Below are 41,799 nucleotides of genomic sequence, written 5' to 3'. Positions count from 1 at the left end.
AAAGGCGCACAGGTGCTTCACGACCGCAGCGTGGCGCTCGCGCAGGCGGGCGGCGTTCCCATCACCGTGCGGTCGTGCAGGGAAGGGGGCAATGGCAGCGTCGTTTGTGAAACGGACGAAGATATAAGCATCGTCGGCGTGACGCAGAAAAAGAGTGACCGGAGCCGCCTTGCGGCCATCACGGCGGTCGGCGTCGCGCTGCCGAGCATCGAGAAAGAGAAGATAGCCGTCACGGCGCTCGAACGGGCGGAGATCACCGTCTTCGCCGTTGCGGCGGGGGAGCGGTTCATGAGCTTTTACGTCCTGCGCGACGACGCAGAGCGCGCCTTGCAGCTCATGCACGACGCGCTGATCGCCGCGAAAGAATGAAAAAAGACCCGTTGGAGCATCCAACGGGTCTTGCCTTTTGCAAGCTGCTTATTCTTCGGCGTAGCGCTTTTTCGCCTTTTCGATCTTGGTCGAATAGCGGTCCTCTTCAGAGAAGATGCAGCCGCAGTATTTCTGCATGTAGAGGCCCATCTCGCGCGCCTTGGCCTGCCCCTCGCGAAAACCGGGGCGGAAGTCACGGTAGTAGAATTCGACGCCGTACTTCTTGCCCATCGTCTCGCCCACGGCCTTTAAGAGCTCGTGGTTCTGATACGGAGAGATGAGCAGGGACGATGTGAACGCGTCGTAGCCATGGTCGGCGGCGTATTTGGCCGCCGTGCCGAGGCGGATGGTGTAGCAGTGCGCGCAGCGGTGGTCGATATCCGCACTCACGGCGCGGACAAAGTCGCGCAGGCCGTAATCCTCTAAAATATGCACTTCTACATGCTCTTTTTCCCCGTATTCGAGCAGCGTGCGGCGGCGCGCGTCATACTCCGTCCAGGGGTGAATGTTCGGGTTGAACCAGAGTGACGTGGGCTCGATCCCGTCGGCGCGCAGCGTGTCCACGCAGTAGACCGAGCAGGGGGCGCAGCAGGAGTGCAGCAGCAGTTTATCCATCAAAAAAGACCAGCTTTCCTTGTGTCGTTTCTGCCAGCATACCACAAGCGCGCGGCAAAGTCCACGGGAAAAGAAAATTAAGCGAATGGCGCAGGATCGTTCACGATTTATACATTGACTATTCAATCGAATGCGTAGTATAATACATTGATTATTATGAGCAAGTATGCCCATGCGGCAAAGGAGAAAATGTATGTGGATCGCGGACGGTTGGGAAGATTATGAGCTGCTGGACTGCGGCGGCGGAGAAAAGCTCGAACGCTGGGGAAAGCAAATTCTGGTGCGGCCTGACCCTCAGGCGATCTGGGAGACGCCGCGCACGAACCGCGGTTGGCGCAACGCGCAGGGCCGCTATTACCGCTCGTCCTCAGGCGGCGGACATTGGGACAAGGAGAAGCTGCCCGAGAGCTGGACGGTAAATTACAAGGATCTCAAATTCCAGGTCAAGCCCATGAATTTTAAGCACACGGGCCTGTTCCCCGAGCAGGCCGTCAACTGGGATTTTGCGCGCGAGAAGATCAAAAACGCGGGCCGGCCCATCCGCGTGCTGAACCTCTTTGCCTACACCGGCGGCGCGACTGTCGCGTGTGCGGCGGCAGGCGCTCAGGTCTGCCACGTGGATGCGGCAAAGGGCATGGTCAACTGGGCGCGCGAGAACGCGCGTGTCAGCGGCCTTTCCGATGCGCCGGTGCGCTGGATCATCGACGACTGCGCGAAATTTGTCGAGCGTGAGATCCGCCGCGGCAAGGTGTATGACGCCATCATCATGGACCCGCCGAGCTACGGCCGCGGCCCCGGAGGAGAGGTCTGGAAGTTGGAGGACAATCTTTTCCCGTTCGTGAAGCTCTGCGCGCAGGTCTTATCGGACAAGCCGCTTTTTGTCATCATCAACTCGTATACGACGGGGCTCGCTCCCTCGGTGCTCGGCTACATGCTGCACCTGCTCGTTGCGGAAAAGTACGGCGGCAAGGTCACGTGGGACGAGCTGGGCCTGCCCGTGACGGAGACGGGGCTCGCGCTGCCCTGCGGCGCGACGGGCCGCTGGTTCTCGGAATAAAGGAATCCGCCGCTTTGCGGCGATAAATCCCCGAAGGCTCTTTCGGGATAACGATTAAGGAACGCAACTTTTATGGAAATGATCAAGACCCAAGACCTGGCCTTTACCTATCCGGGCACGGAAGACCAGGTGAACACCCGCGCGCTGCGCGGGGTGGATGTGACCATCGAGCGCGGCAGCTTTGTCGTGATCCTCGGCCACAACGGCAGCGGAAAATCGACGCTTGCCAAGACCTTCAACGCAGTCCTGCTGCCAAGCGGCGGCAAGGTCTATGTCGAGGGCATGGACACGATGGACGAATCGCTCCTGCTTGAAATTCGCAGGCGCGTGGGCATGGTGTTTCAGAATCCGGACAACCAGATCGTGGCAAATGTCGTCGAAGAGGATGTCGCGTTCGCTCCCGAGAATTTGGGCGTGCCGAGCGCCGAGATCAGAAAGCGCGTGGACGACGCGCTCGAGGCCGTCGGCATGACGCAGTTCGTCAAGCACGCGCCGCATCTGCTCTCCGGCGGACAGAAGCAGCGCATCGCCATCGCGGGTGTGCTGGCGATGAAACCCGAGTGCATCGTGCTCGACGAGGCGACCGCCATGCTCGACCCCATCGGCCGGCGCGAGGTGCTCGCGGCCGTCGAAAAGCTCAACCGCGAGCAGGGCATCACGGTCGTCCTCATCACCCACCACATGAACGAAGCCGAGCACGCTGACCGCGTCATCGTGATGAACGACGGCCTTGTCGTCATGGACGGAAAGCCGCGCGAGGTTTTCACCCGCAAAAAGGAGCTGGAGGACATCGGCCTTGCCGTGCCGGACACGGTCTCGCTGCTCTTTTCCCTGCGCGAGGCGGGCATGGACGTCCCCGTGGATGCCATCACCGTAGAGGAATGCGCAGACGCCATTGCGAAAAATTTTACCTAAGAGGACTGTAACCTTGGAAGAGATCATTCGTGTAGAAAACCTGACGCACACCTACGGGGAGGGCACGCCGTTCTGCCGCAGTGCGGTGCAGGATATGTCGCTCGCAATCTATCGCGGCGAATTTTTGGGCATCATCGGCCACACGGGCAGCGGCAAGTCGACGCTGATCCAGCACCTGAACGGCCTGCTCAAGCCGACCTCCGGCCGCATTTTGCTTGGCGGGGAGGACATCTGGTCGGACCCGAAGAAAATTCGGGACGTAAGATTCCGCGTGGGCCTCGTGTTCCAGTATCCGGAATACCAGCTCTTTGAAGAGACCGTTTACCGCGATATCGCGTTCGGCCCGACGAACATGGGCCTATCCAAAGACGAGATCGACCGCCGCGTGCGCGAATCCGCGCACTTTGCGGGGCTTACCGACGATCTGCTGGAAAAATCGCCGTTTGCCCTCTCCGGCGGACAGAAGCGCCGCGTCGCCATCGCGGGCGTTATTGCGATGGAGCCCGAGGTGCTCGTGCTCGACGAGCCGAGCGCGGGACTTGACCCGCAGGGCAGGGAAGAGCTGCTTGCGAATATTCGCGAATTCCACCGCGCGCGCGGCACGACCGTCGTGCTCGTGAGCCACAGCATGGAGGAGATCGCGAAAAACGTCGACCGCATCGTTGTCCTGTCGGACAGCCATGTGCTCATGAGCGGCACGCCGCGCGAGGTCTTCGCCCGCGGCGACGAGCTGATGACCGCGGGCCTTGACGTGCCGCAGGTCACGCGCGTCGCGATGGCGCTGCGCGATAAAGGCATTGCCATCAACCCCGCCGTTTACACCGTCGATGAGCTCAGCAAAGAGCTTGTCGCGCTCAAGAGAGGGGGCGGCAAAAAATGCTGAAGGATATCACGCTCGGCCAGTTTTTCCCGGGCGACACGCTCGCCCATAAGCTCGACCCGCGCACAAAGCTCCTCGTCACGGTGTTTTACGTCGTGGCGCTCTTTACGGCGAAGAGCTACATTGCCTACGGCGTTCTCATTCTGACGCTGATTGTCGCCGTGCGCATCTCGCGCGTGGGCGCGAAGGCGCTTTTCAAGGGATTAAAGCCGGTGCTGTTCATTATCGCGTTCACGGCGCTTTTGAACCTCTTTTACACCCCCGGCACGGAGCTGTGCCATTTTTGGATCTTCCGCATTACGATCGAGGGTGTGCGCGCCGCCATCACGATGATGCTGCGCATCACGCTTTTGATCATGGGAACGTTCCTGCTCACGTATACGACCTCTCCCATCCGCCTGACGGACGGTCTGGAGAGTTTGCTGGGTCCGCTCAAGAAGATCAAGGTCCCCGTGCATGAGCTCGCGATGATGATGTCGATCGCGCTTCGCTTCATCCCGACGCTCATCGAGGAGACGGATAAGATCATGTCCGCGCAGAAGGCGCGCGGCGCCGACTTTGAGACTGGCAGCCTCATGCAGCGCGCCAAGGCGCTCGTGCCGCTGCTCGTGCCGCTGTTTGTCAGCGCGTTCCGCCGCGCCGACGAGCTGGCGACGGCCATGGAATGCCGCTGCTACCACGGCGACGAAGGCCGCACGAAGCTCAATGTGCTGCACTACCAGACGCGCGACTATCTGGTGCTCGGCTATTATGCCGTGCTCGTGGCCGCGGTCATCGCGCTGCGATAAGAAGAAAGGACGCTTTTATGCGAAACATCGCCCTCAAGCTCATGTATAACGGCACGGCCTATCACGGCTGGCAGGTGCAGAAGACGGTCTCAAGCGTCTGCGAGACGATGGAAAAGGGCCTCTCAAATGTCTGCGGCGGGAACGTCAAGCTCGTCGGCTGCGGCCGCACGGACGCGGGCGTGCACGCCGAGCGCTACATCGCCAATTTCCATACCGAGTCGCGCATTCCGGTCGAGCGCCTGCCGTTTGCCATCAATACGCACACGCCGGAGGATATCGTCGTGCGCGAGGCGCTTGAGGTGGCGGAGGATTTCAACGCGATCCTCTCGTGTCAAAAAAAGGAATACACCTATCGCATCTATAATTCCCGCATCAAAAACCCGTTCTATGTCAATCGGGCGTACTTTTACCCCAAGCACCTCGACGAAGAGGTGATGGACCGCGCGGCGCGCGCCTTTGAGGGCACGCACGATTTCCGCGCCGTCCGCTCTGTCGGCACGGAGACGAAGACCACCGTGCGCACCGTGCACTACTGCCGCGTGTCGCGCTCGGGTGATCTTTTGGAACTCAAGGTCTGCGCGGACGGGTTCCTGTATAACATGGTACGGGCGATCACCGGCACGGTGCTCTACGCCGCCGAGGGGAAGCTCACGCCAGAGGACATCCCCGAGATCCTGGCCTCCGGCGACCGCTCGCTCGCCGGCCCCACGGTGCCGCCGGGCGGACTGTACATGACGAGACTTTGGTATGAGGATGAACGGCTCAATGAATGATCTCAAAGAGGAAAAGGGAACACGCGAGGAGCTGAGGCGCTCGCAGGCGGCCCCGCGCCGCTCCGGCGGCGGGCTCAAGCGGGCGCTGATGGTGATTCTGGCGCTTGTGGTCGTGCTGGCCGTGGTCGTCGCCGCGGCGTGGAAGGACCTGAGCAGCCTTGACAGTGTGCGCCGCCTTTTCTCCTACAATAAGGTCACGCAGGATGAGCAGGGCAAGGTGGAGATGTACTCGTTCAGCAACGACCGCAGCAACACCTTTGCGCTGCTCGGCGACCATCTGATCGTCGCTTCGACGACGGGCGTGTCGATCTACAGCAGCAGCGGCAGCGTGGTGGACAGCATGAGTGTGAAGCTCACGAATCCCGCCATCGCTGTCGGCGGCCAGACCGCCGCGGTCTATGATATCGGCGGGCAGACGCTTTTTATTTACTCTGCAAGCGGCCTTGTGCGCGATATGAGCGGCGAGTGCAGCGGCAATATCCTGTCGGTCAGCGTCAATTCCTCGGACTATCTGGCGCTCAACGCCGAAAAGAGCGGCTACAAGTCCGCTGTTACGGTGTACGACGCTTCGGGCGAGAAGACGTTTGCCTTCAACTCCTCGGAGCACTATGTCATCGACGCGGTCGTCATGCGCGACTGCAAGCGCATGGCGGCGGTGACGCTCGGCGAGTCGGACGGCACATTCGCCGACACGGTGAGCATTTACTCCCTCGGCAGTGATAAGGCCGATTCAGTCAACACACTCACGGGCTCGCTCCTGCTATCGCTCGACAGCGTGGCCGGTACGCTCTCGTGCCTGACGGACGAGAGCTTGACGCTCTTTTCATCGGACGGTACGCTTTCCGGCAGCTATCGCTACGAATACCCGTATCTGCGCGGTTCGAGCATGGGCGGCGACAACTACGCGGCGCTGCTGCTGAGCCGCTACCGCTCGGGTAGCACCATGAAGCTCGTGACTGTCTCGTCCGACGGTACAGAGATGGCAAGTCTCGACAGCAGTCAGGAGGTTCTGTCCATGTCCGCGGCGGGGAAGTATATCGCCGTGCTGTACAGCGACAGTCTGGTGCTCTACACGCCGCAGCTGCAGGAATACGCGCGGCTGGACGGCACGGAGTACGCGCGCTCTGTCATCATGCGCGAGGATGGTACGGCGGTGCTGATCGGCTCGTCGTCCGCCTGGCTTTATATTCCGTAATTTCTGTAAAACGCTAAAAATGTTACAATTTATGACTTGAAAGGAGCGCGGGAAACGTGAATAATGGTCTTATGATCGATGCAGTCTTCGCGCTCGTGCTCATTTTAAGCGTCGTGTTCGGCGCCAAGCGGGGGCTGTTCCGCAGCTTTATGGCGCTGGCGGCAATCGTGCTCGCGCTGATCGGCGCGTCGCTCCTGACCGATGCTTTGACCGAGCCCGTGACCGACATGCTGATGCCGCGCCTTGAAAAGAGCGTGGAGGAGTGGTTTGATACCGAATCGCAGACACCGGAGGGGGATGTCCCGCAGATCGAGGGGGAGACCCCGGCGGAGAGCAACGCCTCGGGTGAAACGCCAAACGGCGACGCCGCGCAGGACGCGGAAAACGTTTGGCAGGACGATTCGCCGCTCGCGGTGACAGGCCTTCTCAAAAAGCTGCTGCGCTTCGATTTCGACGGCGCGGTGCGTCAGTCGCTTCGAAATGCCGCGCGCGACGCAGCGCTTGCCGCCGTAAGGACGCTGCTCGGCAGCGTGGTGAGGACACTCGTGTTCGTGCTGTGCTTTTTGGTGCTCACGCTGCTGCTCCGCTTAGTGACGGGGGGCATTGACAAGGTGTTAGACTTGCCAGTGCTGAACGCGCTCAACACCATCGGCGGCGGCGCGCTGGGCCTGATCGAGGGCGCACTTTTGCTGTTTCTCGTCTGCGATGTCGCACCGAAGCTCGGCATCAAGGCCTTTGCCGACTACGAGGGCACGTATCTGTTATCGTTTTTTATGAGTCATACTCCGCGCGGGCTTGTCGCCGCGCTGTTACCCTGATCTTTACCCCAAGGAGGAAATACTATGCAGCCGCAACTTTGTTCCAGATGTAAAAAGAATATCGCCGTTGTGTTCATCACCCGTCAGGAAAACGGGCAGAACGTCAACGAAGGACTTTGCCTCAAGTGCGCGAAAAATCTCGGACTGCCGCAGGTGGACGAGATGATGCGCCGCATGGGCATCACGGATGAGGACCTTGACAATATCTCCAATGAAATGATGGGCGCCTTCGGCGGCGCGGAAAACCTCGAAGGTCTGACCGACGCCGACGATCCGGACGCCGATAACGAGGACGAGGACGGCAAGACCGCCACATTCCCGTTCCTGAGCCGCTTTTTCGGCGGAAATCCCGCTGCGAACGACGCACAAAATGGCAACGAGGCCGAGCAGACGCAGAGCCCGCGCAGCAACAAGAAGGTCGAAAAGGGGAGCAAGCACAAATTCCTCGACTCCTACTGCATCAATCTCTCCCAGCGCGCACGCGACGGCAAGCTCGACGCGGTCGTCGGCCGCGAGGAGGAGATCGAGCGCGTCATCCAAATCTTGAACCGCCGCCAGAAGAACAACCCCTGCCTGATCGGTGAGCCGGGCGTCGGCAAGACGGCCATTGCCGAGGGCCTCGCCCAGCGCATCGTCGCGGGTGACGTGCCCTTCAAGCTCAGAAGCAAGGAGGTTTATCTTCTTGACCTCACCGCGCTCGTCGCGGGCACGCAGTTCCGCGGCCAGTTTGAGAGCCGCATGAAGGGCCTCATCGAGGAAATCCGCAAGATGGGCAACGTCATCCTTGTCATCGACGAGGTGCACAACATCGTCGGCGCGGGCGACGCCGAGGGCAGCATGAACGCCGCCAACATCTTGAAGCCTGCGCTCTCCCGAGGCGAAATTCAGGTCATCGGCGCGACGACCTTTACCGAGTACCGCAAGCACATCGAAAAGGATACCGCACTTGAGCGTCGTTTCCAGCCGGTCACGGTCAATGAGCCGAACATGGAGGATACGCTCAAAATCTTGAAGGGCATCGCCCACTACTACGAGCAGTTCCACGGTGTCAAAATTCCCGAGGGCATTCTGCGTCAGGCAGTGCTGCTATCCGAGCGCTACATCACCGACCGTTTCTTGCCCGACAAGGCCATCGACCTCATCGACGAGGCATGCTCGGATCTGAACCTGCACGACAAGAACATCAACCGCCGCATGGAGTTGCGCCGCGAGATCGAGGATTACGACAAGGAGCGCGAGCTGTTGCAGGGCGCAGAAGAACCCGACTTCGAGCGGCTGGCCGAGCTCAAGAGCCTTACCATCAAGGCGCAGACCGAGCTCGACGAGCTTTGCGCGCAGGGTGACCCGCAGCTCACGATGGACAACCTCGCCCGCGTGATCGAGCTCTGGACGAAGATTCCCGCCTCGCGTATCCGTGAAGACGAGTTCCGCCGTCTGAGCGAGCTTGACAAGCGCTTAAAAGAGCACATCGTTGGTCAGGACGAGGCTGTCGAGGCTGTCGCTGCGGCTATCCGCCGCAACCGCGTGGGCATTTCGCCCAAGCACAAGCCGGTGAGCTTCATCTTTGTCGGCCCCACGGGCGTCGGCAAGACCGAGCTTGTCAAGCAGCTGGCGCAGGACCTCTTCAACTCGCCCGATGCGCTGATCCGCCTCGACATGTCCGAGTTTATGGAAAAGCACTCGGTCTCCCGCATCGTCGGCTCGCCCCCGGGCTATGTCGGCTATGATGAAGCCGGCCAGTTGACCGAAAAGATTCGCCGCAAGCCCTACGCCGTCATCCTTTTCGACGAGATTGAAAAGGCGCACCCTGACGTGATGAATGTCCTGCTGCAAATTCTCGACGACGGCGAGATCACTGACTCCCACGGCCGCAAGGTCAATTTTGAAAACACCGTCATCGTGATGACATCCAACGCGGGCAGCGAGCGCAAGGAGGGCACCGTCGGCTTCGGCCACACGGTGAACGAGCAGAACCGCGACCGCGCTATGAAGGCGCTCGGCGAGTTCCTGCGCCCCGAATTCCTGAACCGTGTGGACGAGGTCATCTGCTTCAACCGCCTTGACGAGAAGAACTTCGCCGGCATCGCCCACATCATGCTCGATGAGCTGCAAAAGAGCCTTGAGGACAAGGGCCTGCACTTTACGTGGGACGAGGATGTTGAGGACTACCTCGTCAAGAAGTCCTACTCCGCGACCTACGGCGCGCGCAATCTGCGCCGCACCATTCAGAAAGAGCTCGAAGACGTCATGGCCGCGCAGATCATCGATTCCTACGAGCATCCCGTTACGCAGATCCGTGCGTCGATGGAGGACGGCAAGCTCGTTGTGCGCAGCATGTGACCAGGAAAGGGGAGGGAAGACCATGTTCCATCTGTTCCGCAAGGACATTGAAAAGCACTGCGCCTACTGCAAGAGCGGATCTGTCATCAGCGAAGGGCAGGTCATCTGTTCCCGCCGCGGCGTGGTCGATTCCGCTGACCACTGCCGTCACTTTTGCTATGATCCGCTCAAGCGTGTGCCGCCGAGACCCGCCACACTGCGCGATCAGTATACCTCCGAGGATTTTTCCCTGTAAGGCCGGGCAGCGCCCCGAACAATAAAGAAAGAAGGCCGATTCCCATGAACATTTCTCAGGTTTACGCAGTCTATTTCAGCGCCACCGGCAACACCAGAAAGGTGACCACCACGCTTGCAAATGCCCTTGCCGTCAGCTTCGACGTGCCGCTCGAGGTGCGCGATTTCACGCTGCCCGCCGCGCGCGAGGAAGCGTATGAGTTTGCCGTGGGCGACCTTGTCGTATTCGGTATGCCAACCTACGCGGGCAAGCTTCCAAATAAGCTGCTCGACTTTGTGAAGTCCGGCTTTCACGGAAACGGCGCGCTGGCTGTACCGGTCGTGACGTTCGGCAACCGCAGCTTCGACAATTCGCTTGCCGAGCTCTGCGCCTGCCTGGAAGCGGACGGCTTCCATACCATCGGCGCGGGCGCGTTTGCCTGCCGTCACGCTTTTACCGACGCGCTTGCCAACGGCAGACCCGATTCTGACGATATGGCGGAGCTTGCAAAGCTCGGTTCCGCGGTCGTGGGCCGCATCGTGCGGATGACCGAGTATCCCGCGCCCGTCACGGTCGACGGTGACGCCGACGCGCCGTATTACCGCCCGCTGGGCCTCGATGGCGAACCGAAGGTGTTTCTGAAGGCGAAGCCCAAGACCGACCTCGACAAGTGTATCCACTGCGGTGTGTGCGCCTCACTCTGCCCGATGGGCTCGATCAATCCCGATGATGTCACCGAGGTCGTGGGCGTGTGCATCAAATGCCACTCCTGCGTGCGCAACTGCCCGATGGGTGCGAAGTATTTCGATGATCCCGCGTTCCTCTCGCACCGCGCGATGCTCGAACGCGACTACACGCGCAGAGCGGAGGACAAGATCTTCACGGCGTAAGAAAGTACATAAAAAGGCTCTGTTTGGGAATCCCAAACGGAGCTTTTTTCATTCCTGAATGACGGAATGTTGCTGCCTAACAAACAAGATTTGGGAAGGGCGGGAAGCGGGGACAGCCACGCACGCATACGCTATGGAGAAAGCACCAATTTTGGGAGGGATCTTATGAAACCGGTGTACTTTTTCCTCGGCGCAAACAGCGAAGAGGGCTTTTTCTCGCTCTATGACCAGCTTTTGGGCGGTCGGCTCGACGATCTGATGATTCTGAAAGGCGGCCCGGGCTGCGGCAAGTCGACCTTCATGCGCCGCGTGGGCGCGGCGATGGAGCGCGCGGGCGAGCGCGTCGTGTACATCAACTGCTCGGGCGACCCCGATTCACTCGACGCTGCGATCTTTCTGGACCGTAACGCCGCCATTGTCGATGGCACCAGCCCGCACGTGCTCGAGCCGACCTATGCGGTCGCGAGCGAACGCTATGTCGATCTGACACGCTTCTACGATGTGGACGCGGCTAAGGTACGCCGCGCGGAGATCGTCGCGCTGAGCGACGAATATCGCGCACACTACCGCAGCGCCTATCGCATCCTGCGCGCGATGGGCGAGGTGGAGAGCGAGCGCCGCGTGGCAATGCACGCGCAGATGGATTTTTCGAAGCTCCGCCGCCGCACCGACGGCATTCTCGCACGCGAGCTGCGCGGCGAGGGAGGCGGCAGCGGGCGCGTCGACCGCGCGTTTTTGGGCGGTGTGACGCATCGGGGCGAGATTTGCCGGTTCGACACCGTCGAAGCCCTCTGCCCGCGCATCTATGCCATCATCGACAGTGCGGGGCTGGGAAACGAAATGCTTGAGACCGTCGTGCAGGCGGCACAGGCGAAGCATTTCGACATCATCGCCTGCCCGAATCCAGACCGGCCGCGGGAGCTCCATCACGTATTGATCCCGGAAAAAGGGCTGGCGTTTATCACAACGAACGCGCGCAACCCGTACGGCGGGAAGCCCTACCGCCGCCTGCGTCTCGACGCGATGGCGGAGGAGAAGCTCACGCGCGCGCAGAAGGCGAAGCTGCGCTTCACGCGCCGCGTGGAGGCGTCACTTTTAGATGAGGCTGTGGGCGCACTGTCGGACGCCAAAAAAGCGCACGATGCGCTGGAGAATGCATACCATCCCTGCGTGGATTTTGAGGGTGTCACTGCGCTTGCAAAGCGTGAGATCAATAGGTTATTAAGGCAATAGTGCTCTACAGGCTTTTGCTGCCTGAAGGCAGCAATGGGATTCCCTGCGCGGCGCAGGGAATGCGGGAAAGGGGACCATTCTCTCACGTGAGAGAATGGCCCCCTTGAACCCCCAAGAGAACGCAAGGGGCCTTGCCCCTTGACCCCGCACATTGGCAGTCAGGCACTTGAAGAACTGCGCAGCCTGCGGATTGCACTGCGGTGTACATGGCTTCGCCATGAACCCCTGCGTTTCGTTGCATGTTGCAACCGCGCCTTACTATCGTGAGGCGCGAGTGACGTTTGCTTGGCGGCGGACTGCCAGCCGAATGCGGCATTGCTACGCTCACCGCATTGATTAGCACTCCGGTAGACGGTGATTACTGCGCACTTCTATAAGATGGGCAGAGCGGCAGCGGATAATAGAAGCAGAGGCAAATCGTATAGTAAAACCAATGGCGGCGAGCGTTAGCAATGCCGCCACGCAGGTACTTTCACTCCGGAGGCATGAAAGTTGTTCGAGCTCCAGATTGCCAATCAAAGCCTTTCTCTTGGGGTTCCAAAGGGGCCATTCTCTTTTGCGAAAGAGAATGGCCCCTTTGACTCGCCCCATGCACGGTGCAGGGAAAACCCCGCCCTTTCGGGCGGCCTTGATTCATTGTGCCATATCGGCACGAAAATAAACCGTCCGCTCTGGCAGCGATAAAATGAGCGTATACTCACCGCTTTTCTCCCCTGCAGCATCGGTGTATTCCGTGACGCCGACAAGCGCCGTACCAGTCTCGCTATCCAGCGTAAGATCATAGAGGACGTCGTTCGCATCGTGCTGGGTGAGGGTGTATGTGCCGCTTTGCGTGCTGCCGTCTGAATCCGTGACCGTCAGCGTGCCGTCCTGCGCGGCGCAGGTGAGGGCAGGGAGGTCGAGCGGCTGCCCCTCGCTGTCGATGGCGTTTGCGTATGTCCAGTCGTGGCCCTCGATGGTCAGGCCGTCATCCGTTTTGCCGCAGCCGACAAGTAGAAAAATGAGCAGCAGCGGCAATAAAACTTTAATCTTGCCCGTCATGTGTTTTTCCTTTCCACCTTTTGATTTTCAATCCTATCAGCACACCAAGTCCCACGACAAAGAGCAGCAGCGCGCCCCAAAACAGATAAGTGGGCAATTTGCTGACGGTATAGATGTACGTTGTGGTATCAGCGTAACCGATAATCGCATTGGGCGGAACCGGTTCCTCTGGAATGAATGGCTCGGCAGTAAAATGCTGCACCGCGCACCAAATGAGTGTTGGTACGCTGATAGCCAGCAGAACCCATGCACTGATGCGCAGGGTCTTTGTGCGCTTATCGCGTGTTTTCTCCGATATGCTTGTGGGAGCGTTCCCATCTGGTGTGCCGGTCAGCTCTGCGAGCGGAACACCGAAAAAGCCCGAGAGTGCGAAGAGGTTCGCCGTGCTCGGCAGCGACGAGCCGTCCTCCCACTTTGTCACGGCCTGCCGCGAGACTTCGAGTGCCTGCGCCAGCGCCTCCTGTGACAGCCCGCGCTCCTTTCGAAGCGTGCGGATGCGCGCGCCGAGTTCGTTGTCCATAGAAAGTCTCCTTTGCCTTGATGGCGCTATCGTAGCAGTTTTTGGCGCAAAAGTCCACCAAGTATTCCGCTACTATCGGTAGCGAAACGGGAAAAGCCGCCCGAATGGGCGGCTTTTCACGCGTATTTACTTCTTGCGGCAGCTCAGCTCGCCGTTTTCGGCGTCGAGCACAAGCGTGCTGCCCGCGGCGAGGTCGCCGCGCAAAATCTCCTTGGCGATCAGCGTCTCTGCCGCGCTCTGGAGGTAGCGCTTGAGCGGACGCGCACCGTAGATCGGGTCGAAGCCGCGCTCGATGATGAGGCTCTTGGCCGCATCCGTGACTTCGAGCCTCAGCGTCTTGTCGGCAAGGCGCTTCTTAAGACCTTCCATCAGGATGTCAATGATGCCGCTGAGGTTCTCCTTCGTGAGGGGCTTGAACATGATGATCTCGTCGAGACGGTTCAGGAATTCCGGACGGAACGCGCGGCGCAGCTCGCCCATGACGGCGGCGCGGGCGCTCTCGGAAATGCTGCCGTCCGGCTGGATGCCGTCGAGCAGCTCGGAAGAGCCGAGGTTCGAGGTCAGGATGATGATCGTGTTCTTAAAGTCCACCGTGCGGCCCTGCGAATCGGTGATGCGGCCGTCGTCGAGAATTTGCAGCAGGATGTTGAAGACGTCCGGGTGCGCCTTTTCGACCTCGTCGAACAGCACGACACTGTACGGCTTGCGGCGCACGGCCTCGGTGAGCTGACCGCCCTCGTCATAGCCGACGTATCCCGGAGGGGCACCAATGAGACGCGAGACGGAGAATTTCTCCATGTACTCGGTCATGTCGATGCGCACGAGGTTGTGTTCATCGTCGAACAGGCAGTCGGCGAGGGACTTTGCAAGCTCCGTCTTGCCAACGCCCGTGGGACCGAGGAAGAGGAAGCTGCCGATCGGGCGGTTCGGGTCTGCGATGCCTGCACGCGAGCGCTGGATGGCCTCGGTCACGAGACGCACGGCCTCGTCCTGACCGACGACACGCTTGTGAATGATTTCGTCGAGGCGCAGCAGCTTTTCGCGCTCGCCCTCCATCAAGCGGCTGACGGGGATGCCCGTCCACTTGCCGACGATATCGGCGATCTCGTTTTCGGTTACGGTGTCGTGCACCATGGAGTTGTCGCCCGTGTGCTTTTCGGCCGCGGCCTCGGCGTCCTTGAGCTGCTTTTCGAGGGCGGGGAGATCGGAGTACTTGAGCTTTGCGGCCTTTTCGTACTCAAGGTTCGCCTGCGCGCGCTCGATCTCGCCGTGCATCTGCTCGATCTGGCTCTTGAGCTGCTTCACGCTGTCCACGCCGCTCTTTTCCGCTTCCCAGCGGGACTTCATGGCGTTGAACTGTTCCTTTTCATCGGCAAGCTCTTTCTTGAGCTCCTCGAGACGGTCGCGGGAGAGCTGGTCGTCCTCTTTCTTGAGGGCCATCTCTTCGATCTCCTGCTGCATGATCTTGCGGCGCAGATCGTCGAGCTCTGCGGGCATCGAGTCGATCTCCGTGCGGATCATCGCGCAGGCCTCATCGACGAGGTCGATGGCCTTGTCGGGCAGGAAACGGTCGGTGATATAGCGGTCGGAGAGCGTCGCGGCGGCGACAAGCGCGTTGTCGTGGATGCGAACGCCGTGATAGATCTCATAGCGCTCCTTCAGGCCGCGCAGGATGGAAATGGTGTCCTCGACCGTTGGCTCGTTGACCATGACAGGCTGGAAGCGGCGCTCGAGGGCGGCGTCCTTTTCGATATACTGGCGGTACTCGTCAAGCGTGGTCGCGCCGATGCAGTGCAGCTCGCCGCGAGCCAGCATCGGCTTTAAGAGGTTGCCGGCATCCATGCTGCCCTCGGTCTTGCCCGCGCCGACGATGGTGTGCAGCTCATCAATGAAGAGGATGATCTTGCCGTCGGACTTCTTGACCTCGTTCAAAACGGCCTTTAAGCGCTCTTCAAACTCGCCGCGGTATTTCGCGCCCGCGATCAGCGCGCCCATGTCGAGCGAGAAGATCGTGCGGTCCTTGAGCCCTTCGGGCACATCGCCGCGCACGATACGCTGGGCAAGGCCCTCGGCGATGGCCGTCTTGCCGACGCCCGGCTCGCCGATGAGCACGGGGTTGTTCTTCGTCTTACGCGACAGAATGCGGATGACGTTGCGGATCTCTGCGTCACGGCCGATGACGGGGTCAAGCTCCTTCGTGCGGGCGCGCTCGACGAGGTCCGTGCCGTACTTCTTGAGCGCGTCGTAGGAATCCTCGGGATTGTCGCTCGTCACGGGGGAGGTCTTGACCTTCGCAAGCTCATCGGAGAAGCGGCTTCTCGTGATGCCGTGGTCGGAGAGCAGCTGGCGCACGCTCTGCGAGCCCTCGGAGAAGATGGCGAGCATCAGGTGCTCAACGGAGAGATACTCGTCGTGCAGCTTTTCGGCGGTCTTTTCGGCAAGGTTCAGGATCTTGCCGACCTCGGGCGAGGCGTACACCTCGCCGCTGCCGCCGGAGATGCGGGGCAGATTGCGGATCAGCGTGTCGAGCTCGGAGAGTAAGCCGTCGCAATCGACGCCCATCTTACCGAACAGTGACCCAATCAGTCCGCCGTCCTGATCGAGCAGGGCATAGAGCAAATGCTCGGTGGTCAGATACTGGTTGCCGTTTTCCTGCGCCATGTTCTGCGCGGTCTTGACGGCTTCCAAAGCCTTTTGCGTATATTTTTCAGCATTCATTCAAGTTCACCTCAAATTCGTGTTTTTTACAATTAAGTGATTAAATCAGCAGCGTTCTGCTTCGCAGATCGCCGCGGTAGGCCATTTCAACATCGCTCGCGGAGAGCGAGCCGTCGAGATAGCCCTTGAGCAGCCGGTCGAAGAGCTGGACATAAGCGCTGATCGCACCGGCGACATCATCGGCAGTCAGCGCCTTTCCGCGCGGCATCGCGAGCGGACGGACGAAGCGCCCGTCGTACAGCGCGCAGGAAATGGAGCTGCCGAGAAGCGGTGCGAGGCACTTGTCTTCGATTTGCACCCAGAGCCGGAAGAAGCTCGTCATTGCGGAGATCAGCGCCGCCGACTGTGTGCGGAACACGATGTTCAGCGTGCCCATCGTCTGGGCGTCGCCATTGCTCAGGTCGACCTCGTACTTGACCGTCGGGCGGTACTTATACGATAGGCTCGATTTGAGCGACATTGTGGACGAGCCGGGGGCGAAGAACGGCACCAGCTCGCGCGTGGGCGTCATCAACTCTTCGATGGCCTCGAAAATATCGTTCCAGCGGCGCTCGGGCGTCGGCACGGAGACGTACTCGGCCAGAATCTGGTTGACGAGCGCCGAACGGTTCGTGCCCATCCGGTGGGCCAGCGCGTCGACCTCGCGCACCACATCATCTGACAGCGTCAGACTGTACAGGTTTTTTTTCATCATGCGCCTCCTTGGGGTTCTTTTCTTTTCTGGATGCTATCATAGCACGAGAAAAAATTTTGTCAATAGATTTATATAAATATATTTACGAGTTATGTGCGAATTTACACGGAGTTCATAATTGCGAAGGAAGCGGAAAAAGGGAAAAGCCGCAGTGAATTTCACTGCGGCTTTTCCCTTTTGAGAGATATGAGAGATGAGAGAATAGCAAATTTACAGCAGGCCTTGGAGCAGGATGATGACGATCAGGATCGGCAGCACCCACTGGAAATAGGGCTTGAGCTTGGGCGAGAGCTTGATGCCCGTGCCCTTGTTGACCTCAGCAAGGTACTTGTCAAAGCCCCAGCCCCACTTCGTGACGCAGAACAGCAGATACACGAGCGAGCCGATGGGCAGCAGGAGGTTGCTCACAAGGAAGTCCTCGCTGTCGAGCACGTCCTTGCCGAGAATGGGGTGGAAGTCGCTCCAGATGTTGTAGCCGAACACGCAGGGAAGACTCAGGAGCATCAGCAGCACACCATTGATGAAAACGGCCTTCTTGCGGCTCCAGCCAAATGTATCCATGCAGACGGCGAGGATGTTTTCAAACACCGCCAGCACCGTGGACATGCTCGCGAACATCATGAAGAGGAAGAACAGCGTGCCCCAGAAGCGGCCGCCGGACATATTGACGAACACCTGCGGCAGCGTGACAAAGAGGAGGGACGGGCCCTGCTCGGGCGCAACGCCGTAGGAGAAGCATGCGGGAAAGATGATGGTGCCGGCCATGAGCGCAACGAACGTATCGAGCGCGCAGATGCGGATGGACTCACCGGCGAGGGCGTGGTCATCGGACATGTAGCTGCCGAAGATCTCCATCGCGGCAATGCCGAGAGAGAGCGTGAAGAATGCTTGGTTCATCGCGTCGGTGATGAGGCTGCGCAGGCCGTTTTCGCGGATGGAATCCATCGAGGGGAGCAGATAGAACTTCATGCCCTCTGCCGCGCCGGAAAGCGTCAGGCTGTGAACGGCGAGCACGAGAATGAGAAACAGCAGCGCGAGCATCATGACCTTGGACACGCGCTCAAGGCCCTTTTGCAGGCCGAACGAGCAGACGATGAAGCCGACGATGACGATGGCGACTGCCAAAATGCCCATTTCAACAGGATCGGACAGCAGCTGGCCGAACACGGCGGACGCATCCTCTGCGGGCATGCCGTAGTAGAACTTGCCGGTCAGGAACCTGCCAAAATAGCTCACCATCCAGCCGGAAACCGTCGTGTAGTACATCATCAAGAGGTAGCAGCCGATCAGGCAGAACCAGCCGTGGATGTGCCACTTGGACTTGGGCTTTTCGAGCGTCTTGTAGGCGAGGATCGCGCTCTTGCGGCTCGCGCGGCCGACGGCCAGCTCCATCGTCAGCACGGGAACGCCCATGATGAGCAGGCACAGAATGTAAAAGAGAACAAAATAGCCGCCGCCGTTTTTGCCCGTCACATAGGGGAAGCGCCAGACATTGCCGATGCCGATGGCGCAGCCCGCGCTGACGAGCAGGAAGCCCAGACGGGAGCGGAACGATTCGCGTTTCATGTTGATCGACCTCATTTGTAAAAGATTTATGAACGATGTGCTTATCTTACCGCAGGAAGATGGGCTTTACAAGACCGATTATCGGATGATATAATAAGCAAAACTTATGTTATGAGGAAATGAGTACATGAATCGCAATCAGCTACGCTATTTTGTCTCCGCCGCGGAGCACCGGAGCTTCACAAAGGCGGCGGAGCAGTATTACATCTCGCAGACCGCGGTGACGCAGCAGATCCAGCAGCTTGAGCAGACGCTCGGCTGCGAGCTCTTCGACCGCAGCACACGCCCTGTAAGCCTGACGAGCGCGGGAAAGTCGTTCCTTTTGGACGCAAAAGCGATCTTAGAGCGCATGAGCCGCGCACAGGAACGCGTGCATGACGCGGCGACGGGCCTGACCGGAACACTGCGCGTCGGCTACGTGCGCGGCTACGAGCGCAGCGACCTCTCGGTCCTGATGCGCCACTTCCACCAGAAAAACGGAAACGTGCTCATCTCGTTCTACCGCTGCTCGACGGATGTGTTGGCCGCGGGGTTACTCCATCAGGAGTATGACATCGTCTTCACTTGGGACTCGACAAACCTGCGCACACAGGAGGGCGTCACGTTTCAGACGGTCGAAAAGGCTCGGCTCGTTGTCGCGCTCTATGCGGGCCATCCGCTCACGCAGCGCCGCCAGCTCACGCGGCAAGAGCTGCGCGGGGAGAACATCTTATATATGTCGCCCGACGCCGCGCCCGATTCCTACGGCGACGCCTTTTTCATGCAGCGCTACGCCGAGGCGGGCTACAAGCCGAATATTCTTTTCCGCTCGGCGGATACCGAGAGTATTTTAATGATGGTCGCGGCGGAGGAGGGTATCTCTCTCCTGCCCGACTACTGCACTGACCGCCTTTACAATGCCGACAACCTCGTCTTCGTCCCGCTCGTGGGCGAAGGGGAGGAGGAAGAGATCATCGCCGCATGGCAGAGCGGCAACCAGAACCCCGCACTGGGACGGTTTTTGACAGAGCTCAATCAAAAAGACCCGCCTTACTGAGGCGGGGCTTTCCTATTACAATATCAATTGTAAATTGTCACGATTCGGCCTTTTCAGCGTTCGGTGCTTCAAGTGTCTGCTCCATTTCGGCCGTTTCGGTGCGCGGCTCAAGGCGATGCAGGCAGTCGAGGCATTCGATACAGTGCTTACGCTTGCCCTACGGCCAGAGGACGCTGAGCTCTGGCACGTTGATCGCCTGTTTTTCAAGCAAGAGCCTTATTTTCCAGGTGATGTAAAGCGTAATACCATTCCACCACGGGGAGCCCATTTTGCGTCCGACATCAAGCGCCTTGCTCAGCCGCGCGGCGGCGGAGACGTACTGACCGTCCTCCACGTCGAACAGCGCGAGGTACGACAGCGCGATCGGCATCTGGCTGTATTCGTGGAAGGACTGATAGAGCTCCTCGGCGTACGAGAGCAGCTCGCGCGCGACCTCCTTTTCGCCGCCCTGATAGGCGGCGACGCCGTAGTCGGTGTAGATGATGGCCGCGCCGGGGTACGAGCCGCGGCGCTGGTTGAAGAGGATGGCCTTGTCGTAGTATTCGAGTGCCTTGTCGAAGTTGCGCTCAAGGCGGTACGTTTCGGCAATATAGTTGTACGCGCCCGCAATGCTGATGACATAGCGGCCCTCGCCGTCCGCGTCGAGTGATTCAAAAAAGCTGATGGAGCGGTCGAGCCAACTGCGGCACTTGTCGTATTCGCCGATCATCAGGTACATGACGCCCTGTAGGCGCAGGAACTTACCCCAGTCCGGCGTATTTTCCAAACGCGATTTATACTGCATGCCAAGGCGCAGATGCTCACGCATGACGGGAAAATCATAGGTCTGAATGGCATAGTAGATGAACTGCAAATGCGCGTTCGCGGCCATCTGCCAGTCGCCCGCGGTGGTACTGCTCTTGAGGAGCTGGCCGACAACGGGGAGGCCCGCGTCGTATTCGCCGCCGTGGATGTAGTAGCGGCTTTCGACGTACAGGAGCTGACGCTCGAGCTGGTCGAGCTCCTTGGCGTTTGCGCCGAACTGCGTGGAGCGCAGCGAGGCAAGCTCGCGCTCGAGGATCTGAAAGTAGCCGGTCAGACCATCCTCCTTGACTGTCAGCGCGTCCGAGCCGTCGGTCAGGATCGGCATGAGCTCATAGCACATACCGGCAAATGCGTCAAGGGAAAGCACTTTATACTTGAAGGATTTGAAGGTGTCGCCGCCTGCGGTGAAGTGCTGCACGAGCTGATCGTAGAGGTCGGTCGAACCGTCGCTGCCGAGTTGCACCTCCAGATATTGCGCGGCGCGCAGATGCAGGATGCGGCGCGCGGACTCCGACTGGCGCTGCGAGAGCATGGCCTTCACGCGCTCGTGCGTGAACGAATAGCCGAGCACCTTGCCGCGCGTGGATTCGGTGAGCAGATTTTTCTGCTTGAGCTGGTCGCAGAGGTACAGAAGCTCCAGCGGCGTTTTTGTCAGAAGAGAGGTGAGAATGTCGAACGGCGCCCAGTCGCGGAAGACCGAGATGACGTCGAGTACCTGCAATTCATCGTACGAAAGGCCCGCGAGGCGCATCTGAATGATGCTGTCCGCGCTGGCAGGGATGTTTTTGAGCCCATTCGACTCGTGCATCGAGTCGAGCAGCTGCACGAGGAAGAGGCCATTGCCCTCCGTGCTCTGGTAGAGGTTGTCGATCTCCTTTTGCGAGTAGCGGCCCGAGGCGTAGAAGTTGACGAAGCGCGTTGTCTCCTCCTGTGAAAAGGCATCGATATTGTACACGTCGAGCAGCTTGTCGCGCACGGCGTTGTTGAGCACCTGCTGGGCGTAGGGCTGCAAAATGTCGCGGCTCGTGCAGATGATCGTGACGTTCGTGCTGCGCAGGCGGTGCAGCAGCATCGAAAGGAGGTCGGCGCTGTTGTTGTCGATCCAGTGGATGTCCTCCAAAATGAGCAGCACCGGCACCTTTTTGGCGACCGTCGACAAAATGAGCAGCGTGCTCTCAAGCGCGGCGAGATAATCTGCGCCCGCGGGATAGTCGCTCGAAATGCCGGAGAAATTGTGCTGGCATTCAACGGACAAGCAGGGGAAGAGGCCCGCGGCGGTCTTAATGTAAACATCCGGAATACGGATATTTTCGGATTCGAATTTCGGGATGAGCTGGAGCATGATCGTGTTCCACGGGGCGAGCACCGTGTTCATCTCGGACTGGTAGCACGAGGCCTGGCAGATCGCCCAGCCGGAAAAATCGTACTGGTGCAGGATGTAGTTGATGAGGTATGTCTTGCCGACGCCCGTCTTGCCCTGAATCAGCGCGCAGATCTTGTCGCCTTCAAGGCGCGAGCCGTTGCACAGCGATACGAGCTTGTGCAGCACCACGTCCTTGCCGATGAGCTGCTGGTCGCTGCCGACCTCGAGCTTGTAGGTCGAGGTGTTCCACGCGTCGACGATCTGATAGTAGAGTGCGGAGGTCTCCTTGAGCGGGGAGATGCTGAATTCGTCGGAAAGGTCCTTACAGAGCGTATGGTAAAGGCCAAGTGCTTTACGGAACTTCTTCTGGTCGCGGTAGACCTGCATGAGCGTGGAGAACGCGCTTTCCTCCAGCGGGTCGATGGCGATGTACTCCGTGCCGTATTTTTCGGCAAGGTCGAGCTTACCGGCGTAATAGGCCTCCTTTTCCGCCGCCAAAAGCTGGTGAAGGTACTACGACTGATAGAGATTGCGCTGATCGCTCAGCCATGCGTCAAATGCGGAGGAGTGGGAGACATTGAAGTCCTTCAGAAATTCCCCGTGATAGGCGCTGAGCATGTCGCCGCGCTCAAAATCGTAGACATCACAGGCGATCTCAACGTCGGCGGAGAATTCAACGATCGAGCGCTGGCCGGGGACGAAGGGATCGAAGGCAAAGCCCTTACAGATCAACGAGGTGGTCGCAGCCATCGCGCACTGTTGCCGCAAGGAGCCGTGAGCATGAGCAAATGAAAACAGGAGACCGATACGAAAGTATCGGTCTCCTGTTTCGTTTCTCAATTTTTCAGTTCAAGAAGTCCTTGAGCTTCTTGCTGCGGCTGGGGTGACGGAGCTTGCGCAGCGCCTTGGCTTCGATCTGGCGGATGCGCTCACGCGTGACGTTGAACTCCTTGCCGACCTCTTCGAGCGTGCGGGGACGGCCGTCCTCGATGCCGAAGCGCAGCTTCAAGACTTTCTCCTCACGCGGGGTGAGGGTGGAGAGCACGTCGACGAGCTGCTCCTGCAGCAGCGTGAACGACGCGGCCTCGCTAGGCTCGCTCGCACCCTCGTCGGGGATGAAGTCGCCAAGGTGGCTGTCTTCCTCTTCGCCGATCGGCGTTTCGAGGGAGACGGGCTCCTGCGCGATCTTCAGGATCTCGCGCACCTTGTCGACGGGCATGTCCATCTCGGCGGCGATCTCTTCGGGAGAGGGGTCGTGGCCGAGCTCCTGCAAGAGCTGACGGGACACGCGGATGACCTTGTTGATGGTCTCGACCATATGAACGGGGATACGGATGGTGCGCGCCTGGTCAGCAATGGCGCGAGTGATGGCCTGACGGATCCACCACGTCGCGTAGGTCGAGAACTTGTAGCCCTTGGTGTAGTCGAACTTTTCGACGGCCTTGATGAGGCCGAGGTTGCCCTCCTGAATGAGGTCGAGGAACAGCATGCCGCGGCCCACGTAGCGCTTAGCGATGGACACGACGAGACGCAGGTTCGCCTCGGCCAAGCGCTGCTTGGAGCGCTCGCCCTTCTTGACGGCAGATTTGAGTGCCTTCATTTCCTCTTCGCTCAGCTCCGTGCCGTTCTTTTCGGCCTCTTCGAGCTTCTGCTTGGCCTCCACGCCCGCGGACATCGCGGTCGCGAGCGAAATTTCCTCGTCCGCCGACAGCAGCGACACCTTACCGATCTCCTTGAGGTACATGCGCACGGGGTCGTCAGTCGAGAAGCTGTCGACCAGCTCGTTCGGGTCGACAAGCTCTTCCTCTTCGATCTCGGCGATCTCCTCCATCGGCGGCTCCACATCGTCGATGCTGCTGTCGATGGCCTCGGCGGTGCCGATGTCGATGCCGAGCGTTTCGAGCGAGTCGTAGATCTGGTCGAGCTGCTCGCTCTCAAGGTTCATCTCGTCGATGGTCTCCATCAGGTCGCTGGAGCTGAGCTTGCCCTTGGCCTTGCCCTTGGCAAAAATCTCCATGAGCTTTTCGCTGCCCTGCAGCAGCGCCGCCGCGGGCAGGGAGGCGACCAGCTTTTCATCCAGCGGGGGATACTTCTCCGCGGGCTTTTCCGTCTGCGCGGTATCCTCGTTCGCTTTCTTGGCCGCTGCGGCCTTTTTCGCTTTCTTCGGCAGCTTGATCTCCTCAAAATCCGCCTCGGCGAGCAGCGCGTTGGCCTGTTCCTCCAGCTCTCTGCTGGTCAGCTGTTTTTCTTCCATGTTTGCTTTCCTCCGTTACCCTTATATTTATTCTTTTCCATCGCGGCCATCAGGGGATCTTCATTGACGGCCGCGCGCTTGTGCGCTTCGTCTAAAATGATATTGCAGTAGTCCTTCAGCGCCTGTGCGCCGTTTTTGAGCGATTCCGGCTTTTGCAAAATGCCAATCAGATGACTGATCTCCTCCGACGTAAAAAATTCCGCCAGCGCTGGGATGTTCACCTGTCCGCTCTCGCGCAGCTGCGCGCGCAGCGCCGTGAAGAACCGGCCCAGGAGGGGGGAGGAGAAGTCCTCTTCCCGGATCGGCGGATTCTCGCCAAAGAGGGAATCGTCCAGCGTCAAAAGCCGCAGCACGCCTTCTTCGGCGAGCGCCGAGCGAAGGTCGGTGTAGCGGATCGACCGCTCGCGCGGCTGGGCGGACGCCGCGGGATTCAGGTCCCGCCGCTCCTGCTCGCGCTTTTCCTTGTAGCGGGCGCGTTTTCGCGCGCGCTCGACCTCGAGCTTCATCGCGTCGGGCGTGATGCCTGCGGCCTCGGACGCGCGCACGGTGTAAATTTCGCGCTCAACCGCGTTCGGCACTGTGGAGAGCAATCCTGCTGCCGCTTCGGCAAAGCCGATACGTCCCTCGTCGCTTTTGAGGTCGAACTTTGACTTGAGCTGCGCCATGCGGAAGTCCATCCCGCTCTCGCTGCCGGAAAGCAGATGCTCAAAGGCGTCCTTACCCTGGAACTTGATGAAGTCATCCGCGTCCTGTTTGATGTACTCTCCGTCGACGAGCCGCTTGGGGAGCTCGAGCACCTTGACCTGAAAGTCGGTGTTATTGAGAAGCGTCAGCGCCTTCTGCGTCGCGACCTTGCCCGCGTCGTCGTTGTCGTAGCAGAGCACGATCTCCTTCGTGTAGCGACTGAGTAATTGCAGCTGCTCCGTCGTCAGCGCTGTGCCCATCGAGGCGCAAGCATTGTCGAATCCCGCCTGATGCAGCATCACGACGTCGATGTTGCCCTCGACCAAAATAATGTTGCTGCGCTTGCTCTTTTTGGCCAGGTTCAGCCCGTATAAAACGCGCCGCTTGCTGTAAACGATGGTCTCGGGCGTGTTCATATACTTCGCGCCCGGATCGTCCTTGCTGATGATGCGCCCGCCAAAGCCCAGCACATCGCCGCGCACGTCGATGATGGGGAAGATGAGGCGCTTGCGGAATTTGTCGTACAGCCCGCCGTTTTTGCCGCGGATGGCAAGACCCGAGGCAAGCAGCTCGCCGTCGCCATAGCCCTTTTTCCGCATCGCGGTCAGTAAGCCGTCCCACTCGTCCGCCGATGCGCCGAGACCGAAGTTCGTTGCATTGCGCCGCGTGATCTTGCGGTTTTTCATATACTCGAGCACCGGCGCACCCTTGGGCGAGTAGAGCTGATCGTAGTAAAAGCGCGCCGCGTCGCGGTTGAGCGACAGGATGCGCGAACGCAGCCGGCTCTCGTCGCTGTGCTCTTCTTCCGGCACGGGCATGTTCACGCGCCGCGCGAGAAAGCGCACCGCATCGGGAAAGGAAAGGTTCTCCTCCTCCATGATGAAGTTGATAACGCCGCCGCCTTTTTTGCAGCCGAAGCAGTAGCACAGCTGCTTGTCCGGCAGCACATGGAACGACGGCGTCTTTTCGCTGTGAAAGGGGCAGCAGCCCCACAGGCTCCCGCCGCGCGGCTGGAGCGAGACATAATTGCTGACAACGTCGACAATGTCGTTGCGGGCGATGAGCTCGTCCAAAAACTGACGGTCAAAGGCCATGGCGTCCTCCTTTCTCACTTCTGCGCACGGAACTTTTTGTTGTCAATGGATATATACGCCGAAAATAGTTACTTTCCTCTTTTTTGACGGAAAAATTCCAAAAAAATTTTTCTACGCGGAGAAAATTTGACAGACCGTGCCATTTCTCCTATAATTTCCGCAGGAATCGCTGCGCAAAGGGGGCGGAACATCGTGAATATCCGGTTGTATGCGGTAAAATTAGATCGACCGCTCTCAGAAGCGGAACGGTCCACGCTCGCGCGTTTTCTGCCACCTGAGCGGCAAGACCGCATCAAAACATCGGACCCCCTCTGCGCCTGCGCGCTGCTCTGCCGTGCACTGCATGAACTTTACGGCTTGGAGGACTTACCGCAGCTTTCCTACGGCGAGCACGGCAAGCCGTACTTTGCTTCGCATCCGGACGTTCATTTCAGCCTGAGCCACACGCGCGGCGCTGCGCTGCTGGCTGTTCACAACGAGCCAATCGGCGCGGATATCGAGTGTCTTCGCCCTGTGAGCGGCGCGATGCGCACGCGCTTTCACGCGGCAAATGACGCCGATTTCTGGCGCCTCTGGGTGCAGCGGGAGAGCCGCTGCAAGCGCGCGGGGATCAGCGCCGTCGCATTGCGGGACAGGGAAGTGCCGAGCTTCCCGAATGAGCGCGTTTTCGCGCTCGAACCGTTCCCCGACTACACCGCCGGCGTCTGTACCTGCTCTGACGCGGATGTTGACAAGCCGATATACCTTACAGTAAAAGAGCTCATATAAAAGGTTCCGAAGAAGTCTCTTCGGAACCTTTTTTGCTTGACTTTTCCTCTTACAGCTCCACGACGATGGGCTTGTGGTGCACTTTCGGCAGCAGCATATTTTTGACGTCGCTCGTTTTGAGCTTGATGGTCGATGTGCAGAGGCACGGGTGGCAGGAGAAGTACTCCGCCTCATAGGTCTCCTTGTCGATGAGCAGCTGCACGCGGTTTTCATCATCGTTCATCAGGCCGAGGATCGTCGCTGAACCCGGCGTGCAGTGCAGCAAGTCCCAAAGCTGCTCTTCCGGCGCGAACGACAGGCGGGCCGAGCCGATCTGATGGCTCAAGTCCTTCGTATGAAACGCCTTGTGCGGCGGCATACATAAAAGGTAGAAATTCGTCTTCTGCCGGTTGCAGAGGAAGAGGTTCTTGCACACGTCCACGCCGAGCACAGCGGAGACATCGTCGCACTTTTCCATCGTGTCGGCCAGCTCGTGGGTCACGCGCTCATAGTCGATGCCGAGGGAATCCAGAAAGTCGAACGCTGCCGCTTCCTGCGCGGGCAGCTTACCATCGGGGCGGGAATTGTGATAGATCGGGGAGATTTCCATGTTGCTTTATTTCTCTTCTTTCAGCAGTTTTTCGCCGGCCTTGAATATATCGCCCGCGCCGACGGTCAAAATAAGGTCGCCCGGACAGGCGATGCGCGCGAGCGCGGCAGTCACCTTGTCGAGCGTAGGGCAGTAAACGGATCCGGGGATCTCGCGGCTCAGGTCCATAGACGAAATGCCGATGTCATTCTGCTCGCGCGCGGCGTAGATCTCTGCCAGCACGACGACGTCGGGTACGCGCAGCTCTTTGACAAAATCGTTAAACAGCGCCTTCGTGCGCGTGTAGGTGTGCGGCTGGAATGCGCAGATGATGCGCTTGTAGGGAAGCGTCTTCGCCATTTCGAGCAGCGCGTGCAGCTCGCCGGGGTGGTGGGCGTAGTCGTCGTAGACGTCCGCGCCGTGGAAGCTTCCCTTGTACTCAAAGCGGCGGCCCGCGCCGGTGAACGTTGCAAGGCCGAGACCGACGGCCTCGCCGCTGACGCCGAGAAGATATGCGGCGCTCGCCGCGGCCAGTGCGTTCATCACGTTGTGCTTGCCGCCCACGCGCAGGGAAACATGAGCGTAGTAACTGCCGCGGATATAGATGTCAAAGCTCGGAAGCCCGTCCGTCCAGACGACGTTTTCCGCGCGGCACTGCGCGGCGGGATCGTCATAGCTGAACCAGAAGATCGGCTGGGAAATGCCCCTGAGCGCATCGCGCGCGCCCTGATCGTCCATATTGGCGACCACATGTCCGCCGATGGGAACGAGCTCGGCAAAGCGGCGGAACGAATGCTCCACATCCGCTAAGTCCTTGAAGAAATCGAGATGGTCGGCCTCCACGTTCAAAATGACCGCGACGGTGGGGAAGAAGCTCAAAAACGAGTTGCAGTATTCGCAGCTCTCGGCAATGATCGTATCGCCCTTGCCGACGCGATAACCGGAATGAAGCAGCTGTAACGTGCCGCCAATCATGACGGTCGGGTCTTTCTGCGCGGCCATGAAGATGTGCGTCGCCATCGAAGTGGTCGTCGTCTTGCCGTGCGTGCCGGAGATGCAGAGGGCGTTTTTGTAGCCCTTCATAATAGCGCCCCAAGCCTGCGCACGCTCGAAAACGGGGATGCCGCGCGTCACCGCGCCGGAGATCTCGGGATTATCGTCGTGGATGGCGGCGGTGCGGATAACAAAGTCGCACTCGCCAAGGTTGTCCGCCGCATGGCCGATGGCCACGGGGATGCCGAGCGAGCGCAGATGCTCGACGGACGGGCCGTCGTTCATGTCGCTGCCCTGGACCTTGAGGCCCATGCCGTGCAGCACCTCTGCCAGCGGGCTCATCGAAACGCCGCCGATGCCGGCCAGATGCGCGCACTTGCCGGGGACGAGATAGGAGAAAATATCCTTCTGATTAGTCATTGTATCAAATCCTTTCCTTGTGCGGAGCACAGGAGATTTACTTTTTATGGATTTTCTATTATAATATAGCGGTGAACGGAGTGCAATGCTAAAAATTTGATTTTTTGTGAGGGTTCCATGCTCTTTTTACCGAAGGAAGTCGAAACGGTCATCACCACGCTGCAAGGCGCGGGTTATTCGCCGTACCTGGTTGGCGGCTGCGTGCGCGAAATGCTGCGAGGCAAAGCGCCGTCCGACTACGACATGACATCCGACGCTCCACCGCAGGAGGTGCTGCGCCTTTTCAGCGAAAGCGCGCATCCGACGGGCTTGCAGCACGGCACGGTGACGGTCGTGAGCGGGGGACTGCCCATCGAGCTCACGACGATGCGCCGCGACGGCGCGTACAGGGATAACCGCCACCCAGATTCCGTCACGTTCGGCACGAGCATTGAAGAGGACCTTGCCCGCCGCGACTTCACGGTCAACGCCATCGCTTTGTCGCCGGACGGCACGCTCGTCGACCCCTACGGCGGGCAGGAAGACCTGAAAGCAGGCGTCCTGCGTTGCGTCGGCGAGCCGAAGCGGCGGTTTGAGGAAGACGCGCTGCGCATTTTACGGCTCGTGCGCTTCTGCTCCGTGCTCGGTTTTTCGGCGGAGAAGGAGACCGCCCGCGCCGCGCATGAGGCACGCGGCCTACTCGCCCATGTCGCGCACGAGCGCGTGTATGCGGAGATGAACAAGCTCCTGCTCGGCGAAAACGTGGGGGAGACGCTTTTGACCTTTCCCGACATTCTGGGCGTGCCGATTCCGGAGATTTCACCCTGCGTCGGCTTTGACCAGTGCAATTACCACCACTGCTTCGACGTCTGGGGTCACACGGCGCGCGCTGTCGCCGCCGTGCCACCAAAGCGCGAACTGAGGTGGACGATGCTCTTCCACGACCTCGGCAAGCCCCTGTGCCGGACGTTTGACGAGCAGGGCGTCGGACATTTTTACGGCCACACGGCGATTTCCGCTCAAATGGCGGAGGAGATCATGGCGCGGCTGCACTTTGAAAAGGCGCTGCGCGACAGAATACGCGCGCAGCTCGCCTGTTTCGATGACATGTTCCGCCCCGAGCGGGCGGCCATCCATAAGGAGATGGCGCGTCTCGGCGTGGAAACGGTGCAGAATTTGCTTTACACCAAGCAGGCCGACAACGCCGCCAAAGCCCCCGCAGGATTAGAGCGTGCGCAGGCGCTGTGGCACGAAGCACAGAAAATCTACGACGAGCTGATCTCAGAGGGCGCGTGCTGCTCGATCCACGAGCTCAAGATCAGCGGGGAAGACCTCGCCGCCCTCGGCTATCGCGGGCGTGAGATCGGCGCGGTGCTTGCGCGGCTTTTAGACGAGGTCGCGGCGGAAAAACTCCCCAACAAGCCCGAGGCGCTGCAAGCGCGCGCCGTGCGGCTGTGGCGCAGCGGCTATGCGCGCCATACGATGAAAGAAAACGAGACCCATTGACGGAGGTTAACGATATGGCAAATCTGATGGATTATCTGGACTGGCGCGGGGATCTGACGCTCGAAATTTCGCCGTTCAACGAGGTGGACGCGCTGATTCTGGCAGAGCTGAGCTTTGTCGACTTTGACGGCATCGTGCCGCCTCCCGAGCTCGGGCGCGGCCTGCCGCTGAACGAGGCGGCGGAGGCATTTTTCGCACGCCATGGCGGGAAGAACGTCCCCATGGGTGTCCTCGTGCCGGACACGATCTCGAAAATGCTGCGCAAGCTGATGACGAGCCCGCGCTTTCGCAATATGACGCTTAACGGCTACACAGCGCTGCTTGACGATTCCATCGAGCAGCAGTTTGCGGCGCTGACGATCGACCTTGGCAACGGCAGCATCTATATCTCGTTTCGCGGCACGGACGATACGATCGTCGGGTGGAAGGAAGACCTCAACATGGGCTTTTTGGAGGAGATCCCCTCGCAGAAGCAGGCGGTCGAATACGTCGCGCGCGTCGCGCGGCAGTACAGCGACAAGACCATCCGCATCGGCGGACACTCCAAGGGCGGCAACCTCGCCGTTTACAGCGCGGCCAAGAGCAGCGGCGAGATCCAAGAGCGCATCGTCGCCGTCCATAATAACGACGGCCCCGGCTTCGCCTGGGACATCAGCGAGACGCCGGGCCACAAGCGCATCGCAAGCCGCATCCATACGATCCTGCCGCAGACGTCCGTCGTCGGCATGCTGATGGAGCATGAAAAGCGCTATCAGGTCGTGCATTCGACCTATGACGGCCTTTACCAGCATGACGGGTTTTCCTGGCAGGTGCTGGGTACGCAGTTTGTCCACCTCGACGACTTCTCCCGCGAGGGAAAGCTCGTCGATGAAACGCTCTCGTCCTGGGCCGATTCGCTCAACACCCAGCAGCGCGAAGCGCTGGCCGACGCGCTGTACAGAGTCTTCACCGCCTCGGGCGCAAAAACGCTCAGCGAGCTCACCGAGGAAAAGCTCAAAAGCGCCGCAGCGATGCTCAAGACCTATAAAAACCTCGACCGCGAGACCCGCCGCATGGTGACTGAGGCGTTCATGCTGTTTTTCAAACTCGGCACGAAGAACTTCGTCCTCGACACGCAGGAAGAATCCAGCCGCGAGATCGAAAATATCCGAAAGAAAATCTCGGAACAATACCAGAAGTTGGTGGAGCGCAAGAAGTAAATACAAACATTCCCGCTGCGCGGGGGTGCGATGTTTTCCCTGCACTCCGCAGGGGAACGGGACAAAGGGGCCATTCTCTTTCGCAAAAGAGAATGGCCCCTTTGGAACCCCGAGAGAAAGGCTTTGCATTGGCAGATTGGCACTTGAAGAGCTGCGCGGCCTGCGGAATCAGGTGCCTGCCGGGTGTTGTATCTAAACGACTTGGTTTGCTTCTATCTTCGCTGTCGCTTTGCCTGCGATTCGGTAGCCTTACGCAATTTCCGCCTACTTTGGACTTGTACAAATTTGCTATTGCCTGCCGAGGCGGCTTTGCTGGCGCTCGCCGCAGTACGCACTACCAAGACGATATGCATTGTCAGATGATTAGGCTGCACCAAAACAAGATGAGCAGAGCGGCAGCGGATGATAGAAGTAGGCCAAATCGTATAGCAATGCTAACGCGGCTTCGCCGCGCGCAGGAAAGTGCAATCGGCAAGCATCGCACCTCTTCGAGCTGCTCGCTTGCAATGAAAATTTTCTCTGGGAGGGTGTAAGGGAGGGGTATCTCTTTTTCAAAAAGAGATACCCCTCCCTTATTATCGCACCCCTGCGCGGCGCAGGGAACAAATGCAGCGCTGTCGCGCTGCCATATTATTTTTTTACTCTGCGCTCGGCAGCTTCGCTGCGGGCTTCATCAGCAGCGCGCAGATGATGATCGCGAGGATCGTGTTCGGCAGCATATATGTTCCGTTGTACAGCACGGAGTAGAACACGGGAGAGGTCATGGTCATGCCCATGAATTCCTCGGGCATATACTGCGCGTAGACCGTCACGCCGGAGATAAAGTGGATGACAAAGCGGCCGAGGCAGCCGACAAACGCGGCAAGCGGGAGCTTGGAATAGTCGTTGCCCTTCACGCGGAAAAGGCCCGCAAGGCCGACCGCGCCGTAGGCGACGGAATAGTCGAAGATGATGGACACCCAGCTCACGGCGAAGCCCTCGGCGAAGAAATACTTGAGCGTGCCGAACGCGACGCCCGCGAGGATGCCCCAGGGCGCGCCATAGCGCACGGCGAAGAGGATGAGCGGGACCATCACAAGGGTGATCGAGCCGCCGAAGCCGCCGAACGACAGACCGATGGGGATTTTGAGATAGCTCAGCACAAGGGCGAGCGCGATGCAGATGCCGCCCTCGGTCAGGCGGCGGGTGGTGGAATGGGTGGATGTGTTGCTCATAAGGGATTCCTCCTAAAAATATGATCCCTGTCCGCGCCGCGGCACAAAAAAGCACCGCGGCGTCGACGTCACGGTGCAAAGCTCAGGCAAGATCATCTTTGCATTCCTACGCCGGCATTACCCGGATCAGGTCTGAGGGACAGCGACGGCGATACGCCGCATCACAGCCGGCTTGCGCCAGCGCCCCTTGCAGGTACGGCGACATCTTAGCCCATCAGGAGAAATTTGTCAAGGATTTGAGGCAAAAAGCGTGATTCCGAAAATAGAATATCGGAATTTAGAATTTGTGTTGCGTCTTTGTTGTGCTTGTGCTACAATAAAATTAGTTAGGCAACCAAAATAATTGTGATATTTGTGATTTTCTCGTGAACAGGAGATCTGAAATGGCTGCATTCGTTGTCAACGGTACACCGGTCACGGTGGAGAAAAATCAAAAACTTATCCGCTATCTTCGCGACGAGCTGCATCTGACCAGCGTCAAGGACGGGTGCAGTGAGGGTGCGTGCGGCACGTGCCATGTCCTCATCGACGGCAAGCCGACGAAAGCCTGCATCCCTCAGACAGACAAGCTGGAGGGGAAACATATCGTCACGGTCGAGGGCCTTTCCGCCTTTGAAAAAGAGGCCTTTACCTACGCCTTCGGCGAGGCCGGAGCCGTGCAGTGCGGCTTCTGCATCCCGGGCATGGTCATCTCGGCCAAGGGGCTCATCGACCAGAACCCCGACCCGACACGCGAAGAGGCGGCCTTTGCCATCCGCAACAATATCTGCCGCTGCACGGGCTATGTCAAGATCATCGACGGCATCCTGCTTGCGGCGAAGATTTTACGCGAGGGGAAAATTCCCGAAAAGAAGGAAGACTTTCAGGTCGGCTCGCGCGTGCACCGTATCGACGTCGCCGAGAAGGTACAGGGCTATGGCAAGTACCCCGACGACATCTATGTTGACGGCATGTGCTATGGCGGCGCGGTGCGCAGCCAGTACCCGCGCGCCCGCGTGCTCTATATCCGCACGAAAGAAGCGGAAGAGCTCCCCGGCGTCGTCTGCGTGCTGACGGCAAAGGATATTCCGGGTCAGCAAAACGTCGGCCACATCCAGAAGGACCAGCCGACGCTCATCGGCGAGGGGGAAATCACGCAGTATCTCGGCGACGCGGTGGCGCTTGTCTGTGCGCGCGACTTAGAAACACTCGAGCAGGCAAAAAAGCTTGTACGTGTCGTTTACGAAGAGCTTCCCGCGGTCTACGGGCCTGAGGAGGCGTCCGCCCCCGGTGCGCCCGAGGTCATCATGGGCAACCGCGGCAATTTGCAGGCGCACCGCCACGTTGTGCGCGGCAACGCAGACGAGGCCATCAAACATTCCAAATACGTCTTACATGAAAAGTTTCAGACCCCGTGGACGGAGCACGCCTTTTTGGAACCCGAGTGCTGCGTCGCGCTTCCGCTTGAAAACGGCGGCGTGAAGCTGCTCACGACCGACCAGAGCGCGCACACCACCCAGCACGAGTGCTCGGCGATGCTTGGCGTCGACTTTGCCCACTGCCAGGTCGAAAATATGCTTGTCGGCGGCGGCTTCGGAGGGAAAGAGGACATGTCCGTGCAGCACCATGCGGCGCTGATCGCATACATCGCGCGCGTGCCGGTCAAGGTGAAGCTCACGCGGCAGGAATCGCTGCTCGTCCACCCTAAGCGCCACCCGATGTGGATGGATTTCACGATGGGCTGCGACGAAAACGGTATCATTCAGGGCGTAAAGGCGAGCGTCGTGTCCGACACGGGCGGCTTTGCCTCACTCGGCGGCCCCGTGCTTGAGCGCGCGTGTACGCACGCCGCGGGTCCGTATCACTACGAGAATTTTGAGATCGAGGGCCACGCCTACTATACGAACAATCCGCCCGCGGGCGCGTTCCGCGGCTTCGGCGTGACGCAGACCTGCTTTGCGACTGAAACGCTACTCAACGAGATGGCCGACCTTGTCGGCATCTCCCCGTGGGAAATTCGCTACCGCAACGCCATCCGCCCGGGCGAGGTGCTGCCGAACGGCCAGATCGTCGGCCCCGAAACGGGCCTTGTCGAAACGCTCGAGGCCATCAAGCCCTACTATGACGAAGCGGTCAAAAACGGCGAGCCGGTCGGCCTTGCCTGCGCGATGAAAAACGCGGGCGTCGGCGTCGGTCTTCCCGACTATGGGCGCTGCAAGCTCGTCATCGGCGAGGACGGCAAGGTCCATATCCGCGCGGGCGCGTCCTGCATCGGTCAGGGTCTCGGCACGGTGCTGGTGCAGCTCGTCGTGACAAACGCAAAGCTCACGCGCGATCAGGTCGTCTACGACGGCAACAGCACGTTCATAACGCCTGACAGCGGCGATACCTCCGGCTCGCGCCAGACGCTCGTCACCGGCGAGGCCTGCCGCCGCGCATGCCTGCTGCTGCGCGACGCGATGGAGTACCGCTCGCTGAGCGATTTGAAGGGGCAGGAGTTTTACGGCGAATACTACGCCAAGACGAACCCGCTCGGCGCAAATGTGCCGAACCCCGTCAGCCATGTCGCCTATGGCTACGCAACGCAGATGTGCATTCTCGACAAGGAGACGGGCAAAATTAAAAAGATGGTCGCCGCGCACGATGTCGGCAAGGCCATCAACCCGCTGTCCTGCGAAGGGCAGATCGAGGGCGGCGTCGTGATGAGCATGGGCTACGCCTTGACAGAGCAGTACCCGCTCGACCACGGCAAGCCCACGGCAAAATACGGCACGCTCGGCCTGTTCCGCTCGCATCAGATCCCCGAGATCAAGGCGATCGTCATCGACAAGCCGGGATTAAACCTCGCCAACGGCGCCATCGGTATCGGTGAGATCACGTCCATCCCCACGGCACCGGCCATCGCGCAGGCGTATTACCGCTACGACGGCGAGCGCCGCCGCAGCCTGCCGCTCGACCATACGCCGTACAAAAAGTAATACAATCAGGAGAGAGCTATGAAACGAGTTCTCATCATCTATACCGGCGGCACCATCGGTATGACGCGCACGGAAAACGGCTACGCGCCGCGCGCGGGCTACTTCCGCGCCGCGCTCGACGCCATCCCCGACCTCCGCGCGCCGGAGATGCCGGAGTGGGAATTCTACGAGCTCTCGCCGCTGCTGGATTCATCCAACATGACCGTGCGCGAATGGAACTGCATCGCAGAGCTGATCGCGCAGAAATATGACGATTACGACGGCTTCGTCGTCCTGCACGGCACGGACACGATGGCCTACACGGCTTCGGCACTGTCGTTCATGCTCGATGGGCTCGACAAGCCCGTGGTGCTCACGGGCTCGCAGATCCCGCTGTGCGAAATTCGCAGCGACGGGCGCGACAACCTCATCACCGCGCTGCTGATTGCGGGGGAAGGCATCGTGCGTGAGACGTGCCTGTACTTCGGCGGAAAGCTGCTGCGCGGCAACCGCGCGACAAAATACTCCGCCGACGGACTCATCGCTTTCGTTTCGCCCAACTACCCGAGCCTTGCCGAGGCGGGCATTTCCATCAAATATAACGAAGCCGCCCTCCTGCCGCGGCAGGAAGGCGGGCTCAAGCTCCAGACGCTTGATAATATTCCCATCGGCGTCATCAAGGTATTTCCGGGCATTCAGTTTTCGCTGTTCGAGGCCATTATGACCGAAAAGCTCCGCGGTATCGTCATCGAGACGTTCGGCGCGGGCAACATCCCCGGCGACGGGAACGCGCTGCTGCCCATCATCCGCAAGGCGTTTCAGAACGGCACGGTGCTCACGGTCTGCTCGCAGTGTCCGCAGGGCGCGGTGTCGCTCGGCACCTACGAAACGTCCAGCGCGCTCAAAAAGGCGGGCGCGGTCAGCGGACTTGACATGACGACCGAGGCCGCCGTCGCCAAGCTGTACTATCTCTTCTCCTGCGGCTACGACAAGGAGAAGATCAAGCAGACAATGGAGGAGAATCTCCGCGGCGAGATCAGCGTTTCTTGAGCGCTTCGAGCGCTTCCTTCGTGTCAACGTCGCAAAGCTCCGTCTCCGGCACTTCAAAGAGCAGCAGATCATCTAAATGCCTCTTGATGACCGCGCTGCCGCCGACATCGCCCTCAAGCGATAAAAGCTCAGGAAAGAAGCGGGCAGGGAAGAGGCAGGGGTTGCCCCGCACGCCGTTGTGTCCCAATCCGACGATGTTTTTGCTGTGCGCGCAGAAGAACTCAAGCTCCTGCGCGACGGTCTTGCGCTTGAGCATCGGCTGGTCGGCCACCATGAAGCAGAGCGCGTCACAGTCTGACAGCGCCGCCGTGCCGAGGCGGATCGTCTCGCTCTGGCCGCGCTCGGGATGTTCGTTCCGCAGCGTTTCAAAGCCAAAATTTTTGGCGGCCGCTTCCACGTTTTTGTGCTGCGTTACGACCAGCACGCGGGAAAAGCTCTCCCGCGGGATCGCCTCAAGCGCATGCTCGATAAGCGGTTTTCCGTTTACCATCGCGGCGAGCTTGTTCTCGCCAAAGCGCGCGGCATTGCCCGCCGCCATGACCACGCATCCTATTTTCAACGTGTTATCCATCTAAAATCACCAGTCATTCGTTTCTTTTTCACCAATCGGCAGAAAAAAGCGGACAAAATGGTACATCCGCGATCATTTGTATTATATCACGCATGCAGCACTGTACACGCTGTGCGAAATGTGCTAAAATAATAGCAAAGGAGTTGCAGATTTCGAGCAAAACCGACAAAGCGGCTGCTCGGAACAGGAGGTAGACAGATGAGCAAGGTAGGAAAAAGCGAGATCCGCGTCGATGCGTTCGACAAGGTCACCGGACGCACGAAATACTATGAGGATCGGATGCCGGCCGGTGCGCTCTATGCGCGCATCAAGCATTCCACCATCGCGCACGGATTTGTCAAATCAGTCGACAAGTCCGCGGCGGAGGCCATCTCCGGCGTTGTGAAGGTGCTGACCTGCTTCGACGTGCCGGAGCACTGCTTCCCGACGGCGGGCCATCCCTGGTCGATGGACCCGGGGCATCAGGACGTGGCCGACCGCAATCTTTTGAACCGCCATGTGCGTTACTACGGCGACGACGTTGCGGTCGTCATTGCGGAGGATGAGGTCTCGGCCATGCAGGGCGTGCGCGCGCTGAAGGTCGAATATGAGGAACTCCCGTTTGTGCTCGACGTGCAGAAGGCCATGGAGCCCGACGCGCCCTGCATCCACGAAAATTTTCCGGGGAATATCCTGAAGCACACCGATATCCGCAAGGGCAATTATCAGCAGGCGATCAAAGAGCCCGGCCTCATCAAGGTCGAGGGCTGGTACAACACCCCCACCGTGCAGCACAGCCACATTGAAAACCATGGCTGCTACGCTTACGAGGAAAATGGCCGCATCGTCGTCGTGTCCTCCACGCAGATCCCGCACATCATCCGCCGCATCGTCGGTCAGGCGCTCGGGCGTCCGTGGGCGGATATCCGCGTCATCAAGCCCTACATCGGCGGAGGCTTTGGCAACAAGCAGGATGCGCTCTATGAGCCGCTGTGCGCGTGGTGCTCTACGCAGGTGCACGGAAAATGCGTGCGCATCGACTGCTCGCGTGAAGAGACATTCGTCAGTAACCGTGTGCGCCACTCGATCCGCTTCCATATCATCACGTGGCTCCATAAGGACGGCTCGATTGCCGCGCGCAAGGTCGAGTGCTTCTCCAATCAGGGCGCGTATGCCTCGCACGGCCATTCGATCGTCGCCAAGGCCATGGGCTCGTTCCCGCAGATCTATCCCTGCGACAATTTCGAGGGCGACGCTTACACCGTGTACACCAACCGCCCCGCCGCGGGCGCGATGCGCGGCTACGGCATGCCGCAGGCGTCGTTCGCGGACGACGCGAACATCGACGAGTGCGCGAAGGCCGTTGGCATGGAGCCGCTCGAATACCGCATGAAGTACATCATGCCCAAGGGCTTCCACGACGGCTTCTCAGGTAACACGAACTACTACGATTCCTTCCGCGAATGTCTGGAAAAGGGGAAGGAGTACATCGAATACGACAAAAAGCGCGAGGAGTATGCCAAGGACATCGGCCCCGTCCGCCGCGGCATCGGCGTGGCGGCCTTCTGGTACAACACGGCGGTGTATCCCATCTCGCTTGAAACGTCCTCGAACCGCATGCTCCTGAATCTCGACGGCACGGTGACGATGCAGTGCGGTGAGACGGAGATCGGGCAGGGCGCGGACACGGCCTATGCGCAGATGACGGCCGAGGCCGTCGGCCTCAAGAGCTATCACGACGTGCGCGTCGTCTCGTGTCAGGATACGGACATCACGCCCACAGGCCTCGGCGCTTACGCGAGCCGCCAGACCTACGTCGCGGGCTTCTCCATCCGCCAGACGGCGACGCTCCTGCGGCAGAAAATTCTTCAGTACGCGACAAAGCTCACCCGTCAGGCGGTCGACAATATGGACATCGTCGACGGCAACATCATCCGCAAAGGCGACGGCATGGTGCTCATGTCACTGAAAGACCTTGCGATGACCGCGCAGTACAACGCCGCGGACTCCGAGCACATCACCGCCGAGTCGACCTACACCATCCGCAACAACGCCTATTCGTTTGGCTGCACCTTTGCCGACGTCGAGGTGGATATCCCGATGTGCAAGGTGACGCTCAAGAAGATCATCAACGTCCACGACTGCGGCAAGCTCATCAACCCCGCGCTTGCCGAGGCGCAGGTCCACGGCGGCATGTCCATGGCCATCGGCTTCGGTCTGAGCGAGCAGCTCCTCTTCGACGAAAAGACGGGTAAGCCCCTCAACAATAATCTTCTCGACTACAAGCTCTCGACGTTCATGGACCACCCGCATCTCGAGGCGCAGTTTATCGAAAATCCCGAGCCGACGTCGCCGTTCGGCACGAAGGCGCTCGGCGAACCGCCCGCGTGCTCGGGCGCGCCCGCCATCCGCAACGCCATCTACAACGCCACCGGCGTCGCCATCGACACCGTTCCCATCACCCCGCACGTTCTGTACGCCGAGTTCAGCAAGGCGGGGCTCATCCACGACAGCTGGAAGGAGGAGAAGTGAGCCATGTATGACATGAAAGCACTCTATGAGGCAGAAAGCGTCGAAAACGCCGTCGCCCTCCGCTTGGAGCATCCCGAGGCGCAGATCATCGCCGGCGGCAGCGACGTGCTCGTGCAGATGCGCGAGGGCAAACGCGCTGGAAAGGAGCTCATCTCGATCTACGGCCTCGACGAGCTGCGCGGCGTGAGCATCGACGAGGAGGAAAACATCCGCATCGGCTCGCTCTCGAGTTTCTCGCACATCACGCGCGACCCCATCATCCAGAAGTACATCAATGTTCTCGGCGAGGCGGTCGACATGGTCGGCGGCCCGCAGATCCGAAACATCGGCACCATCGGCGGCAACACCTGCAACGGCGTGACGAGCGCGGACTCCGCCTCCACACTGCATGCGTGGGAGGCCATCGTGGAGCTGACGGGGAAGGACGGCATCCGCCGCCTGCCCATCAAAGACTTTTACATCAAGGCCGGTCAGGTCGACATCCGCGTGGAGGATGGCGAGATCCAGACCGCCATCCTCATCCCAAAGGCGAGCTACGAAAACTGCTATGGCTACTACATCAAGTACGCCATGAGAAACGCGATGGACATCGCGACGCTCGGGTGCAGCGTGAACGTGCGCCTGTCGCCCGACAAGCAGACTATTGAGCGCGCCCGCATCGCCTACGGCGTTGCCGGTCCTGTGCCGATGCGCTGCCCGAGCGCGGAGGCAGCTGCCAAGGATAAACCCTTGACACTTACGACGGCGGAAGAGTTCTCACTCGCCGTGCTCAACGATATCCGCGCGCGTGACAGCTGGCGCGCCTCCAAGGCGTTCCGCGAACACATCGCGGTCGAAATGGCCAAGCGCTGCCTGATCGAGTCTATCAAACGGGCGGGAGGTGTCATCAAATGAGTCAGTACAAGCTGGTGCGATTCAACTTAAACGGCAAGGACGTTGAGAAAATGGTCGACGTGCGTGCGTCGCTGACCGATATGCTGCGAAACGATTACCATATGACGTCCGTGAAGAAGGGCTGCGAGGTCGGCGAGTGCGGCGCCTGCAACGTCATCATCGACGGCGAGGCATTCAACTCGTGCATCTACCTCGCCGTCTGGGCGGACGGCAAGCACATCCGCACGCTCGAAAGCCTGATGGGGCCCGACGGCGAGCTGAGCGACATTCAGCAGGCGTTCATTGAAGAGACCGCTGTCCAGTGCGGCTTCTGCACGCCGGGCTTCATCATGACTGCGGTCGAGATCTTGGAGACGAACCGCCTCTACACCGATGACGAGCTCAGAAAGCTCCTCTCCGGCCATCTGTGCCGCTGCACGGGCTATGAAAATATTCTTCGCGCGGTGAAAAAGACGATGTATCGCCGCCTCGGCCTGCCGCTTCCGGAATAAGGCCGAGCCTTTACAAAATCGAAACAGGAAAAAATATTGTCTTCTTACGAAATCGGTGCTATAATCCAAATAGCACCGATTTTGTTTCAAGGCGCGGAAAAGGAGGAATCTTTATGGTCATTACGGTTGGCAGACAATACGGTAGCGGCGGACGCGAGATCGGCACGATGCTTGCCAAGCAGCTCGGCATCGCCTATTACGACGACATGCTGCTCAAGGAGGCGGCAGAGGAGAGCGGACTTTGCGAAGAGCTGTTCCGTTCCTTTGACGAACGCCCGAAGAGCTTTCTCTATTCCATCGCGATGGACCCCTATTCCTTCTCGATGAACCATGTGACGCCCAAGGGCTCCATCGAACAGCAGGTGTACCTGGCGACCTACGACACGATCAAAAAGCTCGCCGACAAGGGCCCCTGCGTCCTGATCGGCCGCTGCGCGGACTACGCGCTCAAGGATCGCGACGACGTCATCAATCTCTTCATCACGGCTCCGCTCGAAAACCGCATCAAGCGCGTTGCCGCCCGCAACGGCATCAGCGAGAACGAGGCGAAAGACCGCATCAAGAAGATGGATAAGTCCCGCGCTTCCTACTATAACTACTATTCCGCCAAGGACTGGGGCGATGCCAAGAGCTATGACCTCTGCATCGATTCGAGCCTGCTCGGCATCGATGGCACGGTCGAGCTTTTGAAGGACCTTATCCGCATCAAGGGCATCAAGTAAACGAAAAATCTAAAAAAGCAGCCGTTTTGAACTGCACCCCATTTGTTAGACAGTATGATATACTATCTAAGAAGTGGGGTGTTTTGCTATGCCAAAAGGAGTACCAAACAAACGAT

At 59.5% G+C, this 41,799-nt stretch carries 35 protein-coding genes, 1 pseudogene and 1 riboswitch; of the genes and pseudogenes, 22 read left to right on the top strand and 14 right to left on the bottom strand.

The window, feature by feature from the left end:
- Positions 1-369 (top strand): annotated as a pseudogene (locus tag NI20_RS15350) (hypothetical protein); the annotation flags it as partial.
- A 48-nt stretch (positions 370-417) separates the two neighbouring features.
- On the opposite strand, the gene NI20_RS0104705 reads toward NI20_RS15350, so the two are convergent.
- A complete protein-coding gene (locus NI20_RS0104705; RefSeq protein ID WP_033120296.1) occupies positions 418-984 on the bottom strand; it encodes an epoxyqueuosine reductase QueH in 567 nt (188 codons plus the stop codon).
- A gap of 193 nt (positions 985-1,177) precedes the next feature.
- On the opposite strand from NI20_RS0104705, the gene NI20_RS0104700 reads away from it, so the two are divergent.
- The 11 genes from NI20_RS0104700 to NI20_RS0104650 all read left to right on the top strand — a co-directional run bounded on the left by NI20_RS0104700 (position 1,178) and on the right by NI20_RS0104650 (position 12,087).
- Positions 1,178-2,041 carry a class I SAM-dependent methyltransferase gene (locus NI20_RS0104700; protein ID WP_033120295.1) on the top strand — a complete coding sequence of 288 codons (864 nt, stop codon included), beginning with the start codon at positions 1,178-1,180 and terminating at the stop codon, positions 2,039-2,041.
- A 72-nt stretch (positions 2,042-2,113) separates the two neighbouring features.
- The gene (locus NI20_RS0104695) at positions 2,114-2,956 is read left to right on the top strand and encodes an energy-coupling factor transporter ATPase (RefSeq protein WP_033120294.1); all 843 of its coding nucleotides are present in this window, start codon (positions 2,114-2,116) and stop codon (positions 2,954-2,956) included.
- A 13-nt stretch (positions 2,957-2,969) separates the two neighbouring features.
- Complete coding sequence (locus tag NI20_RS0104690; protein ID WP_052084437.1) at positions 2,970-3,839, top strand: energy-coupling factor transporter ATPase; 870 nt, start codon at positions 2,970-2,972, stop codon at positions 3,837-3,839.
- Positions 3,833-4,624: an energy-coupling factor transporter transmembrane protein EcfT gene (locus NI20_RS0104685; RefSeq protein WP_033120293.1), complete on the top strand. Its 792-nt coding sequence runs from the start codon at positions 3,833-3,835 to the stop codon at positions 4,622-4,624. The genes NI20_RS0104690 and NI20_RS0104685 overlap by 7 nt, the downstream gene beginning before the upstream one ends.
- A gap of 17 nt (positions 4,625-4,641) precedes the next feature.
- Positions 4,642-5,397 (top strand): tRNA pseudouridine(38-40) synthase TruA, encoded by a 756-nt coding sequence (truA, locus tag NI20_RS0104680; RefSeq protein ID WP_033120292.1) that lies wholly within the window; start codon positions 4,642-4,644, stop codon positions 5,395-5,397.
- On the top strand, positions 5,390-6,592 hold the full coding sequence (locus NI20_RS0104675) for a DUF5711 family protein (protein WP_033120291.1): 1,203 nt from the start codon (positions 5,390-5,392) through the stop codon (positions 6,590-6,592). The genes truA and NI20_RS0104675 overlap by 8 nt, the downstream gene beginning before the upstream one ends.
- A gap of 56 nt (positions 6,593-6,648) precedes the next feature.
- Positions 6,649-7,410, top strand: coding sequence for a CvpA family protein (locus NI20_RS0104670; RefSeq protein ID WP_156108556.1), 762 nt, complete (start codon positions 6,649-6,651; stop codon positions 7,408-7,410).
- A gap of 24 nt (positions 7,411-7,434) precedes the next feature.
- A complete protein-coding gene (locus NI20_RS0104665; RefSeq protein WP_033120289.1) occupies positions 7,435-9,750 on the top strand; it encodes an ATP-dependent Clp protease ATP-binding subunit in 2,316 nt (771 codons plus the stop codon).
- A gap of 22 nt (positions 9,751-9,772) precedes the next feature.
- The gene (locus NI20_RS0104660; protein WP_033120288.1) at positions 9,773-9,985 is read left to right on the top strand and encodes a hypothetical protein; all 213 of its coding nucleotides are present in this window, start codon (positions 9,773-9,775) and stop codon (positions 9,983-9,985) included.
- Positions 9,986-10,029: 44 nt separating this feature from the next.
- Complete coding sequence (locus NI20_RS0104655) at positions 10,030-10,854, top strand: 4Fe-4S binding protein (protein WP_033120287.1); 825 nt, start codon at positions 10,030-10,032, stop codon at positions 10,852-10,854.
- A gap of 165 nt (positions 10,855-11,019) precedes the next feature.
- Entirely contained in the window at positions 11,020-12,087 is a 1,068-nt protein-coding gene (locus NI20_RS0104650; protein WP_052084436.1) for a hypothetical protein, read from the top strand.
- A 633-nt stretch (positions 12,088-12,720) separates the two neighbouring features.
- Here the strand turns inward: NI20_RS0104650 and NI20_RS0104645 are convergent.
- From NI20_RS0104645 to NI20_RS0104625, 5 genes are all read right to left on the bottom strand, one after another.
- Positions 12,721-13,128, bottom strand: coding sequence for a hypothetical protein (locus tag NI20_RS0104645; RefSeq protein ID WP_033120286.1), 408 nt, complete (start codon positions 13,126-13,128; stop codon positions 12,721-12,723).
- Complete coding sequence (locus tag NI20_RS0104640; protein WP_033120285.1) at positions 13,112-13,648, bottom strand: helix-turn-helix domain-containing protein; 537 nt, start codon at positions 13,646-13,648, stop codon at positions 13,112-13,114. The genes NI20_RS0104645 and NI20_RS0104640 overlap by 17 nt, the downstream gene beginning before the upstream one ends.
- Before the next feature lie 126 nt (positions 13,649-13,774).
- A complete protein-coding gene (gene clpB, locus NI20_RS0104635) occupies positions 13,775-16,366 on the bottom strand; it encodes an ATP-dependent chaperone ClpB (protein ID WP_033120284.1) in 2,592 nt (863 codons plus the stop codon).
- Between the two features lie 40 nt (positions 16,367-16,406).
- Entirely contained in the window at positions 16,407-17,060 is a 654-nt protein-coding gene (locus NI20_RS0104630; protein WP_156108555.1) for a CopG family transcriptional regulator, read from the bottom strand.
- 210 nt (positions 17,061-17,270) lie between these two features.
- Entirely contained in the window at positions 17,271-18,626 is a 1,356-nt protein-coding gene (locus NI20_RS0104625) for a sodium-dependent transporter (protein WP_033120283.1), read from the bottom strand.
- A 127-nt stretch (positions 18,627-18,753) separates the two neighbouring features.
- On the opposite strand from NI20_RS0104625, the gene NI20_RS0104620 reads away from it, so the two are divergent.
- Entirely contained in the window at positions 18,754-19,662 is a 909-nt protein-coding gene (locus NI20_RS0104620) for a LysR family transcriptional regulator (RefSeq protein WP_033120282.1), read from the top strand.
- Between the two features lie 157 nt (positions 19,663-19,819).
- On the opposite strand, the gene NI20_RS0104615 is transcribed toward NI20_RS0104620, so the two are convergent.
- From NI20_RS0104615 to dnaG, 4 genes are all read right to left on the bottom strand, one after another.
- Positions 19,820-22,327, bottom strand: coding sequence for an AAA family ATPase (locus NI20_RS0104615; RefSeq protein WP_033120281.1), 2,508 nt, complete (start codon positions 22,325-22,327; stop codon positions 19,820-19,822).
- Positions 22,328-22,342: 15 nt separating this feature from the next.
- The gene (locus NI20_RS0104610) at positions 22,343-22,579 is read right to left on the bottom strand and encodes a hypothetical protein (protein ID WP_033120280.1); all 237 of its coding nucleotides are present in this window, start codon (positions 22,577-22,579) and stop codon (positions 22,343-22,345) included.
- A 94-nt stretch (positions 22,580-22,673) separates the two neighbouring features.
- Positions 22,674-23,846, bottom strand: a complete 1,173-nt coding sequence (rpoD, locus tag NI20_RS0104605) for an RNA polymerase sigma factor RpoD (protein ID WP_081958376.1) — start codon at positions 23,844-23,846, stop codon at positions 22,674-22,676.
- 218 nt (positions 23,847-24,064) lie between these two features.
- Positions 24,065-25,861 carry a DNA primase gene (gene dnaG / locus NI20_RS0104600; protein WP_033120278.1) on the bottom strand — a complete coding sequence of 599 codons (1,797 nt, stop codon included), beginning with the start codon at positions 25,859-25,861 and terminating at the stop codon, positions 24,065-24,067.
- 192 nt (positions 25,862-26,053) lie between these two features.
- Here dnaG and NI20_RS0104595 point away from each other — a divergent pair, with 192 nt between their 5' ends.
- Entirely contained in the window at positions 26,054-26,629 is a 576-nt protein-coding gene (locus NI20_RS0104595; protein WP_033120277.1) for a 4'-phosphopantetheinyl transferase superfamily protein, read from the top strand.
- Between the two features lie 49 nt (positions 26,630-26,678).
- Here NI20_RS0104595 and NI20_RS0104590 read toward each other — a convergent pair whose 3' ends face one another.
- Positions 26,679-27,218: a prolyl-tRNA synthetase associated domain-containing protein gene (locus tag NI20_RS0104590; RefSeq protein WP_033120276.1), complete on the bottom strand. Its 540-nt coding sequence runs from the start codon at positions 27,216-27,218 to the stop codon at positions 26,679-26,681.
- A gap of 6 nt (positions 27,219-27,224) precedes the next feature.
- A complete protein-coding gene (murC, locus tag NI20_RS0104585; RefSeq protein ID WP_033120275.1) occupies positions 27,225-28,610 on the bottom strand; it encodes a UDP-N-acetylmuramate--L-alanine ligase in 1,386 nt (461 codons plus the stop codon).
- Positions 28,611-28,727: 117 nt separating this feature from the next.
- Between murC and NI20_RS0104580 the strand changes: the two genes are divergently transcribed.
- Positions 28,728-30,095, top strand: a complete 1,368-nt coding sequence (locus tag NI20_RS0104580) for a CCA tRNA nucleotidyltransferase (protein WP_052084434.1) — start codon at positions 28,728-28,730, stop codon at positions 30,093-30,095.
- A gap of 14 nt (positions 30,096-30,109) precedes the next feature.
- Positions 30,110-31,294, top strand: a complete 1,185-nt coding sequence (locus NI20_RS0104575; RefSeq protein ID WP_033120274.1) for an Mbeg1-like protein — start codon at positions 30,110-30,112, stop codon at positions 31,292-31,294.
- Between the two features lie 638 nt (positions 31,295-31,932).
- Here NI20_RS0104575 and thiT read toward each other — a convergent pair.
- Positions 31,933-32,508: an energy-coupled thiamine transporter ThiT gene (gene thiT, locus NI20_RS0104570; RefSeq protein ID WP_033120273.1), complete on the bottom strand. Its 576-nt coding sequence runs from the start codon at positions 32,506-32,508 to the stop codon at positions 31,933-31,935.
- Between the two features lie 86 nt (positions 32,509-32,594).
- Positions 32,595-32,706, bottom strand: a riboswitch (TPP riboswitch).
- Positions 32,707-32,891: 185 nt separating this feature from the next.
- Between thiT and xdh the strand changes: the two genes are divergently transcribed.
- Complete coding sequence (gene xdh / locus NI20_RS0104565; protein WP_033120272.1) at positions 32,892-35,465, top strand: selenium-dependent xanthine dehydrogenase; 2,574 nt, start codon at positions 32,892-32,894, stop codon at positions 35,463-35,465.
- A gap of 18 nt (positions 35,466-35,483) precedes the next feature.
- Positions 35,484-36,494 carry an asparaginase gene (gene ansA / locus NI20_RS0104560; protein ID WP_033120271.1) on the top strand — a complete coding sequence of 337 codons (1,011 nt, stop codon included), beginning with the start codon at positions 35,484-35,486 and terminating at the stop codon, positions 36,492-36,494.
- On the opposite strand, the gene NI20_RS0104555 is transcribed toward ansA, so the two are convergent.
- Positions 36,481-37,065, bottom strand: coding sequence for an NTP transferase domain-containing protein (locus NI20_RS0104555; protein WP_052084433.1), 585 nt, complete (start codon positions 37,063-37,065; stop codon positions 36,481-36,483). The two genes, ansA and NI20_RS0104555, sit on opposite strands and share 14 nt — an antisense overlap.
- A gap of 198 nt (positions 37,066-37,263) precedes the next feature.
- On the opposite strand from NI20_RS0104555, the gene xdhA reads away from it, so the two are divergent.
- The 4 genes from xdhA to NI20_RS0104535 all read left to right on the top strand — a co-directional run bounded on the left by xdhA (position 37,264) and on the right by NI20_RS0104535 (position 41,683).
- Entirely contained in the window at positions 37,264-39,576 is a 2,313-nt protein-coding gene (gene xdhA, locus NI20_RS0104550) for a xanthine dehydrogenase subunit XdhA (RefSeq protein WP_033120269.1), read from the top strand.
- Positions 39,577-39,579: 3 nt separating this feature from the next.
- Entirely contained in the window at positions 39,580-40,470 is an 891-nt protein-coding gene (gene xdhB / locus NI20_RS0104545; RefSeq protein ID WP_033120268.1) for a xanthine dehydrogenase subunit XdhB, read from the top strand.
- The gene (gene xdhC, locus NI20_RS0104540) at positions 40,467-40,961 is read left to right on the top strand and encodes a xanthine dehydrogenase subunit XdhC (protein WP_033120267.1); all 495 of its coding nucleotides are present in this window, start codon (positions 40,467-40,469) and stop codon (positions 40,959-40,961) included. Before xdhB ends, xdhC begins: the two co-directional genes overlap by 4 nt.
- 113 nt (positions 40,962-41,074) lie before the next feature.
- Positions 41,075-41,683, top strand: a complete 609-nt coding sequence (locus NI20_RS0104535; RefSeq protein ID WP_033120266.1) for an AAA family ATPase — start codon at positions 41,075-41,077, stop codon at positions 41,681-41,683.
- Positions 41,684-41,799: the final 116 nt, after the last annotated feature.

Source organism: Oscillibacter sp. ER4 (genome assembly GCF_000765235.1).
Taxonomy (GTDB): Bacteria; Bacillota; Clostridia; order Oscillospirales; family Oscillospiraceae; genus Hominicoprocola; species Hominicoprocola fusiformis.
Note: the sequence above shows the minus strand (reverse complement) of the source record. Positions and strands in the feature narration are given on the sequence as shown.

What these genes read in the sequence shown, in the direction of transcription:
- NI20_RS0104705 (WP_033120296.1), bottom strand. Translation starts at nt 984, where the DNA reads ATGGATAAACTGCTGCTGCACTCCTGCTGCGCCCCCTGCTCGGTCTAC.
- NI20_RS0104700 (WP_033120295.1), top strand. Translation starts at nt 1,178, where the DNA reads ATGTGGATCGCGGACGGTTGGGAAGATTATGAGCTGCTGGACTGCGGC.
- NI20_RS0104695 (WP_033120294.1), top strand. Translation starts at nt 2,114, where the DNA reads ATGGAAATGATCAAGACCCAAGACCTGGCCTTTACCTATCCGGGCACG.
- NI20_RS0104685 (WP_033120293.1), top strand. Translation starts at nt 3,833, where the DNA reads ATGCTGAAGGATATCACGCTCGGCCAGTTTTTCCCGGGCGACACGCTC.
- truA (WP_033120292.1), top strand. Translation starts at nt 4,642, where the DNA reads ATGCGAAACATCGCCCTCAAGCTCATGTATAACGGCACGGCCTATCAC.
- NI20_RS0104675 (WP_033120291.1), top strand. Translation starts at nt 5,390, where the DNA reads ATGAATGATCTCAAAGAGGAAAAGGGAACACGCGAGGAGCTGAGGCGC.
- NI20_RS0104665 (WP_033120289.1), top strand. Translation starts at nt 7,435, where the DNA reads ATGCAGCCGCAACTTTGTTCCAGATGTAAAAAGAATATCGCCGTTGTG.
- NI20_RS0104660 (WP_033120288.1), top strand. Translation starts at nt 9,773, where the DNA reads ATGTTCCATCTGTTCCGCAAGGACATTGAAAAGCACTGCGCCTACTGC.
- NI20_RS0104655 (WP_033120287.1), top strand. Translation starts at nt 10,030, where the DNA reads ATGAACATTTCTCAGGTTTACGCAGTCTATTTCAGCGCCACCGGCAAC.
- NI20_RS0104650 (WP_052084436.1), top strand. Translation starts at nt 11,020, where the DNA reads ATGAAACCGGTGTACTTTTTCCTCGGCGCAAACAGCGAAGAGGGCTTT.
- NI20_RS0104645 (WP_033120286.1), bottom strand. Translation starts at nt 13,128, where the DNA reads ATGACGGGCAAGATTAAAGTTTTATTGCCGCTGCTGCTCATTTTTCTA.
- NI20_RS0104640 (WP_033120285.1), bottom strand. Translation starts at nt 13,648, where the DNA reads ATGGACAACGAACTCGGCGCGCGCATCCGCACGCTTCGAAAGGAGCGC.
- clpB (WP_033120284.1), bottom strand. Translation starts at nt 16,366, where the DNA reads ATGAATGCTGAAAAATATACGCAAAAGGCTTTGGAAGCCGTCAAGACC.
- NI20_RS0104630 (WP_156108555.1), bottom strand. Translation starts at nt 17,060, where the DNA reads ATGATGAAAAAAAACCTGTACAGTCTGACGCTGTCAGATGATGTGGTG.
- NI20_RS0104625 (WP_033120283.1), bottom strand. Translation starts at nt 18,626, where the DNA reads ATGAAACGCGAATCGTTCCGCTCCCGTCTGGGCTTCCTGCTCGTCAGC.
- NI20_RS0104620 (WP_033120282.1), top strand. Translation starts at nt 18,754, where the DNA reads ATGAATCGCAATCAGCTACGCTATTTTGTCTCCGCCGCGGAGCACCGG.
- NI20_RS0104610 (WP_033120280.1), bottom strand. Translation starts at nt 22,579, where the DNA reads ATGGCTGCGACCACCTCGTTGATCTGTAAGGGCTTTGCCTTCGATCCC.
- rpoD (WP_081958376.1), bottom strand. Translation starts at nt 23,846, where the DNA reads ATGGAGATTTTTGCCAAGGGCAAGGCCAAGGGCAAGCTCAGCTCCAGC.
- dnaG (WP_033120278.1), bottom strand. Translation starts at nt 25,861, where the DNA reads ATGGCCTTTGACCGTCAGTTTTTGGACGAGCTCATCGCCCGCAACGAC.
- NI20_RS0104590 (WP_033120276.1), bottom strand. Translation starts at nt 27,218, where the DNA reads ATGGAAATCTCCCCGATCTATCACAATTCCCGCCCCGATGGTAAGCTG.
- murC (WP_033120275.1), bottom strand. Translation starts at nt 28,610, where the DNA reads ATGACTAATCAGAAGGATATTTTCTCCTATCTCGTCCCCGGCAAGTGC.
- NI20_RS0104580 (WP_052084434.1), top strand. Translation starts at nt 28,728, where the DNA reads ATGCTCTTTTTACCGAAGGAAGTCGAAACGGTCATCACCACGCTGCAA.
- NI20_RS0104575 (WP_033120274.1), top strand. Translation starts at nt 30,110, where the DNA reads ATGGCAAATCTGATGGATTATCTGGACTGGCGCGGGGATCTGACGCTC.
- thiT (WP_033120273.1), bottom strand. Translation starts at nt 32,508, where the DNA reads ATGAGCAACACATCCACCCATTCCACCACCCGCCGCCTGACCGAGGGC.
- xdh (WP_033120272.1), top strand. Translation starts at nt 32,892, where the DNA reads ATGGCTGCATTCGTTGTCAACGGTACACCGGTCACGGTGGAGAAAAAT.
- ansA (WP_033120271.1), top strand. Translation starts at nt 35,484, where the DNA reads ATGAAACGAGTTCTCATCATCTATACCGGCGGCACCATCGGTATGACG.
- NI20_RS0104555 (WP_052084433.1), bottom strand. Translation starts at nt 37,065, where the DNA reads ATGGATAACACGTTGAAAATAGGATGCGTGGTCATGGCGGCGGGCAAT.
- xdhA (WP_033120269.1), top strand. Translation starts at nt 37,264, where the DNA reads ATGAGCAAGGTAGGAAAAAGCGAGATCCGCGTCGATGCGTTCGACAAG.
- xdhB (WP_033120268.1), top strand. Translation starts at nt 39,580, where the DNA reads ATGTATGACATGAAAGCACTCTATGAGGCAGAAAGCGTCGAAAACGCC.
- xdhC (WP_033120267.1), top strand. Translation starts at nt 40,467, where the DNA reads ATGAGTCAGTACAAGCTGGTGCGATTCAACTTAAACGGCAAGGACGTT.
- NI20_RS0104535 (WP_033120266.1), top strand. Translation starts at nt 41,075, where the DNA reads ATGGTCATTACGGTTGGCAGACAATACGGTAGCGGCGGACGCGAGATC.